This is a genomic window from Paenibacillus sp. BAC0078, from assembly GCF_054483875.1.
Map to the genome: position 1 here is coordinate 1 of NZ_JBTLRW010000004.1, position 57,671 is coordinate 57,671.

The following is a 57,671-nucleotide window of genomic DNA, read 5'->3' on the forward strand; positions in this document are numbered from 1 at the left end:
GTAGGGAGGGTTTGCCCCGAACGGGATGCATACTGCATCGAACGCTTGTGGAGATCATGTAAGACCTTTCTACAAAAAGGCAGCGATCGTCGAAACAAGAAGCCCCCGCCTCTATAGGCGGTGGGAGTATTCACGCTTTCTTATTTCATCTTCAGGTAATCCGGTTGCTTTGGCTATAGATGAAAGATCCATTCCCATCTGTACGAGGTTTTTAGCAACCTCAAGCTTAGTTTCTTCCTTAGCACCTTCAATCATGGAGGCTTCGTCGTGCAAGTATTTTTGTCGCATCTCATACAAGCGCCGTGCTTCTGCATCCTGACTTAAATACTCCAAGGCAGTCATAGCTTTTTCTATTCCGGGTTCATTCATATAAACCACCTTCAGTTGGAATCATTGTTCATTGAGCTTTGATAGTTCCATAAAATGAATTTCTATATCATCTGTAAGCGTTAGTTCAGAAAAGTCAGCAAAAAATTTTGTAAAGATTATATCACGAAATTTATTTCTGTTGCATATAGTCAACATTAGCTAATGTTTATTGCCGCAAAATAAAAACAGAGCCGTGCGGATTGCCCGTACGGCTCTTGCGCATGCTCTTATTTACCGCTCCACAAAGCCACACGGTCCTGCACATATTTGGTGTAGCCTTGTTCCATCTTCTTTACGCCGGCTTTTTCCAGATCGGCCATGTAGTCGTCCCAGATTTTATCGAATTCTGCCGGTTTGGCTAGGATCGCTTGAGGGATTCGTTTCCACGTAATGTCTCTCATTTTGTTGCCCAGGATGGACACTTCATCTTCGCCTGGAACCGAGATGTTCCATGCGGCTCCATATGCTTTTTCTGGGAATTCCTCTTCCTTCGGGAACAGGTCCTTCCAGGTGGTTGCCTTGTAAGCAGCGAGCGTTTCTTTCTCGACATCACTATAGCCAAGCACAAGCTGTTCCGGGAAGTTTTTGGTGTAATAGTTGCCGGTGGAGTCCTTGGCACCATCTCCGTAGTGAACCATCATATTCCAGTAGAAGCCGAGTCCCGATTCCTTGGTGAAGGCCGTATTGTCATTGTTGATGCGGTCTTGAACCTCCTTAGGCACGACGCGTTTGCCGTTCTCCACTACGTAATGCTTGCCTTCAACGCCCCAGTTGTTCAGGATTTGACCTTCATCGGAAGCGAGGTAATCCAGGAATTTGATTGTGCGGACCGGATCAGGGTTAGTGGTGGAAATCGAAATGCCGTAGCCCCCCATGAAGCCGGTAGGCCAGAAGCTGGTTTCCTTGAATTCCTTCGCCAGGGTTACCGGATAGTGACCGTAGGTCTGGTCGAATTTGGCTGCTGTCTTGAGGGCCTGCTGGGCGTCATTGTAGTCCCAATCCTGGTCAATCAGGCCGAGCACCCGTCCGGTGGCTACTTTGGCTTTGTACTGATCATACTTCTGCACGAAGCTCTCTTTGTCGAGCAGGCCGATATCGTTCATATGGTTCAGCCAGCGGAAATATTCCTTCTCTTCCGGGCGGCGGAAGTGGTAGATGGCCTCATGGGTCTGCTGATCAATGTAGTATTCCCCGTCATCGGAGCCGCCTGTCGTAGACACGGCAGGGTTGGTGACGGAAATGTACATATGCCAGTCATCCGCATTCAGGGAGAGCCCGATGTTCTTGTTACCGTTCTCATCGGTGGGATGCTTCTCCAGGTAAGCTTTGATCACTTTCTCATAATCCTGGACGGTGCGGATTTCGGGATAACCGGCTTCCTTCACTACCCGGTGCTGCAGCTCGAACCCGCCGCCAGCCACGAATTTCTTCTCATCTACCGCTGCCCAGGTCGGAATGGCATAGATGGATTGGTCTTCATTGGTATATTTCGCCCGGGCGAGGTTGTCGCCGAGCACACGCTTGATGTTGGGTGCATATTTATCAATTAATTCGGTCAGATCAATGACGGCTCCGGCATCGACAAGCTTCCCGATATCCCCTTTGGCAGAGATGATATCCGGGTATTCACCGCCGGCTGCGATCAGAGCAATTTTTTGCTGCGGGTCGCCGACGGCAAATTCGGCATCGAGCGTGACGCCTGTTTTTGCCGTAATCTGTTTGCTGACCTCGTCCTTCATATTATTCCAGTTCGGATTCGGGTCTTCCGCGAAGAAGGAGAGTGTCAGCGGGCTTAAATCTTCGGCTTCTGCAGTAGCCTCTGCGGTGGCCTTTGTATTGCTGCCTGTATTGGCAGCCTTAGTGGCCTCGGCATTGTCTGCCGTATTCTTGGTATTATTGGAGCCGCCGCAGCCTGCCAGCACACTGAGAAGCAAGGTCAAGACCATCAGCAGCACGTACGGTCTCACTGTCTTTCTTGTCATGAATAGAAACCCTCCCTTTTTCTGATCAAAAATGTATTGTATACACAGGCGGAGCCTGGCGATACCGAAGCGGATTAGCTTTTTACCGAACCGAGCGTCATGCCCTTAACGAAGTAGCGCTGCAGGAACGGATAGACAACCAGAATAGGCACCGTAACGACAATCGTGATCGCCATTTTGACCGATTCCGGGGAGATTTGCGCCATGACCTCGGTCATATTGCGTCCGCGGAAATTATCTGCGTTGGTGGTCGTGCTCTGGATGACCTTCATCAGCTCGAACTGCAGGGTGGTCAGCGAATCCTTGGACCCGTTGTAGAGGTAAGTGTCGAACCAGGAATTCCACTGGCCGACGGCCAGGAACAGGGCGATGGTCGCCAGCGCCGGTTTGGTCAGCGGGAGAATGACCCGCCAGTAAATCGTGAAGTCATTGGCCCCGTCCAGCTTGGCGGATTCCTGCAGGGCGTAAGGCAGGCCGTCAATGAAGGAACGGATGACGAATACATTGAATGCGCTGACGAGACTGGGGAGGACATAGACACTGAAGGTTCCCATCATATGCAGGTCTTTGATCAGAATGTAGATAGGGATCAGTCCGCCCGAGACGTACATCGTTAGTGCGAGAAAGGTGGAGACGAACTTGCGGGCCTGAAAATCCATCCGGCTCAGGGTGAAGGCCAGCATGGAGGCGCTAACCAGGCCGAGAATTGTGCCGATAATGGTGCGCAGAATGGAAATCTTCAGCCCGGTCATCAACCCGGAGTAGGCAAAGATCGTCTCATAGTTCTTGAAGGTGAACACACGGGGGAAGACCGTAATTCCGCCCTTGATGCTGTCCGTGGAGTCATTGAAGGAAATCGCCAGCACATTCAGAAAGGGATATAACGTGGCGATAGTTACAATTGTAATCACAACATAGACTACCAAATCGAAGATGCGGTCCGACCAAGATGCGGCGGCCAGTTTTTTACTCAGCATAAGGGCCTCCTATATGATGCTTTCCTTCGTTATTTTTTTGAAAATGCCGTTGGCAACGAACAGCAGAATCACGCTCACTACAGAGTTGAAGATATTAATGGCTGTACCGAAGGAGAATCGCCCCATGCCCAGCCCATAATTTAGTGCATATAGATCCAGTGTCTGCGAGTAGTCGCGCACCAGATTGTTGCCGAGCAGGAACTGCTTCTCAAAACCGATACTGATCAGGTGACCAATCGACATGATGAGCAGAATAATAATCGTCGTCCGAATGCCCGGAAGCGTAATGTTCCGCACCTGCTGTAGCCGGCTTGCACCATCCACCCTGGCTGCTTCATACAGCTCCGGGCCGATGCCCGAGATCGCCGCAAGATAAATGATCGTGTTCCAGCCTGTTTCCTTCCAGACATCCGAAGCCGTGACAATGCCCCAGAACAGATTGCCTTTGGCCATGAATTGAATGGGCTCATTGATCAGGTGGAGGCCCATCAGGAGATCATTCACCGCACCGTTATCCGTAGAGAGCATCTTGGTAATAATCCCGGCGGCAACCACCCAGGACACGAAGTGGGGCAGATAGGAGACCGTCTGTACAAACCGTTTCAGAAGCTGCTGCCTCAGCTCATTCAGAAGAACGGCGAAGATAATGGGTACGATAAATCCGGCCAGCAGGCCCATGATGCTCATCGCGAGCGTGTTGCGCAGCGCATTGAAGAACTGCTCATCCTGAAACAGCTCCTTGAAGTACTTGAGGCCGACCCATTTCTGCTCGAAAAAGGATTTGCCGGGCTTGTATTTCTGAAAAGCCATCGTCCATCCCCATAGAGGCAGATAGTTGAATACAAATGCCCAGAGCACAAATGGAATAGCCATCATATAGAGGTACTTCTGCTGCAAGAAGGTTGGCCAAAAGCGTGAGGCAGGCTTCTTCAGCTCCGGCTTCACTTTGGTAGTAATCGCTTTCATTAATGTCCCTCCTTCGATATGGCACTATCATAAGCTACCGGGAATCCAGGAAACACCGGAACATTTGCTATAAAAAACAGGGAGAAATCCGCTCTTTTCGTAAGCGCTTTCTGAAAGCGCATTTATTTCATGAAGAGCTTTTTCTGCGGTAGTCGGAGGGGGAGATGCCTTCAAGCTTTTTGAATTTTTCGCGAAAATAATCCACATCGCTGAAGCCGACCTCGCTTGCAGCCTCATGGATTTTGCAGCCCTGATCCAGCAGCTCCTTGGCTTTCTCCATGCGGACTTTGTCCAGATAGCTGTTGAAGGAGAGACCTGTGCTGTTCTTGAACAGCTTGCCCAGGTAGGCGCTGCTGTAAGTGAACACGTCAGCAAGTGTGTCCAGCTTCAGATTCTCGTCATAACGCCGGTGGATGAGGTCCAGCATCCGTTTCATCAGGACCTCCATATCATCACGGGCGATACCGCCGGCATAGTGCTCCAGCAGAGTGATGACGTAGCGCTGCAGTCCGGGCATTGAGGTGTATTTATAAATTTGCTCGATTTGCTCATCCACGGAGCTGATCTGCAGGACAGACTCCTTGTGCTGGAGCGCGAGCTTGTTGATCAGATAAGTGGCTATCCGCACATAACGCGATTTCACGGCCATCTCGGAATAACGGGCGGCGATCATCAGTTCACCCGTTTCCCCGATCAGCGAAGACAGCACCCCGGTGCTACCGATATCCAAGGCGAAATAGAGCCGCTCCACCACAGACGCAAGCCTGCTCTCCACTTCCTCTGCCCTAATCGGGAGCCCTACCTTCAGCTTCAGGGAATCCGGCCCAATCATCCCCGGCTCATCGTAGAAGAAATGCTCCTTCATCCTTGCCAGCGCCGACTGGTGGGAGAGAGGGATTTCCTCCAGAGCGTCCACCATGTCGCCTGCGGTAATGATACATTCCAGCCCTTGGGCAGTTACGGCTTCCTGTATCGCCTGGACCATTAATTTGCGCACAAGCTCCCTCTGAAAAGAAGGCTGCAGCAGAACACCCAAATAAGAGTCCAGAGCGAAAACAACACCCCACCCGTGTTCCTCAAAGCTTGCCGCAAGCCTCGTCTTAACGGCCGTTGAAGGCCCGTTGTCCGCATTGTCCTGAAGCAGCAGCCGGATCAGCACCACCTGATAGGAGTCCCAGCGCAGGCCGGACTCCAGCACCGATGCCTCCATTGCGGCCGGAGCCTGCGGACTGCTCTCCATCAGCAGGGACTGAACGAGCATTTCCCGAGTCCATACCTTGACGGCAGCATCCTGCTTGCGGTGGGCAGTCTGTGCTTCCAGTTCAGCAGACAGACCTGTCAGATATTTCCGCAATTCATCCTCGTCCACCGGCTTGAGCAAATAGTTGTCGATGCCGAAAGACAGCGCACGCTTGGCATAGCTGAAATCCGCATAACCGCTGAGGATAATGATGTGCATCTCCGGATCGGCCTGCCGCAGCTCTTGAATCAGCTCCAGACCGTCTCTGCCGGGCATGCGGATATCTATAATCATCAGATCGGGGGAATAAAGCTCGTATTTATGCCTTGCTTCTATGGCATTAGCCGCTGTGTCAATGACCTGATATCCAAGGCTCTCCCAGTCCAGCAGAGCCGCAAGTCCCTCGCGGATCGCCAGCTCATCATCCACAATGAGCACACTATACATAAGTATCTCTCCTTAAAGGGATAGCAAAGCTGATCTGTGTTCCGTATCCCGGTTGGCTTGCCAGGGTCAAGCCGTATTCCGGGCCGTAGGTCAACTGAAGCCGCATATGAATATTGCGCATCCCGATATTATTGGTTTCATAGTCATCCTTGCTCTCCAGCATCTGCCGGATTTGCTGCATCCGTGCTTTGGAAATGCCTGTTCCATTGTCGGATACCTGAACCTTGAGCTGCCCGTCTTCTATGCGGATATCCACCCGGACCATGCCGCCGTCAATCCGGTTCTCCAGCCCGTGAATGACACAGTTCTCCACCAGCGGCTGAATAATCAAGGGCGGAATCTGAACAGCTCCCGCCTTGGGGTCCACATCAAGCTCGTAAGCAAGCCTGTCATCATAGCGGAATTTCTGAAGACCCAAGTAACAGCTTACGGTCTCCAGCTCGCTTTGCAGGCTGATCATCCCACCCACAACCTCCAGGTTTTTGCGCATCATTTTCCCCAGCAGCCGCACGACTTGGGAAATATCGGCCTGTCCTCTGAGGTGTGCTTTCATGCGGATGGATTCCAGGGCATTGAAGAGGAAATGGGGATTGATCTGACTGGCCATCATTTTTAATTTGATCTCATTCTGCTTCAGCAGGGTGGCGTTTTTTTGCCGGTTGGATTCCTGAACCTCGTTCATCAGGTCGCCAATGTTGCGCACCATATGATTGAACTGTCTCGCAAGCTGGCCGATTTCATCCTTGCCGTCAATAACGAGTGTAGCACCCAAATTTCCCGAGGAGACCTTGGAGATATGCTTGCTTAATTGCAGCATCCGTCCGGTGAGCAGCCTTGAGAAATAATAGATTAGCAGAATCGCCATAATTAACGCGAAAATGATCACCAAAGCAGCCAGTAAGATAATCCGGTTGGGCTCCTGCACAATGCTGTCAACGGAGAAGATGGAGATGATGCGCAGGCTGTTCAGGCTTCCCCCGGGCTGCCAGTTCTCAATCAGCATTTTGAAGGGTTTGCCGTCAATCGTCACATCGTAGGGACCGTGCTCTGCGGCGGTTACGGCTTTAAAATCAATGTCAGCCAGCGTTTTGCCAAGCGTATCTGCGCGGTTAGAGGCGACAACGTTGTCGTTCTCATCGACAATAAGGGTTTCGAAGGTCTCTTGCTTCAGAATGGAATTAAGTTCATTGGTATTCACATTCACAACCAGCACGCCGGACGTCCGCTGCTTCAGAAAATCGATCTTGCGGATCAAGCTGAGATAATACCGGCCGTTACGGTTGTCCCGGATATAATTCCAGATCACCAGCCCCTTCTGGGCGATGGCGGTCCGGTACCACTGCTCCTCTGTGGTCTTCTCATCCGCCTGCAGAAACTCCCAGTTATCCAGAATTGTCGGATTGTCGATATACAGGCGGATACTGGAGACTTCATCGTACAGCCGGACAAATTCGCGGAAATCGGGGTAGTTCCGGTAGGCCTGCACAACATCATACACCGACGTATAGCGGTGGTTGGCGGCCTCCTCCAGGCGGCTGTCATTGGACAGCCGGTAAGCAATATCGAGCGGGACGCTCAGCATCTCGCCGGTCCGTTTTTTCACCCGGTCCACATTGGCCGTGATCTGCTCCAGCGCATTACCCATCGCCATATTCCGCAGCTCACTTGTCAGGAACACCCCCACAATGAGCACCGGAATCAGGGCGACGCAGCCGAATGACAGAAAGAGCTTGGTCCTGAGGCGCAGATTGTTCATCAGAGTGATGATACGGGTATACACGAATAGAATCACCTCCAGTATTTGATTGATAACGCTTACACGAAAGTATACCGTAAACTCATGCCTATTATATGTAATTATTTTTGCATTTATTGTCTTCAGTTATGCTGTTTGGGCTCATCTCTAACCAGCACAAAGAGGACAACGGCTGTCTTTCTCCGTAGTCCTCTTTGTGTCGTCCGCGTCTGCTGTACGCTATCTGCTGAATTTACTAGCTGTTGCGCCGCAGGCTTTTACCGTTCGTTGCGATTACATCTTTATACCAGTGGAACGACTTCTTGCGGTATCTCTCAAGGGTGCCTGAGCCGTCATCTTGGCGGTCTACATAAATGAAACCGTAACGCTTGCTCATCTGTGCGGTGGAGGCACTGACGAGGTCAATGCAGCCCCAGGAAGTGAAGCCCATAATCTCAATGCCATCTTCAATGGCTTCGCCTACCTGAACCAGGTGATCGTTCAAATATTGAATCCGGTAATCATCCTCAACCGTCGGCACGCCGTCTGCCCCCGTAATCAGCTTGTCCACAGCCCCAAGGCCATTCTCTACGATAAACAGCGGTTTCTGGTAGCGGTCATGGAACATGTTCAGGACATAACGCAAGCCCTGTGGATCAATCTGCCAGCCCCATTCGCTGGCCTTCAGGTAAGGGTTGACCACACCGTTGAACAAATTGCCTTTCGACTGCTCACGCTTGCCGGCATCTGCCGTTTCACAAATGCTCACATAATAGCTGAAGGAGATAAAATCCACCGTATGCTTCAGAATGTCGGCATCGCCCGGCTCCATCTGGATCTCAATGCCTTTTTCCCGGAAGAAGCGTTTCATGTAACCCGGATATTCGCCTCTCACGTGCACATCGGCAAAGAAATAATTCTTGTGCTCCGCTTCCATCGCCACAATCACATCATCCGGATTCGGCGTGAGCGGATAGGTTGGCATACTAAGCACCATGCAGCCGATTTTGGCCTGCGGATTAATCTCATGGCCGATCTTAACCGCCAGCGCGCTGGCAACGAATTCATGGTGAATGGCCTGATAGAGATTTTGTTTGCTGAGTTCCTTCTTCGGTGTATAGATACCGCCGCTCATGAACGGCTCCTCCAGAATGGAGTTGATTTCGTTGAAGGTCAGCCAATACTTCACCTTATCCTTGTAGCGTGTGAACACAGTTCTGGCATAACGCTCATAGAAGCCCACCAGCTTACGGTTCACCCAGCCGTCATATTGCTTGGACAAATGCAGCGGCGTTTCATAATGCGAGAGGGTGACCAGCGGTTCAATGCCGTACTTGTGGCATTCGTCGAACAGATCATCATAGAATTGCAGGCCCTGTTCGTTCGGCTCCGTCTCGTCGCCATTTGGAAATATCCGTGACCAGGCAATGGAAGTGCGGAACACCTTGAAGCCCATTTCGGCAAACAGCCGGATATCCTCTTTATACCGGTGGTAAAAATCAATGCCGACAAGCTTCAGATTGTCTTCGGTAGGGACTTCGGTCACAGGGCCTTTGATTCCTTGCGGAGCCACATCCTGGGTGGACCAGCCTTTGCCATCTTCCTGATATGCGCCTTCACATTGGTTCGCAGCTACTGCGCCGCCCCACAGGAAACCGTCCGGAAATTGTACAGTCATTTGTTATCCCGCCTTTTATGGTTAGTAGTCTGAAATATGGTAAGCTAATATTGATCTCTTCAAGTTGAATGCTAAAGGTTGTAACGCGTTACACGTCAAGTATTATTTTTGATGTAAGGAGAGGCAGCATGTCGAATCTTGATCAAATTGCAAAGCTGGCAGGCTTTTCCAAAGCTACCGTCTCCCGGGTCCTGAATCACTCCCCTCATGTCAATCCGGTGACAAGGGATAAAATTCTGGCGATTATGAAGGAGCTGGACTATGTTCCGAATGGCAACGCCGTCTCCCTGTCCAAAGGGCGGACCCTTCAGATTGGAATGTGTACGGAGGGTATTAACGAAGTGATGCTGCCTTTTCTGAACAGCTTTGTGGAGACGGCCAGCCAGAACGGATATCAGACCATTGTATATACCTCGGGCGGAGATGCGAAGAAGGAGCTGAAGGCCTTTGAGGATCTGCGGAGAAAAAGAGTGGATGCGCTCGTCATAATCACCTGTGTCAATGATCATGCGCTGTTAGGCTCCTATAGCAAGTATGGGCCAATTGTCTCCTGGCAGCGGATGCAGCTTCCTGACATCCACTCGGTAGCCATGAACCAGTATGAAGGGTACAAGCTGGGCGTGGAGCATGTCATCGGACAAGGGTACACCCGGATTGCCAACGCGCTTGGCAGACCGAACAGCATGAATACGCTCAGCCGGCTGGGGGCCTATGAGGATATTATGAAGAAGCATAATCTGGCTGTGCGCCCAGAGTGGTCGCTCACCGGCATCTATTCCATCCGCGACGGGGAACGGCTGGTCCGTCGATTGCTGCTGGACGGCAGAGAACGGCCGGATGCAGTGCTGTGCGCCAATGATCTCGTGGCGGCGGGCCTGCTTAATGAAGCCCGCAGACAGCAGGTGAGGGTCCCGGAAGAACTCGCCATCGTCGGCTTTGACAATACGGAGCTGGCCCATACGCTGGGCATCACCTCGATTGAGAATCCCATTGCTGCCCAGGCGCAGAACGCCTTCTACCTGCTGCAAGGGAAGCTGAACCATGAGGAAGCGGTGCAGCAGAAGCTGGAATTCAGTCTGATCAAGCGGGAGACTACGTGAGGCTGACCGGGGTACGAGCGTATCAAAAAGACGAGGCAGGCCATTTAATGGGCTTGCCTCGTCTTTTTGGATTTTTTGATCAAGCTGGATAGATTGAACTTGATATGCGCCGCAGCCGCCCGCGTCTGCGAGTGTCTCTGGAGAGTAGCTAGTGCCGGACCGCGTTGCGGCTAATTGTATTTCGTGCAGTTAAAAGACGGCGAAAAAGCGGATTTGTAAGTCTAGCTGTATTCTGTACAACTAAAACTGGCGGGACGTCTTTTTTTACGGCATGTGAGGCTTTTTAACTGTAGAGAATACAATTAAAGCTCTCCCAGCACAATAATTGATCATTTTAGCTGCAGCAAATACAGTTATAGCTTAAGAATGGGTCTCGTTGCAGACAAACTGCAGTTCAAGCAAGGAGCAGTGTGCTAATCCGAAGATTTTAAGTTCATGATATACCGTTGAGCATCAGAATCTGCGGATCCAGCACGGGCTGCTTACTCCGCTTCGTTTCACGTTGCTTATGACACCCGCCGGACCGCTACGGACCGTAAAGCCTTTAATTTCTCAAAAGGAGCTATTTCACCAGGCTAACGGACCATATTGCGCTTATTGCCTCTCCAGTTGCAGTTTTCGGGTAAATCTTCTTAAGTAAGCGCACTGGAGTCCGTTAGCACAGCGAAACTATGGCTTTCACTGAAATTAAGGGCTGCTCAGTCCGTTGCAGGCTGGCAGCCTCCCCGAAGGAAAAGCGCTTGGGCTCCACGAGTCAAGGACTGCTTGAATCTTAGCCTTTGACCGCACCTGCTGTAAGTCCGCTGACAATGTATTTCTGGCAGAACAGGTACAGGATGAGTACAGGCAGTGAGGTTAGCACAAGATCCGCAAAGATCAGGTTCCAGTCCCGGCTGTATTTGCCGTAGAAATTGTACACTGAGAGCGGCATGGTCCAGTCGGAGCTGTCGGTCAGGAAATAGAGCGGAATGGTAATGTCGTTCCAGACGGACATGAAGACCATGATTGCTACGGTTGCGTTGACCGGAACGATCAGCGGCGTCACGATTTTAAAGAAAACATCAAACGTATTGGCGCCTTCCAGAAAAGCCACCTCATCCAGCGCTTTCGGTATGGAGCGGATGAACCCGCTGTAGAGAAATACGCTGAACGCAGTGTTGAGAGAGGCATAGATTAAGATAACGCTGGTAATGCTGCCGTAGAAGCCCATCCACTGCACGACACGGATAGTGGTGATGGTGGACATCGGGGCAATCAGACCCATGAAAAAGAACATATACAGAAAGCCCGACCATTTGCTCTCTCTGCGGACAAGGATAAAGGAAGCCGCCGAAGAGGTGAAGATATTCAGAATGGAGGAGATGCTGGTAATCAGCAGCCCATTCAGAAAAGCACGGCCCAGACCGCCTTCCCGGAAGACCGTTGAATAGTTGGAGAACATCCATTTATTCGGGAGCCGCAGGGTGAATTTCAGCACCTCCGAGCTGGTCATGAAGCTTCCGAAAATCATGATCAGGAGCGGCAGGATAATCAGCAGAGAGGCAAGGATCAGGAACGCTTCGACCAGATGATTGCGCCAAGCCATTTTACGTGAAAAGCTCATTATTCCGATACCTCCTTACGCCGCATAAAGATCAAGAGCGGAATGGCAATGATGGTTACCGCGGCGAATAGCAGTGTGTTGACTGCTGTACCGAGACCCCAGCTGCCTTCCCCGAACGAGCGCAGGATGATGGTACCTACCACCTGTGAAGCATTGCCCGGACCACCGCCGGTCAGCACGAATACCTCGGAGAATACTTTGAGCCCGCCGATCAGCGTGAGCATCAGATTGATATTGATTGCCGGGAGCAGGAGCGGCACGGTGATGCTGCGGAAGCTTCTCCATGAACCGGCTCCGTCAATAGTGGCGGCTTCATAGTATTCTTTGGAAATGGACTGGAGTCCGGCCAGGTAGATGGCCATTTGGAATCCGGTATGCTGCCAGATGGAGACGGCGGCAACGGTCCAGATAACGATTGAAGGATTGGTCAGCCAAGCCTGGCTCAAGGAATGTAAGCCCACGGCATCGAATATACGGTTAATCGTACCGTCGGAGCGCAGCATGGGGGTAAACACAATGCTAATTACCAGAACGCTTAAGATCGACGGAGAGTAGAAAATGGCCCGCAGAATGTTTTGGGTTTTTAGCTTCATGTTTAAGCCAACGGCAAGCGCGATTCCGAGCAGGTTCTTGCCAATTACAGTAACTACCGCGAAGATAGCCGTATTTTTGATGGCAAGGATCAGGGTTTTGTCGGTAAATATACGTTCAAAGTTGTCCCAGCCGATGAATGAAATGGCTTCCCGGTCCAGCCGCCAATCGGTGAAGGAATAGAACAAGCCGGTGATTGCGGGAAGCACGAAAAATATGGAATAGATCAGCAGCGCCGGCCAGATAAGATAATACGAGTATAGTTTCTTTGCTATTTTCATCTCTTCACACTCCTCAGAAGCCTGCAACACCCTTGTCTTTCATCAGTTGGCTGAATTTCTCATCCCAGGCTTTGAGAACGCCTTTAGGGTCGAGGCCTCCGGCGAACTCATCTTGAAGCAGACGGTACAGCTCGCTGCGGTCTACGATCATGTAAGCATCGGTGGTAAGCACGGTTTTCTTAGGTGTAATGTATTGATCCACAATTTCTTGCTTGTATTCCGGAAGCTTAGGTGTTGTCACATCGCTGAAGTTGGACACGTACCCTTGATTGTCTACAATCTTCTGTGCCACTTCTTTGGTGGCGATGAAATCCAGGAATTTCTTCGCTTCCTCCATGTGCTTGGCCTTCTTCGGAATGAACAACTGTCCGCCCAGCGGACTTGCGCCAAGGCTTGCACCTTCGGAAGAAGGAATGGCGAACAGACCCAGATGCATATTCGGATCTTTTTCGGCCACATTCACAATCAGCCAATCGCCCATGAACATCATAGCTACTTCTTTATTCAGGAATTTGCCTACAGCCATATCGTAGCTGTCGCTGAGAATGTCGGTATTGGTATAGCCTTTTTTGTAGACATCATATTGCTGCTGAAGGAAAGTAGCGAACTCCGGAACATCAGACCACTTTTTACGGCCGGCATTGATGTCTTCGAACAGTGTGGGCTCCTGCTTCGCGGCAAAGTCGGCAAATGCGGCAGCCGGCCAAATGTTCGCGGCCCACGCATCTTTGTACGGCATGAAGACCGGTGTAATTCCGCTGGCCTTGATCTTCTCGCACACCGCCAGGAATTCCTCGAAATTGTTCGGAACGGCAAGCCCCAGATCTTTAAAGATATCCTTGTTGTACACAACTCCCTGCATGCCTGTATCCTGACTTACATGAAAGCTGTAGACATGTCCGTAAGCGGAGAGCACATCCTTATTCAGCAATCTTCCAACCCACGGTTCATTGTCGAGAATTTCGAAGTTGCGCTCCAGGTTAAGATCCGTAGTGGCACTGGCGAGGTTGTATTGGATAAGGTCCGGCACCTCGTCAACGGCCAGCTTGGTCTGCAGCACGGTAGCCGTCTGTTCAGCCGGAAGGAGCTGAAGATTTACTTTGATATTGGTTTTCTGTTCGAATTCATCGAGCAGATCCTGCGCGACAAATGCCGAATCCTGCGAACTTTTGGAGATGGCCAGCTCAATGGTCACTTTGCTGCCGCTGCTTTTACCGCTATTGCCGCTGCTGCCGTTGTCAGTTGCTGAAGCATTGCTGGAGCCCGAATTGTCCGAGCCGCATGCAGCCAGCGATAATGTCATTACACCAGCCAGTATGCCTGTTGCGATTTTTTTCATTTTGTCACTCATGTTATCGCCCCCGTAGTTGAATTGTTCTGTTTTGAATCCGTTTACATTTCTGATTATAGAGTGACGCCTGCCTAAGGTACATGTTTGTGCTTGACTCTTTCTGTGTAATATTCTGAACTGCGGGCAGCTTGTTCATTCGCCGGTTTGGATGTAAAGTAGGATCATCAAAAGGTTCAGGGGGGCTTCAGCTTGGCGAGCTTTAACGGGAAATTTGGCGGCGGCAGGTATCAGGCCAGTCTGCAAACAAAGTTCTTTGTGACATTCATGTTTCTCCTGCTGATTGTGCTGGGCTGTTTTCTGGTCTATGTTAACTTTCTGGTTATCCAGCCGCTGAAGGGAAAAACCGAGAATGAAATGAAGATGGCAGCGGCCAAGGTCAGCGATCAGTTGAACATCTATATCAATAACCAGAATCAGCTCTCCCAGCGGATTTTATCGAATAAAGACGTGTTCACGCTGCTGTCCAGCGGTGATTATTCAAATCTTACCCTTGAGGGGCTGACACGGAGCCGCAGGCTCAAGGATATTATGTTTCAGGCGATAGGCCCCAGTCAGAACATTGAAGACATGATTATTTATGACCTGAAAGGGGCGGAGGTCGCTTCTTATATCGGCTACACCGGCAACCCGACTTCGCTTGTACCGTTCCTCAAGGAAAGCGGCCAACTGGCAACCTGGAATGCAAGCGGTTACGCATTGTATCGCCAGCCCGCGAACGGAATATCCTTTGTGCGGGCGATTATGAACCAGAACGGTCAGGTGTTCGGCTATCTGGCGATCCTGCTGGATCAGGAATATCTGAAACGGTCCGCAGCCGGCCTTGCCGACAGCAGGGTTTATATTTTGGACCCGGAGAATGGGCTAATCTCAAGTTCGCCAGTGCTTCAGGAAGGGGAGAAGGTCCCCGGATTTGCAGAGGTTACATCGGTCAACGGAATCTATCAGGACAGCAGCCAGAACTATGTAGCCTATGACAGATCGGCTGAGACCGGCTGGACCACCTACATTGTGACGTCGAAAAGTGTTGTGCTTGGTCCGGTCAATTCGGTGAAATATATCTCTATTCTGCTTATTACAGCGCTGATCCTGTTCTCGTTCGTCTTTATCTACTTCTCCACCAAAAATCTGCTGCTCCCCATCCGCAAGCTGCGCAGCCAGATTCTGCGGATCAACTACAGCAATATGAATGTGAAAGCGGATACGCGTTCCAACAACAATGAGCTGATCCAGCTGAATGAAGCTTTCCAGGAGCTGCTGGAACGGCTGCAGGAGTCCATTGACCGGGAAAAGCTTGCGCTGCATGAAGAGGTGAAGGCCCGGAATTCGGCGCTTCAGGCGCAGATTGCCCCCCATTTCATCCACAACGTTCTGTACCTGATCAGCATCGCCGCGCAGGAGGGCAAAAACGCTGTGGTATCGGAGATGTGCAAGCATTTATCGGACAGCCTGCGGTATATTGTGTCTTCCCCATATCAGCATGTCACTTTGACAGAGGAACTGAAGCATACCCAGCATTATTTATCCTTGGTTCAGCACAATTTCGAGGATGATCTGGAGTGGGAGGTTGACGGGGATAAGGTGTTTGACCTGATCGAGCTGCCCCGGCTTGTCATTCAGCCGTTCGTGGAGAACTGCATTGAGCATGCTTTCAAAAATACTGATCCGCCATGGAAAATCCGGGTGCGGGTGAAGGTATACAACGGGCTGTGGGCCATAGAAATCCGTGACAACGGGGATGGGTTCGAGCCGGGCAGGATCAAGGAAATTCTGGACAATATCCACGGCTCCGACGAAGGGGTGTACGAGCTTCAGCATAATACCTCCGGGATCGGCAATATGGGCATTGTGAATACGGTGAACCGTTTGAAGCTGATGTACAAAAACCGGCTGTTCTTTAACATCTACAATCATTCAGAGGAGGGCAAGGGAGCCACGGTCCAGATCATCGCATCCATGAGCAAAGACTTCTATTGAACCGGAGGGACAGCTATGTATACTGCAATAATTGCTGAAGACAGCAAGCCGATTCTACGCAATATCCAAGCGCTTATGCAGTCAACGGATCTGCCTGTGCGCATTGCGGCTACAGCGTCGAACGGGATCGAGGCGCTGGAGTATATAAAAGCCCATCCCGTCGATATCCTGCTGACAGATATCCGTATGCCCAAGCTGGACGGGCTTGCGCTGATCGAGCAGTGCAAGCTGGTGAATCCGAAGCTCAAGGCCGTGCTGATCAGCGGCTACAGCGATTTCGAATATACGCGAAAAGCGTTGAATCTGCAGGTGTTCGATTATCTGCTGAAGCCTGTGGAGCGCCATCAGCTTGCCGAAGTAATGCAGCGGCTGGTTGAGCATTTGCAGGAGCGGGAGGGCAGCGGCAAAGCCCAGCTTGAAGGCATTGTAGAACCGCAGTTCCTTGCTTCATTGGAGCTTGGAGCGGACTTTCATGCCGGAGACAAGATCATGCTGCTTCTGCGCAGGCAGTTGTTTACACCAGAACCGGGACCGGACCGCTGGACGGAAAAGCTGCTTCAGTCCTGCCTTGCCGCAGCCTGTGCTCAGCATGACTGCCGGGTCTTTCCTACCCTGCTGCCTGAACAGTTCCTCGCTCTCGTGGACGGTTCGGTTCTGGATACCTATCCGTCTATTCATGACTGTATGCAGGGAATATACGATACGCTGCTGGTTCACGGCATCCAGGTCTCCATAGCGGCTGAGCCGCAGCCGGCAGGGAACCGGGCGCTGGCTGCGGTCTATGATAAGCTGGATAAGATGATGAATGAGGAGCTGTCTGTATCCAGCCGGCTTATGGACACGGCGTATTCCATGCCGAAGGGGATATTGTCCAGCGGTGAAATGGAGAAGCTGGCGAGGCATTTCGCGGACATGATCGGCCAGCGGCAAAAGGAACGTTTCATTCTGCTGCTTGAGCAGCAGTTGATGGCTTTCAAAAATGCCAACATCCGCCTAGCCGAGCTGGAACGGTTCATCTGGTCTATGGCGGAGGCTTTCGGCATGGGTTCCCGTCAGGATTCAGGGGATGGGCTGAAGCTGGAGGATGAAGTGCAGCGGCTGCTGGAGAGCGAGAGCTATGAGGCATTCGTGGAGGCCGTGCTCACATGGGCCGGGCAGAGCTTTGAGTGGCTGCAGCTTCAGAACAAGAAGAGCGGCGAGGAGCTGTTCCGGCAGCTTGAGCAATATTTGCAGCAGCATATCTACTCTCAGATGTCCATTACCGATGTGGCGCTCAAATTTCATGTGAGTCCATCGTATATCAGCAGAATTATTAAGAAATATTCGCAGAAGACCTTCGTACACTACACTATGCAGCTTAAAATTGCCGAAGCCCGCCGGCTGATTGCAGCCAAACCGGAGTTGAAGGTGAAGGAGCTGTCGGAGGTGTTGTCTTTCGGGGATCAGCACTATTTCTCCAAGGTGTTCAAGGAGTACACGGGCTGCAGTCCAACCGAATATAAGGAAGGCTGTTTGTAGAGAAAACCGGCCACGATCCCGGATTTCTTCATGAAGAAAAAGCATCTTACCTGCGTTGGCTTAGCGCAAGAAAGATGCTTTTTTTGCTGTGAGAATTGTGCGTAACGGTTAACTGAGCTGAATAGTCTCAGTGCAAGACTTCCGCTTGACCACTTCAGTGTTGACAAGGATTTGTACCTTGCTGTCCTCTTCATTGTTTATCTTCTTGAGCATGATGTCCATCGCAGCCTTGGCTATGGTGGCTTTTCTTACATGAATCGTTGTCAATTCCGGGCTGATTACCGTAGCCTCCAGAATATTATCGAATCCCATGACTGAAACCTGATTGGGAACATTAATATTCATTTCCTGAAAAGCTTTAATCGCACTGATAGCCATATAATCAGTTTCACAAAAGATAACGGAAGGCAACTGGCTGAGGTTATTAATTTCACTCTTGAAGGAATCCTGCGGCAATACCAGCATAGGGTTCATGGCAAAAGTAAGCTGTTCCTCAAGGGTAATCCCTTCCTCTTTAAGCGCGTCAATAAATCCCTCTTTACGTTTTGAGAAATTAAAAATCCGCGTCTCTGACTCGATATACCCGATTTTTGAATGTCCTAAAGACAGAAGGTACTTGCCTGCCTGATAGCCCCCAAGATAATTGTTAATGGCAACAAAGCTGGCATCAACATGTTCAAAACAAGTGTCTAAAATGACAACAAAGGGGTGAATTTCCAGAACATCCTCAATGCTCTGGGCCGTCAAGTTCGTTCCTAATAGTAAAATACCGCCTGAAGCCTGCTCATTCTCTAAAACTTCAATCTCTTCTTTCAAGCTCTGAATGGGAATTGAAGAGATAATCAGGTTATACCCCTGTTCTCTGGCATAGTGGGTTAAATGATGAATCAATTCATTAAAGAACGGCTGGGATTCGTAATGCTCGGTGATCATATCCGTATTTTTGCAGACGATAAAGCGCATAATTGACTTGTTTTTGGCGGAAACTTTATTTGTTTTGAACGTTCGTGGAGTATAGCCGTTGGCTTGGGAAATATCTAAAATATGTTGGCGTGTTGCCTCGCTCACACCGGGCTTATTGTTCAGAGCTAGAGATACCGCAGCTTTGGAAACCCCGGCCAGCCTGGCTATGTCATCTATTTTCATTGGATTCACTCCTGCTTATTAATTACTTTATAGATTATATCACTATTATAAGCAAAAGTTTAGAAAATAAACTTAACTAAACTAATACTGAAGATAAAATAAAAAAATGTTTGACTGTAAGTGGATATGATGCTAATATTCAAGTGAAAACGGATAACTTAAGCTAAACACACGTTTTTAATGGATTAATTTATCTAAACTTTAATGAACGGTGGTAAAAAAGTTCGAAGGGAAAGGTGATTTCTATGCAGGTCTCCCTCAGTGAGAATCGGCGGTCATTCGTAGTAAACGACAAACCTTTTTTCTATTTGGCGGATACAGTATGGAGTGCATTTACCAATGCTTCTATTCAAGAGTGGGCCGAATATCTGGAATATCGTAAAATGCAAGGCTTCAATGTTCTGCAAATCAATATTTTACGTCAGTGGGATGCCAGTGAATCAGATATTGCCATCGAGCCCTTTGGCTTAGATCCAAACGGTTATTATGACTACCATAAGCTGAATGAAGAATATTTTGACAGGGCTGATGAAATGCTTGGCATGGCTGTGGAGCAGGGATTTGTTCCCGCCTTGGTGCTTCTCTGGTGCAACTATGTTCCGGAAACCTGGGCAAGCATGTTCCAGAAGGACAATAAAATGCCGCTGGATTGTGTAGAGCCTTACGTCAACTACGTTGTGAAGCGTTTTTCGAAGCATAAACCTATTTTTCTAGTAAGCGGTGACACTGATTTTCCGAATGAAGCTGCAAACGCCTATTATATGAAAGCTTTGGAAACGGCGTGTGCTGTAAGCCCTTCCAGCCTGAAGACGCTCCATATTCAAGGCAGGTTAAGAGAAATACCGGAAAAGCTCGAGCAGCATGAGGGCATTGATTTCTATATGTATCAATCCGGCCATAATTCACAATATCAATCTACGGCGTATGAAATTGCCCGGCATTTTTATAAGAAGTCATGGATCAGACCCGTCATAAATGGTGAGCCTTGTTATGAACAGATAAGTTACAGCCGGAATGTGTATGGCCGGTATTCCCGGTTTGATGTAAGGAAAGCAGCCTGGCAGAGCTTGCTAACCGGTGGAGGTGCAGGAATAACCTATGGAGCTCACGGGATCTGGAGCTGGCATAAAAAAGGCAAAAAATTCGGAATTGTTGAAGGAGAGGGCTTCGATCAGCCCTATGACTGGAGAGATGCCCTGCGGTTCGAGGGAGCCTGGGATTACTCTTTTATCAAATATTTATTTGAGAATTACAACCTTACAGGTCTCCAGCCTGCAGAGATTCTATTGAATCCGTCGCCGGAAATACGTGCCGCCGCTAGTGGGGATACTATCGTAATCTATGTTCCAGTGAATACCAAGCTGCGCCTGAATCTGGATCTCCAGAAGTACTCTTTTACAACGATTGATCTTGAGAATAGACGATTCGCGGCAACCGAAATGTCTGCAAGCGGCAACCAAACGACGATTCATATGCACCGTTTCGAGTCTGATGTTGTTCTTATTGGGGAAAAGAATTGACCTGCTGATCACTCTTGTTCGTTTGGGAAACGCATACATTCTATATTTTTATAACTTCAGAGGGAGTGACAGAAATGAATTATCAGAAAACAGCACACGCTATCCTTGACTCGGTGGGGGGACCCGGCAATGTGAACAGTGTTATACACTGCATGACGCGTTTGAGATTCAAACTCAAGGATGACAAAATCCCGGACAAGGAGCAGATCAAACAAATTGATGGCGTAATCACTGTTGTTGAAAGCGGTGGGCAATACCAGGTGGTCATCGGCAATGATGTTCCGAAGGTGTACGCCGAACTGGCTGCGAAGCTGGGAATCCGGGCGGAAGCTGATGCCGAGCCTGCAGAAGAGAAGAAGGGCAGTATTTTCAGCCGTTTCGTGGATATCGTCACTGGTGTGTTCACGCCTGTAGTTGGCGGGCTGGCTGCTGCAGGGATTCTCAAAGGGCTGCTGTCTCTATTTATTACGCTGCACTGGTTAACCGAAGATATGGGCACATACAAAATTTTGTTCGCTACAGCGGATGCCCTGTTTTACTTTTTACCGGTATTGCTTGGATTCTCGGCCGGGAAAAAGTTTGGCGGGAACCCTTATTTGTCAGCAATTTTAGGAGCAGCACTTGTCTATCCGACTATGGTATCGGCTTACTCCGAGGGCGTTAAGCTTACTTTTCTTAACATCCCAGTTGTGTTAATGAACTATACTTCATCTGTTATTCCAATTATTATAGGTGCCTTTTTTGCCGCAACCATTGAAAAGTGGTTCAACAAATTTATTCCATCGTCCATCAAAATGTTTGTGGTCCCGCTGTTAACCTTAGTGATCGCTTCGCCTGTTGTCTTTCTTGTGGTAGGTCCTGTAGCAACCTTTATCAGTAATATGCTTGCCGATGGAGCTATGGGTGTGTATAGTCTCAGCCCTGTTGTTGCCGGTCTTATTCTTGCCGGAGTTTGGCAGGTGCTCATCATTTTTGGACTTCACTGGGCTTTCGTGCCGATCTTGATCAATAATGTTGTGACCAACGGGTTCGACCCCATCAATGCCATGCTGTTTTGCACCACCTTTGCCCAGACGGGCGCTGCGTTTGCCATTGCCCTGAAAACACGGGACAAACGTTTAAAACCCATTGCTACCTCTGCCACAATCGCAGGTATTATGGGTGTGACTGAGCCTGCTATTTATGGTGTAACCTTGCCAACCAAGAAACCATTTATTTTAGCTTCGATTATGGCCGGTATCGCCGGATCTGTTGCCGGGATGTTCGGGGCGAAGGCTTACGGCTTTGCTGTGGGAGGAGTATTCGGTATTCCGCTGTTTATCGGACCTGAAGGTGTTGACCGCGGGTTTATAGGATATTTGATCTCATTGGTGGTTGCGTTTGTAGGGGCCTTTATTGTTACCCTCTTGTTCGGATATAAGAACGCTCCTGTTGCTGCAGCCGGACAAGATCAGGAAAGACCACATGTAAAGGTATCCCAAATGAGCGATGAGAAGGAAAAGGCTGTACTCAGCCCAATGTCAGGCGAGTGGAAGCCATTAACTGAAGTTCAGGATGAAGCTTTTTCCACCGGCGCAATGGGTAAAGGGGCAGCGATTGTACCAAGTGTTGGAGTGGCATATGCGCCTTTCAATGGAACGGTAGTTACCATGTTCAAAACCAAGCATGCGATCGGCCTGATTTCTGATGAAGGCGTGGAAATGCTTATCCACATTGGAATTGATACCGTAAAACTGAAGGGCGAGCATTTCACCAGCTTTGTCAAAGAAGGAGATTCAATTGCTAAAGGAGATAAGCTGATTGAATTTGACAAGGATGCGATCCGCCGTGCCGGATACGATATTACAACTTCTGTGATTGTATCGAATACGGCAATGTATTCGGAGATTACAGTAAATAAATATGACAATGTTGATCTAAACGATGTTTTGTTTCTAGTTAAAGAGTGATTAGTTAAGCACGGAAAATTTCAAAAGCGGGGAGCGTTAGGAATGCTCCTCTTTTTTTGCGAAAATCAACTAAAATATATATTTTATTTTATATTAAATTAAGTTAAAAATAACTAAAAAGTCGATTGACTATCCATTTTTTCAGTGATATTATTGCTTTATTAAGTGAAATATCTGTTAGTTTCAACTAAAGTTTAGTTAATTTTATATTGAAGATTATGAACTTTTCAGAAGGAGAATTTAGATGAAAAAACTAAAACTTGGCTATGTCCCGACTCGACGTTTCACCTTCAGTGCCGAAGATGCCTTCAAATACAAAGTGGAAATTCGCCGGCAAATGGAGAGCTTTAATCTGGATATTGATATTGTTGATATTGACGGGCTTAATCACGAAGGGCTTCTATATGACGATCACGTCAATGCGGATCAGATTGCGAAGCACTTGAAGGCGGAGGAAGTGGATGCGGTATTTTTTCCACACTGCAATTTCGGGACGGAAGATACGGTCGCACGTGTCGGTAAAGCGCTTGGCAAACCCGTATTGTTGTGGGGGCCAAGGGATGAAGCTCCGCTGGCGGATGGGATGAGGCTGCGCGATACCCAGTGTGGAATTTTTGCTACCGGAAAGGTGCTGCGCCGATTCAATGTTCCCTTTACTTATGTAACGAACAGCTGGGTAACTGATCCGGTATTTGAACGGGGATTCACGAACTTTATCGCTGCAGCCAATGTTGTCCGCCAGTTTAAAAGCCTGCGGATTCTGCAAATTGGACCGCGGCCCTCTTCCTTCTGGACGATGATCTGCAACGAGGGTGAACTGCTGGAGCGTTTCGGAATCGAGATTCACCCGATCACGCTGGTGGATATCCAGCTTCGCACGAAAAAAATCGCCGCCGGCAATAGCTCCGAATTGCAAGAGACTATTGATTACATTAAGGAGAAGCTGGATTACAGCGAAGTGACGGAGGATGACGTTAAGCGGATAGCTGCACTAAAAGTAGCGATGAAGTCTTTTGCCAGAGAAACCGGAAGCAGCGCGATCGCAATCCAGTGCTGGTCTTCGCTGCAGGACTCCATGGGCATCATGCCTTGTCTGGCTAATGCCATCCTAACCGACGAACAGATTCCGGTTACCTGCGAAACCGATATACACGGCGCCATCACTTCGGTCATGGTGCAAGCGGCTGCTATGAATACAGCCCCTACCTTTTTTGCCGACATTACGGTGCGTCATCCCGAGAACGAAAATGGCGAATTGCTCTTCCATTGCGGCAATTTCCCGGTATCCCTGAGCGTTGAGAACAAGCCTAAATTACGTAAGCACTTCTTGTTTGATGATCATTCACCGGGCACACATGAAGGCGAAATTCGCGGCGGAGGGATGACGCTTGCCCGCTTCGACGGTGATCACGGCGACTATTCTATCTTTTTAGGCAAGGCGCGCGGTATTCAAGGCCCGTATACACGCGGCTCCTACGTCTGGGTTGAAGTCAACGACTGGCCATTATGGGAAGAAAAGCTGGTCAAAGGACCTTACGTGCATCATTCCGTCGGTATTCATGCAAATGTTATTCCGGCTATTTATGAAGCCTGCAATTATATTCCCGGTCTGAAGCCAGATCCGGTGGACCCTACCGAACAAGAAATCCAGCGCTGGCTCCGCGGCTCGGATCTGCTTGCGAACCGATAAAATTTGGCGTTCAAGGAGGAAGTTATGAATATTCAAGAACTGAAGATGAAGGCTGCGCAGATACGCATGGATTTACTGACAATCATTCATCGTGCCAAGACAGGACATACTGGGGGCTCCCTGAGCAATACGGATATTTTAACCGCACTCTATTATGAAATTATGAATATTGATCCTAACCGGCCCAAGTGGGAAGAGCGGGACCGTTTTATCGCCAGTAAAGGCCATTCGGTGGAATCGCTTTGGTGCATCTTGGCGGATCGCGGATTTTTTCCTAAGGAAGAGCTTGAAACCTACAGTCAATTCGGCACACGTCTGATCGGTCATCCCAATAATAAGGTGCCCGGCATTGAAATGAATACTGGAGCATTAGGCCATGGTTTGCCTATTTCCGTCGGAATGGCTTTGGCCGCCAAACGCGATGGGCGCTCTTACCGGGTTTTCTGCTTAATGGGCGACGGGGAACAAGCCGAAGGCTCGAACTGGGAGGCGGCTATGGCCGGAGCCCACTACAAGCTGGACAATCTCGTAGGAATCATTGACCGCAACCGGCTGCAAATCAGCGGGTCTACCGAAGAGGTGATGGGACTCGAGCCTTTGGAAGAGAAATGGTCTGCTTTTGGCTGGAATGTGATTTCGGTAGACGGCAACGACATGGAGCAATTGGTGCATGCGTTCCGCTCGGTTCCAGAGGTTTCAGGCAAGCCGACACTTATAATGGCCAATACAATCAAAGGCAAAGGTGTATCCTTCGCTGAGAATGTTCCGGCCTGGCACCATCATGTGCCTAGCGATGAGCAGCTTCAGCTTGCACATGCCGAGCTTCAAGGCTACATCGACACTTTAAAATAGAAAGGAAAGGTGAACCACCTATGAATACAATTCCTAATCGTCAGGTAATCTGCGAAACCTTGCTGGAGCTGGCTAAAGACGACCGCGATATCATGGTGTTGGCCAGCGATTCCCGCGGCTCCGCAGCTATGGCGCCTTTCGCTAATGCATTTCCGGAGCAATTCGTTGAAGTAGGGATTGCTGAGCAGAATATTGTGGGCATGTCCTCGGGGCTGGCCCATAGCGGAAAGAAACCGTTTGTCACATCACCTGCCTGCTTCCTCAGCATGCGCAGTATCGAGCAGATCAAGGTGGATGTTGCTTATTCTCGCACCAATGTGAAATTGATCGGGATCAGCGGCGGTGTAAGCTATGGCGCACTTGGCATGTCGCATCACTCGGTGCAGGATATCGCTGTTGCTCGTGCTATACCTGGCCTGGCTATCGTACTACCGGCAGACCGGCATGAAACCAAGAAAATGACTGAGGCATTAGTCAAATATGACGGAGGCGTCTATGTCCGGATCGGCCGCAACGCCGTTGAGGATGTCTATGAATCAGATGACTACGCCTTTGAGATTGGCAAGGCTGTAATCATGAAGAGTGGAACGGATGTTACGATAATTGCGGCTGGAGAAACAGTGCGCATTGCTTTGGATGCTGCTGAACTTTTGTCCGCTGAAGGCATTTCCTGCCGTGTGATCAATATGCATACGATTAAGCCGCTGGATGAAGCAGCCATTATTGCAGCCGCCAAAGAAACAAAAGGCATCATTACTATTGAGGAACACAGTATTTATGGAGGGCTTGGCGCCGCTGTCGCTGAAGTTGTCGTGCAGAACGAGCCGGTTCCGATGAAGGTGATCGGTATCCCGGATGAACCGGCGATTGCCGGTAAAACAGCCGAAGTCTTTCAGCATTACGGCCTCACAGGCGACAATCTTAAACAAGTGGCAATAGAATTGATCAATAAATAAAGGTGAAGCTAATGGAACTGGAGCCAAAGTATATTTTAGCTGTCGACCAGAGCACCTCGGGGACCAAGGTCCTGCTTGTGGATCGGCAGGGAGAAGTGATTCATGACGCTTCACTGGAGCATCGGCAGTACTACCCGCAGCCGGGATGGGTGGAGCATGACCCTGTTGAAATATATAACAATGTGCAAAAATGTATAGCTGCAGTTCTTCAAAAGGCAAACATTTCTGCGGGTGAGCTTGCGGCGCTGACGATCACCAACCAGCGTGAGACCGCCCTTATGTGGGACAGCATCACCGGACTTCCTGTCTATAATGCCATTGTCTGGCAGTGCCAAAGAACGGCTGAAATCTGTGCACAGCTCAAGAAAGACGGCAAAGAACATGTAGTCCGTTCAAAAACCGGGTTGATGCTGGACCCTTACTTCTCCGCCGCGAAATTCAAATGGATTCTTGATCATGTGGCGGAAGCTCCGCAGCTGCTGGAGGAAGGCCGGTTATTGGCCGGAACGATAGATAGCTGGCTGATCTGGAAGCTGACCGGCGGCAAGGAGCATGTGTCGGATTATTCCAACGCGAGCCGAACCTCTCTTTTCAATATCCATACTTTGCAGTGGGATGAGGAACTGGCGGCCTTGTTCGGAGTGCCGGTTGCTATTCTTCCCAAGCTCAAGCCTTCCGATGCTGTCGTTGGTTATACGGACGAACCAAGCCTGTTCGCGGAACAGGTTCCCATTGCCGGCGTTATCGGAGACTCGCAAGGAGCGCTGTTCGGCCATCTGTGCTGGGAGCCTGGCATGGCCAAAGCAACCTATGGCACAGGCACCTCAATACTGATGAACGCAGGAGAGAAGCCGGTTGATGGCGGGGAGGGGCTTGTTACCACTATCGCCTGGGCGGCCGCCGGAAAGGTTGTCTATGCCCTTGAGTCGGTCATACGCACGTCGGGAGACAGTATTAAATGGACCCGGGACAATCTGGGGTTATTCTCTTCTTTTGATGAGATGCAGCAATTAATTTCCGGGATTTCTTCCACTGAGGGAGTTTATTTAGTGCCGGCCTTTGTTGGCCTGGGTGTTCCATACTGGGACCCTTATGCAAGAGCGGCGATCATTGGGATGAACCGGGGAACCTGTAAAAATCATATTATCCGCGCCGCTCTGGAAAGTATCGCTTATCAGGTGCGTGATGCCGTGGATTTTATGCAACAGCAGTCCTTGATTACATTCAGCGAGCTTCGCACGGATGGCGGAGCATCCTCCAATGCCTGGCTGATGCAGTTTCAAGCAGATATTCTAGGGAATTCAGTTGCTTGCTCCACCCGCGCTGAATTGTCGGCGATGGGTTCTGTCTATCTGGGAGGTCTTGCAACTGGATTTTGGTCCAGTCTGGATCAGATTGCTTCAGGTACAGACAAATATAAAGTCTACCAAGCTTCGATGAGCGAGCATACAAGAGAGGAATTGTATAAAGGCTGGCAGAATGCGGTGCGCTCAGTAATAAGTCCCGAAGCCCAGCAAGTGTAGACCTCGAATTCATATTAACTGGAGGTAGTTGATGATCAGAACCAGTACAAAAGTGGAAAAAAGCTTTCCCGCAACCTTTCTGTGAAAAACAAGAGCCTTCAAGTCCGCTTTCACAAGGGATTTGAAGGTTCTTGTGTTCGGATAGGGAGTTTACGGTTATTATGCAGTATTCAACATCTAATATTTTCCAGGTTTGTTCTTTAATTTGTATATGGATAAAAAAGCAAAAGTTATTATAATTGTAAATGTAAGCGCTTTTACTAGTGGCGTTGTTGATCAAAAAATAGGACAAGTATATTTAAAGGAGGAGAACTTTTGAAAAAGGTAAACTTATTAAAGCTCGTCGGGACCTTAGTCTTAGCTGGTTCGCTGCTCACCTCTACTTTTGTGGGGAACGCGAATGCCGCACTGGTAAATGGAGGGAAATTTCTGGGAAATGTGATTGCAGGCAGCATTCCATCCAGCTTCTCAACCTATTGGAATCAGGTTACACCCGAGAATTCTACAAAATGGGGTTCGGTAGAAGGTACACGCAACTCTATGAACTGGGGCCAGGCGGATATGGCCTACAATTATGCGAACAACAACAGAATGCCTTTCAAATTCCATACGCTGGTATGGGGAAACCAGGAACCGACATGGGTCTCCTCGCTGTCCGCTGCTGACCAGAAGGCAGAGGTCACTCAGTGGATTCAGGCTGCGGGTCAGAGATACGGTAATTCCGCTTACGTAGATGTAGTAAACGAACCCTTGCATGCGAAACCCTCGTATCGGAATGCCATCGGCGGTGATGGTTCAACCGGTTGGGACTGGGTGATCTGGTCCTTCCAGCAGGCGAGACAAGCATTTCCGAATTCCAAGCTGCTCATTAACGAATATGGAATCATTAACGATCCTTCGCTGACTGACAGATATGTGACCATTATCAATCTGCTGAAAAACCGGGGGCTGATCGACGGTATCGGCATTCAATGCCATTATTTCGGCATGGACAACGTGAGCACGTCTACGATGAATACGGTATTAGGCAAGCTTGCTGCTACGGGATTGCCAATCTATGTATCTGAGCTGGATATGACCGGTGATGACAATACCCAGCTAGCCAGATACCAACAGAAATTCCCGGTCCTATGGCAGCATCCTTCGGTCAAGGGCGTGACGCTCTGGGGCTACATTCAAGGACAAACATGGGAGACCAATACACACTTATTGAACTCTAATGGGACAGAACGCCCGGCACTCAAGTGGCTGAAACAATATTTAAGCGGAGCAACCAGCAACGCTACGGAAGCTACTACGGAAGCCACTATGGAGGTCACTACAGAGGTCACTGCGGATTGAATCGGGAGCGGTCGGATGGACAGGTAGCTCTGCTGCTCTCCGGCCTTGTTCAACCACAGCATGGAGTGCCAAGAAAACGGATCCTTGCAAGCGGATATTGCCACGGCGGGCAGTGTATCTTCTCCGGAAATGGAAGATGGCATGTCGGCAAATTGGTAGCAACACAGGTGAGGTACGCTTATACGGCGTGCTTCACCTGTTTTTTTTGTAAGATAAGGATTGGTTAAATCAGACTATTGGAATACCGGCTCTGTTGAAGATTCGTTTCAATCGTTCCTCCTTTTCCTCACTCCAAAGGCTTGATGGAGAAAGACTGAAGGTAGGGACAGGAATACCTGACAAACGCACGGCTTCTTTGATCGAGGAGATAAAGGGCTCATCCAGACTGTATAGCGGCGGGATCTCAATAATCTTCCGGTGATATTCAAGCATCTCTGCACAATCGTTATTCTGGAAGCTGCTATACACGCCGAGCATAAGCTGCGGGGCAAAATTGGCGCTGGCTGCGATGGCTCCGGCTCCCCCTGCCGCAAGGGTGGGCAATAAATATTCATCAAATCCGCAGAACACAGCGAACGCCGGATTGACCTCTTTTACCTGCATGACCATCTGGCGGATATGGCTCAATTGATCCACCGTTTCCTTGATTCCGATCACCTGGGAATAACGTGCCGCGAGGCGGCTGACAAAAGCAGGACTCAAATCCTGACCGGTAAGCGCAGGAAAGTTGTACAGCATCAGGGGGAGATCGGACGCTTCGGCAATGGCGGAGTAATGCGAGAACAAGGTTTCCTCACTCAGCTTGCAGTAGTAGGGATTGATCACGACAACGCCGGTGGCGCCGCTTCTGGCAGCATGCTGAGTAAGGCGGATCGCTTCGAAGGTAGTGTTGCTGCCCGTTCCAATCCAGACCGGAAGGCGTCCGTCCGTACTATCTATGCAAAACTCCGCAATTTCCTCCCGCTCCTCTGCGCTGAACTGGCTGAACTCCCCGGCTGTTCCCAGGAAGAAGAGACCATGTACGCCATTCTTAATCAAGCTGTCGATCAGCGTCTTCATTCCAGTGCGGTCAAGTTTTCCTTTTTCATTCAAAATGGTCGGTACAGGGGGAATAATGCCTGCATTTGCATGAATAAGATTCATTTTATTTTTGCCTCCTGGTTTGTTATTATAAACATGAGATTATTATATTGAACTAGAAACGCTTAATCAAATATTTTTTAGGAGAGGAGATTGAGGTTTGGACCGAAAATATTGGGTTCCCGCTCTGGAAAGGGCGGATTTGATTCTTACGGCAATTTCCAAGAAGCCCGGAGAGTACAAGCTGATGGATCTGTGTGAGGCGACAGGCATCAATAAAAGCTCGATGTTTTCTCTTCTGCGCACGATGGAAGCATTGGCCTGGGTGAAGAAGGATGAGAGTGAAGCATATGCGCTTGGCGCAGGGGTCTCTTATTACAATACGGTTTTTAATGAATCCCGTAAGCAGAACACTAATCTGGTGGAGCATTTTCTGAAGCTTGCTTCGGAGAGCGCCAAGAACGTCGGTGAGACCTTTCAGTTATCGGTTCTGGACCGGAGCGAAATCCTGTATTTAGCCAAGCAGGAAGGTGCCTCGCTCGTAAAATTAGAGTCCAGCCCGGGGATGCGGTTCCCGGCACATGCGACAGCGATGGGGAAGATGATGCTCGCCCTGCTTCCTTTGGAAGAGCTGGAAAGACGTTACCCGGACAGAACCTTATCCCCGGTCACTGCACGTACGGTTACAGATTGGAATGAATTCCTGGCTGTATTGGCTGTTATCCGCAAGGACGGGTACGCAGTGGACCATGAGGAGGTTATTCAAGGAATCTGCTGTGTCGCCGCACCGGTTCTTGATGCTTCCGGGAATGCTGTTGCGTCAGTGAGCACCTCGATGCTGCAGCATGCTTATGCCGACAAACAGGAGTCTGCGGTAACGGAAGTTGTTCGCCTTGCCAAGAAATTATCTTCTTAAAGAAAGAAGGGTTCAGTGTGGAAATGAGCTTGCAAGAGATCATGCGGGAAGCTGCGGATACATCTGCTCCTGTACATACGGCTGCAAAAGGGCCTTCGGGAAGCCTCCCCATTACAGGTGAGGTGCTGCGCAGCGCGCCAAGCGGTGAAATATTCGGAATGACCCAGAATGCCGGAATGGGCTGGAACCCGCTCCTCTTGAATCTGCCTCAATACCTCATCTTGGGAACGATGGGGGGAATTCGGAAGGAGGACGGCAGTCCGCTGGCCCTTGGTTATCATACAGGCCACTGGGAGATTGGGGTGATGATGGAAGAAATCGCCCGGGAAATTACTGCGAGCCAGGGCATCCCGTTCGCCGGTTATGTCAGTGATCCCTGCGATGGCCGCTCCCAGGGAACGCCGGGCATGTTCGACTCTCTCCCGTACCGGAATGATGCGGCCACGGTGCTGCGCCGGTTAATCCGTTCTCTGCCAACGCGTAAAGGAGTGCTGGGTGTAGCCACCTGCGATAAAGGGCTGCCTGCAATGATGCTCGCGCTGGCAGGAATGCGTGATCTTCCAGGGGTTATTGTGCCCGGGGGCGTTTCTCTTCCTCCGGTCCAGGGAGAGGATGCAGGTAAAGTGCAAAGCATCGGCGCAAGATTCAGTAACGGAGAGCTGTCTCTGGAAGAAGCCGCAGAGCTGGGCTGCCGTGCCTGTGCCACTCCGGGAGGGGGATGCCAATTCCTGGGGACCGCCGCAACGGCCCAGGTCATTGCCGAGGCGCTCGGGATGGCGGTTCCCCATTCCGCGCTGGCCCCCTCAGGACAGCCCGTGTGGATGAATATAGGCCGTCAATCCGTCCGCGCTCTGCGGCATATGGATCAGAGCGGAATCGTCATGAGGGATATTGTTACGGATCAGGCGATAGCCAATGCCATGGTGGTTCATGCGGCATTTGGAGGTTCTACCAATCTGCTGCTCCATCTGCCGGCAATTGCACATGCCGCAGGGCTCCGGATTCCAACGGTTGAAGATTGGAACCGGGTGAACCGTAAGGTGCCGCGTCTTGTTAGTGTGCTTCCTAACGGACCCGTTCCGCATCCGACCATCCGTGTTTTTCTTGCCGGTGGAGTTCCTGAGGTTATGCTGCATCTGCGGCGGCTGGGGCTAATTGACGATTCTGTGCTGACGGTAACAGGGAAGACACTGGGAGAAAACCTCGACTGGTGGGAGACCTCACAGAGACGGACGGAAATGCGCAATCGCTTGAGAGAGGCAGATGGCATTGATCCCGATACCGTTATCATGAGTCCACAGGACGCCAAGCAGCGCGGCCTTGCTTCCACAATGACGTTTCCAACCGGCAATCTATGCCCGGAAGGCGCGGTGATCAAATCAGCGGCGATTGATCCGGCGGTTCTAAGCGGCGAAGGCATCTACCGTCATGTGGGGAGAGTGAAGGTTTTTACTGCGGAAAAGGATGCGATCAGAAGCATTAAGGACGGTCTCATCCATGCAGGGGATATTCTTGCCGTCATCGGACGCGGCCCCAGCGGAACAGGAATGGAAGAGACGTACCAATTGACGTCCGCACTGAAGCATTTGCCCTTTGGGAAGCATGTTACCCTGATCACCGATGCACGCTTCTCCGGTGTGTCTACCGGTGCCTGCATCGGCCATATGGGACCTGAAGCGCTGGCCGGGGGACCGCTCGGCAGACTGCGGGATAATGATTGGGTTGAAGTGCTCGTTGATACGGTCAGGCTTGAAGGAAGCGTGAATCTGGTTGGTGAGGGTGAACAGCCTGAATCGCGGGAGGTGGGAGACAGAATCCTGGCCTCCCGCACTCCGCACCCGTCCCTGGCCGTTGATCCGGGCTTGCCGGACGATACCCGGCTGTGGGCAGCGCTGCAAGCGGCCAGTGGCGGAACCTGGCAAGGCTGTGTCTACGATGTTGATAAAATTATTGCTGTCCTAGAAGCGGGACAGCAGGCATTGGGGTGGAGATCATGAGCAGAAGTCTGATTCAGAATCCTATTCTACGCGGGTTTCATCCAGACCCGTCTATTTGCAGAGTGGGAGAGGATTATTATATTGCCACATCTACATTTGAGTGGTTTCCCGGAGTGCGGATTCATCATTCCCGTGATCTTGTGAACTGGAGGCTGCTTACGCATGTGCTGACCCGCAGCTCGCAGCTCAATATGGAGGGCGATCCCGACTCCGGCGGAATCTGGGCTCCTTGCCTTAGCTACGACGCAGGGATATTTTATCTGGTGTATACCGATGTCAAGAGCAGACAAGGAGCGTTCAAGGACACCCCCAATTATGTAGTAACTGCCCCCAGTATCGAAGGACCTTGGTCAGAGCCTGTCTATTTGAACAGCAGCGGATTTGATCCCTCCCTGTTTCACGATGCGGACGGGCGTAAATGGCTGGTCAATATGCGGTGGGATCATCGGACCGGGAACAACAGCTTTTCCGGAATTGTCCTGCAGGAATACTCGCCAGAGCTGAAAAAGCTGACCGGCCCAGTGCTGTCCATCTATAAAGGTACAGCTCTCGGACTTACGGAAGGGCCTCATCTGTACCGGAAAGACGGCTGGTATTATCTCATTACGGCTGAGGGAGGCACCCAGTATAACCATGCGGTGACCGTAGCGCGGGCGCGGCACATCGAAGGACCTTATGAAACCGCTCCTGACAATCCGTTGCTGACATCAGCCGGTGACAGGGGATTAGAGCTGCAAAAGGCAGGGCATGCCTGTCTCGTTCACACGCATACAGATGAATGGTATTTGGTCCATCTGTGCGGCCGGCCCGTGAAGGATAAATACTGCAATCTGGGCAGAGAGACAGCGATTCAGCGGTGCACCTTCACAGCGGATGGCTGGCTGGCTCTTTACGGTGGAGGGAACCAGCCTTTGCTCACGGTAGAAGGCCCGGATATGCCTGCGCATCCCTTTCCCGCGCCAGCGGAGAGAGATGATTTTGACGCCCCGGAGCTAGATGTCCGCTGGAGCACCTTGCGTGTTCCTGCCGATGAGTCCTGGCTTTCCCTGCAGGAGCGGCCCGGCTACTTGCGCTTGAGAGGAAGAGAGTCCATGAGCTCCCTGCATCGCCAGAGCCTGGTCGCCCTGCGCCAGCAGGCTTTCTGCTGCAGTGCTGAAACTTGCCTTGAGTTCGAGCCGGAGCATTTTCAGCAGATGGCCGGTCTGATTGTCTATTATGATACGAAGGATTACGTGTATTTGCGGATTACGCATGATGAACAATTAGGCAAATGTCTGGGAATCGTTCGTTCCATAGACGGCGTGTACGAGGATTCGATGTTTGATCAGGTTCCACTGCCAGCTGCAACAGACTGCCGTCTAAAAGTAGTCATCAACCGGGAATTTGCACAGTTCTATTACTGTATCGGTGATACAAGCTGGGAGAAGATAGGCCAGAGTATGGAAATCTATCATTTATCCGATGATTTTCCGGCTTATATCAGGTTTACAGGTACCTTCATCGGGATGTGTGCCCAGGACCTAAGCGGCTCCTGTCACTTTGCTGATTTTGATTATTTTGAATACAAGGAGCTGTAGGGCGGCTCAAGGCTGATTCCGGTAAGCTTCCGGTGTGAGTCCGGTGCTTTTTTTGAACAGGCGGAAGAAATATTTCTCATTGTCAAAACCAAGCGCGCCTGCAATGATATATACTTTGTCATTCGTAGTTTTTAACAGGATTTTGGCATGTTCAATTCTCAGCTTGTTAATGAAATCCGTGAAGTTCTCACCGGTCTTCTCCTTGAATAAGAAGCTTAAATAGCTGGAGTTCATAAAAAATAAGGAGGAGACTCTCTCCAGGGTCAGATCCTGTAAATAGTTCTTATGAATATACACCTTCACGTTATCAATCACATGGGGTGAAGAATAAGGGGTGCTGTCTTTAAGCAGCTCTGCCAGATCCGGCAGTACAGTCATGAAATACTGCCGGATTTCCTCTGGGTCAAATGACGTATTTAGTAGAGCCTCCATGCTGGAAGAGGTCGCTTGATAGGCAGTATCCGGCAGGCGTAGTCCGAGCAATTGTTTGATTTCCGCAGCCAGCTGCCGGCATTGGTGCTTGAGCTGGGACAGTGTGGCACTCGGCAGCTGCATATAAAAAGTAAAGAAATCGACAACACTTTCGTTAACCTTAGAGGCGTACCCGGCTTCCAAATAGAACATCAAATCCCCGATTTTATTCCACAAAGGCATTTCCGAAGGCCACTCCTCGTTGTTGTATACAAACACGGAGCCAAAATCCATGACCCCCTTTCTATTCATCGCGCTTAAGCATTCCTTCTGCGCCTGGTTCAACTCCCCCATATTGGACTTAGCGGTACTGAGTCCCGCAAATACTTTATTATAGGGAATGGAGGACAGCCTTTCGAGAAATTGATTAGCGGAATGAAGCGCGAAGCTGGTGTCTATTCCTTTATAAGTAACCCGCTCATAAGAAGCGAATACCACGAATACCAGATGTTCGTTCACAGGGTGCGGGACTGAAATGTAATTATCTTGAAGGCCACCTTCAAATAGATTCAAATCTAACTGCGCGGAACTATATACAGTCAGAAGAACGTAGTAACTTGCTGCCGCAAACCGGTTCATCTGCTCGGACTGAAAGGATAGGGCTTTGCCTGTATGATCATCCAGGATAAGATGCAGCAGCTTTTGCTGATCCAACTGATGAATGATGGCTTCATTTTCGCTTTTGGATAATGCGGCCTGCTGCCGGGTAGAACGTTCAATTGCCAACGAATCTATGGCTTTCCGCAGTGCCTGATGGATTTCTTCGCGGCTGAACGGCTTGAGCACATAGCTGACAACTCTGGCGGAGATCGCCTCCTGCATGTATTCGAAATCGGAATGCCCGCTGATAACAATTATCTTCTTAGCAGGGTATCTCTCCTGCATGACCCGCAGCAGGGATTTACCGTCCATCACCGGCATCCGCATATCCGTCAGGATCAGATCTGGATCGGCCTGCTCGATTAACTCCAGTGCATCCTCCCCGTTCTCGGCCTCTCCGAGCAGGATGAGCTCCTGTTCAAAGGACTGAATCTTCTTGATTAACCCTTTTCGAACGAGGTATTCATCGTCGATCACAATAAAAGTATGCATTAACATCTTTCCTTTTCGTTAGTTTGCCGGGATGGTAATTCTTACGGTAGTGCCAGTGCCTTCCTGACTCTCAAAGGTAAGCCCATATTCCGGGCCGTAGTACAGCACAATCCGTGAATGAACATTTTTAATCCCGATGCTCCGTTTATTTCGTTGTCCAAAACCGCTAAATTCCGGGGACTCAGCCAGCATGGCTTGAATCTCAGCAACTTGGGCTGCCGTCATGCCGATGCCGTCGTCGATAATTTCAAATACCAGATTGTTTTCTTCTCTACAGCCGTTGACGGTAATGCTGCCTTTGCCTTTTTTATTTTCAAGTCCGTGATAGAGCGCGTTCTCCACCAGCGGCTGCAGAATCAGCTTCAGAATTTTACTGCCTTGCACCTGCCCGTCAATCGCCTTGTAAAAAGAGATTTTGTCTCCGTACCGGATTTGCTGGATTGCCATATAGTTATCGACATGCTGCAATTCTTCAGAGGCCGGGACCCGCTCGCTTTCTGTCTTGATACTGTACCGGAACATATCGCCTAGCGCTTTCGTCATGATCCCGATGCTTTCGACTTCCTCAATTTCGGCAATACTGTTAATGGACTCTAGCGTGTTGTACAAAAAATGTGAATTGATCTGCGCCTCCAGCGCCTTCATCTGGGAATCCAGGGTCAGAATGCGGTTCTGGTAGCTTTCCCGGATGTACAGGTCGATGTCCCGCATCATTTTGTCATATTCCGTGTACAGAATGCCAATTTCATCATTCCGTTTGTATTTGGCCTTGGCGGGAATAAATTTTTGCGATTTATTTTTGCGCATGGTCCGGCTAAGCTCGATAATCGGCCGCGTAATCCACACGGACAGAATAATGGAGAGGATCACGAAGAGCACACCGCAGGTCGCGGAAATGTAAATAATCAGCTTCTGGGAGATCCCGTATTCCTTATACAGCTTGGATGTCGAAAGATTGGCAATGACTTTCCAGCCGTTGCTGGGGAAGGCGCGGATAACCGTTATATAGTCAGAATTATAAAATTCCGCCTGGTCGCCGAGCATAGTCCGTGCCTTTGTCCAAAGTTCGGCAGGCAGCGTGGAACCTTCAGGATTCCGGGAGCCTTCAAAGAGCAGGGTTCCGTCTTCATTTACCAGATAAATATTGGACAGGTTGGTTGCCAGGTTGCGGTTGAGGCCGCTGAAAATATCCAGACTGCAATCGAGCATGAAGACGCCGAGAAATTGCCCTGTATTGATATCGTAAACCGCACGCGAGAAGGAAATGGAGGGTTTGGGATTGATGAAGTAAGATTTGATTTTGTTATCCCCGATGTAGAGCTCCCCATGTTTGGCTAGTGTCTTCTGATACCAACTGTCCTGCAGTGGATTGTAATCCGCCTTAAGGTCACTTGCCGAGCCATAGCTGATAAATTTACCATCCGGTGTAAAAAGATAGATGCCATTGATATAGTCGTAACCCAGCAGCACATTCTGAAAAATCAGCTTCAGCTTGTTGCGGATTGTGTAGATTTCGAAAGAGTCATTTGTCGTCTGAAGCTGCTTTAATTCATCACTAACCGTTCTATATTCCGTTGAGCTGGAGGATTGCTGCTGGAAGGTGATCGAGATCCGCTCAATATTTTGCAGAACAGCTTCAATGCTCTCAACCGCATTTCCGATAGTGGTCGATGCCACCAAGGAGGTTTGCTTATTCACCAGCTTGGTATAGCTCCGGTAAGAGCTGAAAGCGATAACAATAATCGGGACAACAGAAACTGCAAGCAGTACCAGAAACAGTTTGGTTTTAATATTAAAGAATCTCATTTCAGGTCTTCCTTTCAATCCAAAGATAGTGCACTCAAATGACCAAAGTAAGTATACCGCCTATGATAGTAAAATGAAAGCGTAAACAGAAAGCGCATAACACAAACGAAAGAGGGGATTCATTTCATGAAAGCTAAAAAATCACTTTGGGCCGGTATTACCGCACTGATCTTGTCTGCGTCACTTCTTGGCGGCTGCGGTTCCAGCTCTAACAACGAGCAGGCTGCATCCAATGGCAACGCGGCGGATTCAGGCGGTTCCAGCACAAAACCGGTAACCATTACCTTGATGATGTCAGGAACTAAGGCGCCCGATGGCCAGGACTTCGTATTGGATATTCTTCCTAAGCTGGTCAAGGAGAAATTCCCGAATGTTACGCTTGAAACGTCTAAATATCCTGATGAACAGTACATTACCTCAGTCCGTACGAAGCTGGCGGCAGGGCAGGGACCCGATATTTTCCTGGTATTCCCCAGAAATGCTTCGCTCGCTGTGAATGATATGGCAAAAGCGGGTTTTGCCGCAGATTTGTCTGATCTGAGCTTTTTAGGCAATATCAGCAAAGGCGCGAAGGAAGACATGGCTTATGAGGGAAAACAGTATGCGATTCCAGCAGGGATGGATATGCTCGGGGTCTACTATAATCAGGAGTTGTTCAAGCAGGCGGGAATTACCGAGCAGCCCAAGGATTGGCCATCCTTCCTCGAAGCCTGCCAGAAGCTGAAGGATGCGGGGATTACACCAATCGTCCTTGGGGATAAAGACCCTTTCTTTATTCAATTCGGGATGTATCAGATTGCGGCGAATACGGTATACCCGGATGACAAAGAATTTGACACCAAGCTGCAAACCGGAGAGACTTCACTGAATGATCCTAAATGGGTAAAGACAGTCTCCATGTTCAAGGAGCTTTATGATAAGGGATATGTCATTAAGAACTCCCTGGGGCTCGGAAGCGCTCAAGCCGCCCAGAATTTTATTGACGGCAAAGCTGCGATGGTATTTGACGGAACCTGGGATTATCCGACACTGACGGCTAAAGGCGCATCTGAATTTACACGCGGATTCTTCGCCCTTCCGGCTAACGATGCCGGCAAACCAACTTATATTGCTGCAGCTACATCTGCCGGTTATGCCATCAATGCCAAATCGGAGAATATAGCTCTCGCCAAAGAAATCTTGAATTACTGGTTCGATGGTCAATCCGACCTGTTCAAGAGCTGGGTGGACTCCAATACTTCCATCAGTGTATACAAGGATGTTCCACTCAATCACGAGCTGTTCAAAACCGTGTTCGACGACTATAACAATAACGGAAACTCTATTTATTTCCCGAATCAGATGTGGATGACCGGTGTAGCTGAAGAAATGGAAGCAAAGTTTGCCAACATTATCGGCGGACAGAAGACAACAGCGGAAGAAGTAACTGCGGCCATGGATAAGAAATATCAGGAATTGGCAAAAAGCAAACAGTAGATAGCAGATACACCGGTCATTTGAAATGGAAATGGCCGGTGTGCCAGGATAGAAAGGAATGAGAGAAATGAACCGGACTGTAATGAAAAAAACGATGTACTATTTTGCGCTCCCCGCTTTGGCCTTTTACCTGATCTTCTGGATCTTTCCGATTCTGAAGCTGTTTCAATACAGTGTTACCGACTATAACGGGTTCTCCCCGGATTTCAGCTATATTGGCTTGGACAATTTCAGAGACTTGTTCGCAAGCGGAACGCTCGGCACTTCACTCTGGCACACTGTGCTGTATACCGTAATTAGTGTAGGTCTAGGCAACTTGATTGGATTAGGTCTTGCATTGCTGCTGAATATGAATATCCGCGGTAAAGGCTTCTATCGGTCCATCTCTTATATCCCTACCTTGTTCAGTGCAATTGTCGTTGGTTTTATCTGGAGTTATGTCTATATGCCCGATTCCGGGATGATTGTCACCCTCTTGTCCAAGATAGGAATTAACACGGACAACCTCAATTTTCTCGGTAATTATTCCACCGCTCTGTACTCAATTATCTTTGTGGAAATCTGGAAAAATATCGGCACTACGATGATTATCTTTCTGGCCGGTCTGCAGACCGTTCCCAAGGACTTGCTGGAAGCAGGGGAAATGGATGGCTGTGGTCCGTGGCGGCTATTGAAAAATATCAAGCTACCGCTGCTTGCCACTTCGGTGACCATCAATATTACACTGAGCTTAATCAATGGGCTGAAGGCCTTTGACTTCCCGTTCATTATGACCAGCGGCGGTCCCGGAACTTCGACTAACACCTTGATTTTCTCAATTTACAAAATGGCCTTCACGGAGCAAATGTTCGGCAAAGCCTCTGCACTCGGCATCCTGTCCTTCTTGTTTATTATGATCATCACAGGAATCTTCGTGCTCAATATGAACAAACGGGAGGTGTCGGCATGACGTCAATGACCAAAAAGATGTTTGCATCTGATCCGAAGCGGGAAGAGATCAAACGGCTAAGCGGCCGGAGCCTGGGGAAAAAGGCGCTGGTTCAACTGCTTGTCATCGCCGTAATGGTACTCAATTTAATTCCTTTGGTGATTGCGTTGTCCACCTCGCTGCGTTCCCCGGATAATATGAGCAATCCGGTCAATTTGTTCAATGAGTTCTCACTGTCCAGTTACCGGACCGCATTTGAACGGATGCATTTCCCGCAGGCTTTTATGAACAGTCTGGTCCTGACCGGCATTTCTGTAATTGTCGTAGTGTTCATTGCTTCGATGGCTGCCTATCCTATGGCGCGTATTAAGAGCAGAACCAGTCAGTTTCTCTATCTGTTCTTTCTTTCAGGACTTGTTGTTCCCGGTCAAATGGTATTGATTCCGATTGTGCAAATGCTGAACAGCTTGCATATTCCGAGCACGCAATATACGCCGATCCTCATGTTCATTACGTGCAGTCTGCCTTTCTCCACCTTCCTGTATACCGGCTTTATCCGCAGCGGAGTGCCGGAGGAAGTAGAAGAGGCCGCACATATCGACGGGGCCGGACTATTCTACCGGTTCTGGAGAGTTGTGTTTCCACTCCTGATCCCAGTTACCGTATCCGTAATTATCACGCAGGGGGTATGGATCTGGAATGATTACTTTTTCAATATGATCTTCATTACCAAAGCTTCGCAATCACCGCTGCCGCTGGCTATGCTCGGTTTCATGGGCGACCAGCAGAACCCTACGCAATGGAACGTGCTGTTCGCCGCCTGCTTCCTGTGCGCACTGCCGCTGCTCATCGCATTTACCTTCATGCAGAAATATTTCGTGGGCGGGCTTACCGTCGGTTCAGTAAAGGGTTGATCTGTTTAGTGATGAATCTTAATGACGAGGAGGCTGGAAGATGTCCCAAGCCATTCAACAGCAGGCAGCAGTGAGGATCAAGAAGAATGAAGCTTTTGCTCAGGCGGCAGAGGTGCTTATTCCTGAATTATTCCATGAGGTCTGCCGTCCGCAGCATTTGATTAAAGTTATAGCCGATGAAGAAGCTGTTCATGGATGGAGAACGGAGGTTGTAGGGCCGGCAGATGAGTTGCAGACACTTGTCCTTGGGAAAGGGGATGAGGTGATTCTTGATTTCGGCAAACATTTGGTAGGCAAGCTGTCGTTTCATATTGAGCCGGACGGAAGTCCGCCCGATGCACCTCTCTATGTAAAGATAACCCTGGGAGAAATGCCGGTTGAAATGGGGGAAGCCTTTGCTGAATACAATGGCTGGTTAAGCCGTTCCTGGCTGCAGGAGGAAACCTATCACCTGGATGTGCTGCCTCACACACTGCATATGGAACGCCGGTATAGCTTCAGGTATCTGAAGCTTCAGGTAATCGACACCTCCGTGAAGTATAAGGTGATCTTCGATGATGTCTACTGTACAACCGTTACATCGGCCTCGCGCGAGCGGCTTGCTCCGCTAGAGCATTCTGACGAGGAGCTTGGGTTGATTGATGAAGTCAGCATCAAAACCTTGGAGGACTGTATGCAGGAGGTTTTTGAAGATGGTCCGAAGCGGGACCGCAGACTTTGGCTTGGTGATTTGCGGCTGCAGGCGCTCGCCAATTACGAAACGTTCAGAAATTACGATTTGGTCAAACGCTGCCTGTATCTTTTTGCCGCTTATCCAACAGATAAAGGGCTGATTTCAGCTAACCTGTTCATGAAGCCGGTGGTCATTCCCGATGATACCTATCTGTTCGACTATTCACTCTTTTTCGTTGCTACGCTAAGTGACTATTACGAAGCCACGCAGGATATGGATACGCTTCGTGAGCTGTGGCCCACTGCATTACGGCAAATCGAATTGTCGCTGGAACGGCTTAATGCGCACGATATCGTACAAGACGATGAGTCGTGGTGGGCATTTATTGATTGGAAGGATCAGCTCAGCAAAGTAGCCTCCGCCCAGGCGATTCTAATCTATAATATGAAGTCGGCATTGCAGCTTGCGGTTATACTGGAGGATCACAATCAAGAGTTCCTTAAGATCAGAATTGAACAGCTTACAGCGGCAGCATTGCAATTTCTGTGGAACGATGAACTGCGCTTCTTCGTGAGCGGAGAGCAGCAGCAAATCTCCTGGGCCTCGCAAATCTGGATGATATTAGCTGGCGTATTGGATGAAGCAAACGGCAAAGAGCTGCTTGTGCGTCTGCTTGAGGAGAAACCCGGTTTATCCTTGACCACGCCTTATATGATGCATCACTTGATTGAAGCCTTGATCCAGGTTGGTGAGCGGGAAAGAGCAGCGCTGGAAATCAAAAAATATTGGGGCCAGATGATCAAAGACGGAGCGGATACCTTCTGGGAGCTGTATGACCCCGAGGACAAAAACTTCTCCCCATACGGAAGCCACTTGATCAACAGCTATTGTCATGCCTGGAGCTGCACACCGTCTTATTTTATCCGTAAATATCATTTATAGCGGCTTCTTTGATAAGTTAAGAGCTGAAGTCTAAAACGGTTACATTGTCCAGTGAAGGACGGTGTATCCGTTTTTTATTAAGAAAATTTATAAAAGAGGCTGTGAATCAGCTCCTGAAATTACCATTACTTGTATATGGAATATTCAGGGAGTGACCCTCTATGCCAAGCAAGATTGCTGTACACAAGCCGGCGGAGCAACAGGCTGAGACTAAAAAGAGTTCTGCACAAGCCCCGCTCGCAGACAAAGCGGCTCTTAAGCCACAGTTGCGGACACCGCTTGAGCTCAAGCGGCTAACTAACCGCCTCTTAACGGCCCCGGAAACGGTAACTTACGGTGAGTTCGCTATGCTCACGGGTGCCATTGGCCTCCGGAGCGCTCTTATGCTGCTTGACCAAGGCAAGCGGAACAAGGGAAAGGCAGAGCGGGCGGACACAACCTCGGATACAACACCGAAAGAATCTCAGAACTTATCTGCCGCTTCACGCGACTCTTCAATACCGCAAGCCTCACCGTCAACACATCAGTCAGAGGTTTCGGCCCAGCCTGTTTCAGCACAAGCTGCAAAGCCTGAAAAGCCTGAGAAGGCTGAAAAGACCAGTCCAAAAACTGAAAAAGACAACAGGGATGCAACAGAATTTAAAAAGGGTGTTGAAGGTAAGCTATCGCCACTCACAGATAAACCGGCTGCAGTTCAGGTAATCCATGCCACCAGAAAAGCATCTCAACCCGGAACCGGGCGGGAACAAAAGTCTGAGGGCAAGCCTGCGATGGCTAAAGTAGAAGCTCAGGTGGAAAGAAAAGCGGAGGCAACCGCAGATGCCAAGTTAGAAGGTAAATTGGAAGCTCAGGCGGAGGCCAAGTCAGGTGGTAAGCCAGAAGGCAAAGCAGGAGCAAATGCGGAAGCCAGGTCAGGTGCGAAGCAAGAAACCAAGCCGGATGGAAAGACCTCAGCCAAGCCAGCTCTGGCCCGGCCTAAGTCTGCTGCTTCTGGTCCGTTGTCCGCTAACCTGCCGCTGCAAGCCAGAAAGGCACCAGCAAAAGCTCCTGTTGTAAATATTAAAGGCGATAATCCGGGCAGTGTGATCCGGCAGCTCGGCAGCATTGCTCCGTCAGAAATCGTGGAGGCTTACACTCAAGCGGTGAATGTCTCGGGGGGAGCGCTAGAGCAGCAACGGCAGCAGGCCGAGAAGGCGCTGCCTGCAATTCCGGCACCGACCGGAATCGCACCCGGCAAGGATACTGAAGCTGCTGATTCTGCGAAGCGGGCAGCGGCCGGTCCGGTGCCCGCTTCAGAGCTGCCCGCTTTTCAGAGCGGGAAAAAAGGCGGGGATACCTCGGCAGGGATGGCCAGCTTCCCTCAAAGCCCGGAGGAGGCAGATCCTGACCAGATTATGGCGGAAGCAAGCCGGTATGCAGCAAATCCGCCGGAGATTGGTCTGACGGGTGAAGCGGACCCCTCTCAGGTGGAGAGCTATCAGGCAGAGGCCGCGCAGCATATGCAGACTGTACAGGATTCCGAGCTGGAGCAGACCCGGCAGGATTTCGGAGAGGCCCGGATCCTGCCCAAGCCGGACGATGCCATCCTCAAATCCGGGCATGCAATCCGCTCCGTGGCTCCGCCAGCTTTTCAATTAAAATCCACTGGTGTGATCCCGCCCGATGTTGCCGGCTACCTCAACCCTCACCTGGAGGGCCCGCTTCAGACCTACATGGAGAATAGCCAGGCGGAGTTTCAGAAAGGGAAGGAGCCGTTTGACAGCGGACTCACAACTGCCAAAAGGGATACAAAGGCCGAAGTGGAACGGCTGAAAACTGAAGCTTCAGAGAAGCAGCGAAGCGAACAGGCTGCAGCCAAAGATGAGGTCACGGGGTACCGGAGCCAGTGGCAGGAAGAGATCAAGGCTACCAGCGGGGAGTTTGACCGTGAAGCGGGTACAGCCGCAGCAGAGAAGAACAAGGAGATTAGCGGGATCAAGGCTGAGAAGGAAGGCGAGGTCAAGAAAAAGCTGTCCGAAGCCGAAAGCGAATCCCGGCAGGAATATAAGACCACGAAGACCCAGGCAGAGGAGAAGCAAAAGGAAGGTGAAAACGAAGGCGAGCAAACAAAGAAAAAAGCTAAAAACCCTTGGGAATGGATCAAGGAAAAAGGAAGGCAGGTCGGGGAAGCCATCCAAAAAGGCATGAACTTCCTCTTCACCCAGCTGCGGAAGGCAGTCAAAACCATTTTTGATAAAGCCAAGCAAGCCGTTGTGGGGCTGATTGAAGCAGGCCGGAAGCTGATTGTCAGCGCCATTAAAGGCTTCGGGAACATGCTGAAGGGTTTAGCCAATAAAATATTCGCCCGTTTTCCGGGCATTGCCAAGAAGATCAACGGCTGGATCGACCGTGCGGTGAATAAGGCGGTTCAAGCCGTCAATACTGCCGCGAGCCTCCTGAAAAAGGGGGTCAGCACCGCCCTGGACTTCATGGGGAAAACGGTGGATAAGCTGTTCGCCGGTGTCCAGTCGCTGTATAACGGCATATTGTCGGGAATCGGGAAATTCCTGAACGGCGACTTTAAAGTGAATTTCGGCAAGTTCCTGGAGATTGCACAAATTTCTGCTGAAATTGCTGCCGCTTTTGCGACAGGCGGAGGCAGTATTTTGGTTCAAATCGGAGTCTGGCTGACATCGACACTCCCTAAGCTTCTGCGCCAGGCGAACTCGGTCATGACTGTAGTCAACACCTTGCGGAATTTCAAAGTGCAGAATGTGAAGCAGTTCCTGAATCCGTCGGGAATGGGCGGTTTTCTGGTCAAGGGGCTGTTCGGTGAACTTCAGCCGCTGCAGACGGGCCAGGAGGACGATAAGGAGAAGGACAAGGACGCTGGCAAGGCTCCGAAAAGCGGAGGCCAGGAAAAAGGGCTGATGAAGGTGCTGCAGCTCCTTGAGGGAGTGTTCGGGATTCTGCAAAAGACTGTGGGCAAGGTTGCCGGGGCCATTAACAAGGCTCTTCCGGTTATCAACATATCGGACAAGTCGTGGTTTAATCCTTTCAGTATGGCATATGCCGGTGCTGTTCAGGCGCTGGAGGTCGTGAAGAATCCTGCTGAGGCCCTTAATGAGGGGGCCGGCAAGCTTAAGGAAGCAGCTGGAGGCTTTTTTAGGGGGATTCGGGAGAAGGTAACCGAAGCCGCTGGCGGGATTAAAGCAAAGGTGCAGCTGCTCGGGAAACCGGCCCAGCTCATGACGGTCCTGGCCAACAAAGGCGTGGATATGGTACTGAATTTTATCATCACCAATCCGCCGTCAGCACTGATTAAAGCCGTATTTAAGGGGATTGAAGCTGTGGCAGGCCAATCGATGGTTGACCTGATTCGCCAGCATATTCCCTTCGCGGACAAACTGATCAACAAGATCGCAGCGTCCGGCCCGGTCCAGGGCCTGATGCTGCCGCTTCAGGGACCTGTGGAAAAGGTAGGTGGAATGATCGACGAGGCCACCAGCGGAGCGACGTCTCTTGTCGATGATGCTGAATCGCAGGCGGGTAGTGTCTTCGGCAACGGCACGAAGCTGCTGGCAAATCTGGCCGGGACCTCAGGAGGAGGCAGCAAAGACAGCCCAGGCCAAAAAGAAGAGCAAAAAGCCGGTGGAAAAGCAGGTGCTGCCAAAAAAGAAGAAGACGGCGGCGGTTTTCTCGGCACGGTTAAGGGAGGCGTTCACTCCCGCCTGTTAGCCTTCGGCAAGCGGCTGTTGAAGTCCGGAGTTAACCTTGCGGTGGCCGGAGCCGGCAAGCTCAAGAACGCCATCTCCGGCCTGCTGGTCAATTTCAAAATCGGCAAAGAAAGCCACAAGCTCTGGGTAGAAAAGCGCGGCACCGGGCATGTGGTGATGATGGCTAGTGATCCACAAACCTTAGCAGTAATCATAAAGGGATTTGAGACTCGGATAGAGAAATTAAAGGAGCATGAGTCTGGAAAAAAGAGGTCTAAAATAGAGGATATTGGAATAGATGTTGACGCACTTATCATTCAGCTTAAAAAACTTCATACAAAGATAGGGGAAACACCGCTCGACAAATTAGCGAGTTCAGATCTCGATACTGTAGTGCCTGTGATCAAAGCAATAGAACAGTATCTGGAGAAAAGGGAGGGTGCTGCTAAGGGGACGGGTGAAGATCTCGAGAACAGGGGATATAGAGCACAGCCTGGTGAAAGATCCTTGACAAGGGATGAATGGCGCCTCCAAGAAAAACAAGGATATCAATCTATTAATAGAGCGTCAGAAATCTTGCTTAGGGATAGATCGGCAAGACGTGTAGACAATCTTTCGGAATGGAGAAGGCCAATTAAAAAATCAGATATTTCAGCTGAAAGAAGGCTGTTTTTGGGAGAGGATCATATAAAAATTGGTCCAGGGAAGTGGAGAAGTTTGGATGGAACCCGTCAGTTTAGAGTTAAACCAGATGACTATCAAGGAGCTCATGGAATGGGTTACCCTACAGTACCGAATACACCGCATGTCCATTTTGAATTTTTACAAACAAGAAATAACAGGTTTGAAGTTATAAAAAATATACATGCTCCATTAATTGAATAGGGGAAATTTTTTATGATAAGTATAAATAGAAATGGAAAATATTCATTTCATATAAGATTTGATGTCGATGGTGTAGATAATCTTATTGCAGCATTTCAGTCTGCCTTGGAGGGTGTACAGGTAAATGTTGAGTTGGAAGGAATAACAAATATTGATAATAAGAAAATAAAAGTATTAATTATCTCATGTAATAACGAGCAGGATAAATTAAGCTATGTTGCATCGAGTTTATTTCTTGAATTGGAAGATGAAGTGATAAATTACATTCTGGACCGCTTAATAAAGTGTAGTGTGGGCCATGATTTTTATCCTGCTGAGTTTTGTGAAGTCAGCTTCGGAAGAAACGATGTGACTATTTATGGATTTCTCGAAAAATAATTAGTTCAGGTGATATTTGGAGTCGTAAGCTTAGTTTTTGTGGGGCTGATCAGTAATGAGGAATTCATCATTATATGTCATGCAAGATGAACCTAATATTACCTGATGAAGAAGTATGGGGATTTTACAAAATTGGGCAAATAAGTGCAGTGCAACAAATAGCTCTATAATAAACCATGATTAGTTTTGGCTTTTCTAGGTTTTCTTTTTGCTAAGCTACCCAATGCCGAATAAACTCATCATTCAACCAGTAACAAATGTGACAGATATAAAAATGTAGTTCGGGATTATAACCCTAACAAAAAGATCGTACAATACAACCAACAAACCAAACACTAAACAATTAACAAACACTTGATAAACTTTCAAAGCTCTTTCCAACTTGTTTTATGAGTAGGAATGAGCTTTTTTGTATGCAGAAAATAAACGAAGGAGCTGAATGACATGGCAAAACAAGCACAGGCAATAGAAGAAAAGATGGGTTTTATTGCTCAGACACAAACAGCATATGAACAACTTATGGATGAAATTCGTGGTTACTGTAAGCAAGCAAGGGAATTACGTTGACAGGCGGCAGAGTTGCAGCGATCAGGACGTACAGATTTTCTGGTTAGATAAGAGATTCAAGAGCTATTGAACCGGGCAGAGCATTGGAATGCAGTAGCAGAGTAGAAAGACGGACAGCCTCGCCAGCAAGCCTTGCAGCTCATAGACAAACTTGAGCGTGAAGCTACAGATTTTAGGCAACTTGTTCAGTATAATCAGACCCTTAACAAATTGAACTGATGACAGAGAAAGGGGGCTATACGATGCAAACCAGCAAAGTGATTCGGGTAACCTTAAATAAAGAACAAGCCAGAAGATGGATTTTCGAAAATTGTATGTGATGCTCTACTTTACATAATTCGGTTAGCTAAGATGTATCTAAAATCCATAACCCACCCAGTGCCGAATAAGTCGTGCGGCTGATTCCAAGTAGACTTAACCCATGTAATACCCGTATAAAAATTTCTCCAATTTCGGTTGTACGTACATCAAATGCTTTGATTTTTATAACCTGCCTATACATAAAACAGGTTGATTATGGTCAGATACCACCATGATTGACCTGTTTTTTGTTATCTTCTTTTCTTGCCTTTTTTCCAAATTTACTCGCAACTGTAGAATACGCCGCTCCGCAACAATCTGGCTACTTGCCGCGATGATTACAGTGCAAGATCAATCTGGTGACGACCAGCTGATATAGAACGGGTGTGAATAAGTCTTAGGCTAACCGCTTTCCTCCCCACAGCCGCCGAATGAATCATAACAACACTAAAAGGAAGGAATTTGCATTTGAAAACGAAGTACAATAACTTCTGATTTGTTATGAGCCGCTAATGCGAACATGGACGAAGCTGCCAAGGAGAGCAATTTTACAGGGCATCACAAAGGATATGCTGTCCTTCTGCATAAAAATCCATCGCGAGATTTTCCTTTTTATTCCTTATCCCCCCACCTAGCGTTTCTGAATAAATTTACTGCGGAAGCCGGAGGGGGACAGCCCCTCTTTCTTGGAGAAGCATGAGGAGAAATGGGAGACGTGGTGAAACCCGACCTCCTCGGCGATCCGGGTAACGGACCAGGAGGTCTGCAGAAGCAGGCGCTTGGACTGTTCGACACGGTAGTTTTGCAAATATGCCATAGGCGTCATGCCATAGGCCTTCAGCATGCTTTTGGCCAAATAGTTCGGATGATAGTTGAGTTCCTTCTGGAGCAGGGGATTGTTGATGTCCCGGGTATAGTTATGGCGGATGAACAGCTCCACCTTCTCGGCAAGCTGAATGGCGGTAGCATCGGAGGGGGAGGCAAGGTCACGGTCCAGGTGCTGGAGGAAGGATTGGAAGGACGCCTGGCGTTTCCAGTTGCGCAGGGACTGCGGCTCATGCTCCTGTTCAAAAAACAGGTCCAGCACCTCCATTGCCTTCCCCGTTATTTGCATATGCTTGGGAATATAAATGGAGCAGACATCGGCATGGTTGAGGTAGGCGTTTTGCTTATGGCTTTCAATTAGAGTGCCCTGATTGTCCAGACATTCATCCATGCTCTCGCATTCCTTCCAGCTTCCAAAGGTCTGAAAATGAATCCAGATGATCTTCGTATCCCCGGTGCAGGGAGCGGAGCCGTAATGATGGCCGTCCGGGCGGAGAATAAGGATTTCACCCTCATGCAGCTCCCACTGCTTGCCGTCTTCACCGACGGGAAGAGTGCCCCTGAGCACAACGATCAAATCGAAGACGCCGATACAGTTACGGTTGATGTGGTAATCTCCCGCGGTATATGTGGCATGTCCGCAATCTACGAAGTAAGGAATAGGCGGTGAGATAAAATGAAGAATGGGCGAGTTCATTTTACATACCTCCAAGCAGGTTGAAATGATTAAAAATAAGGTTGAAATTTTGTGTTTTTTTTCATGATACAACATGTATTATTATAAATAAAGCGCTTTCTGAAAAGTTGAAAAGCTTAAAAAAGAAACCGGTTTTCGGGTCTGGCTTAACCCCGCAAAAGGGCTAAGTATATATCGTTCAAGGAGGAAGCTGAATGAAAAAAGCATTTCTGTGCACGACGGTATTATTGTTGATTCTGGTCATGGGGCTCAGCGGTTGCGGTGGAAACGGGAATAAAGAGACATCCCCGTCCAATCAGCCGGCAACAAACAACAGCGGAAGCAAGGCGACGGAAGGCAGTGAAACGGCAAAACCTGCTGCCGAAGCACAAAAGGTGGTCTTCTGGACCTTTGTGGACGCGCATCAGAAGTTCTATGAGAGCATGGCGGCAAGCTGGAATGAAAGCCACCCGGACAAGGCCATTGCGCTGGAAGCGACAACCATACCTTATGACGACATGCACACTAAGCTGCTGGTTGCCCTGCAATCAGGTGTAGGCGCACCGGATCTGGTCGATATCGAGCAGAGCAAGTTTCCAAACTTTATGAAGGGAACGCCGCAGCTCGTATCCTTGAACGACATTGTAGAGCCTGAGCTTGGCAATATTGTAAAGTCCAGAGTTGAGATTTACAGCAAAGACAAAACATATTATGGCATTGATTACCATGTAGGCGCAACCGTCATGTACTATAACAAGGAAATGCTCGATAAGGCGGGAGTGAACCCGGACAATATTAAGACTTGGGCCGATTTCGAGACGGCAGGCAAGCAGGTGCTTGATAAAACAGGCAAGCCGATGATCACGTTCGAAGGCAACGGCAACTGGTCCTGGTGGCCGGCGATCAGCCAGCAGGGCTCCGACCAGGTGGATGAGAACGGTAATGTTACCGTAGATACGCCGGTTAATGTGAAGACAATGGAATTCTTCCAGAAGATGGTGAAGGAAGGCGTGGCAGCTGTCGCTCCGGGCGCGGGCCATGATACAGAGGAATACTTCGGCTATATGGATTCGGGCAGCGCGGCATCGGTCTTCATGCCTTTCTGGTTCATGAACCGCTTCACTGATCATATGCCGGATCTCAAAGGTAAAATCATCATCCGTCCGATGCCGGCTTGGCAAGAAGGCGGCAACCGCTCCGCTGGTATGGGCGGAACCGCTACCTCCATTACCAATCAGGCGAAAAATCCTGATCTGATCAAGGAATTCCTGGCCTACGCCAAATTGTCCAAGGAAGGCAACCTGCAGATCTGGAAGCAGCTTGGCTTCGACCCGATCCGCACGGATGTATGGAGCGATCCGGCGATGAAGGAATCGAACAAATTCACCGATTATTTCGGCACTGATATCTTCGATACACTGCTTAGCGTCAAGGATGAAATCGCTCCGGTTCATATCCGCGAGAAATCGCCGGAAGTGTTCGATGCGATCCGCAACAAGGCGATGCCGCAAATCTTCATCGACATGAAGGACCCGGCACAGGTTCTGAAAGAAGTGCAGGCCAGCCTGAAGTAATTCATTCCAATGCTTGAAAGCGCAAACAAGCTGTAAAGGGGGAATATCCTTCCCCCTTTACATAGTTTTACAGCAAATATCTATCCTGAAATAACGATGTCCGAACAGAGGACATTGTTATGGAAGCCTCGAATTTGGCGAAGCCAAATTGAGGGCCTACTATGAAATTTCATCGTCTGAAGTGCCGCGCGGCGGCATGGATGTCTACGGCAAAAAAGAGTGGAGGTTTGGTTATGCAGATAGAAAGAGAGTTGACCAAAAGCCCTAGAAGGAGCTACCAACTGGGAAATTCGCAAAAATTGGCACCTTATGTGTTCGTTTTACCATTTCTGCTGTCCTTCGCCGTCTTCTTCGCTTACCCGCTGATTAATGCGGGGGTAATGAGCTTTCAGGAAGTGCTCCCGGGAGATGTGTCGTTTACAGGACTCGATAACTACAGGGGACTGTGGAATGAAGATTTCGGCGCAGCGCTATATAACAGTAGCCGTTATACCATCTGGACGCTGCTGCTGCTGATCCCGGTGCCAATGATTCTGGCTGTATTGCTTAATTCGAAAAAAATGCCCTGGAGCAATTTTTTCAGATCCACCTTGTTTATTCCGGCGCTTACCTCCGTTGTTGTTGCGGGCGTTGTGTTCCGCCTGATTTTTGGCGAGCTGGACGGGGCTTTAATGAATTCGGTTCTGCATTTCTTCGGAATATCCAGTCAGCGCTGGCTGTACAGCTCAAGCCTGGGGATGTTTGCCTTGCTTGTGCTGGCCGGCTGGAGATGGATAGGCATCAACATTTTATATTTCCTGTCCGCTCTGCAGAGCATTCCAAGCGAGCTGTATGAAGCAGCTGAAATTGATGGGGCAGGCGCTTTTCGAAAATTAATCAAGATCACCGTTCCGCTGCTGAAGCCGATCACGATTTATGTCGTGACGATCACTATATATGGCGGTTATGCCATGTTCACCGAGAGCTATATGTTATGGGCAGGCAAGCCATCACCACAGAACATCGGATTAACCATTGTCGGCTACATCTATCAGCAGGGCTTTCAATATTTCAATCTCGGGTTTGGTTCGGCCATCGGCATCACCTTGCTGGGCATCACCTTACTGGTCAGTCTGCTGCAATTGACACTCACCGGCATGTTCAAGAAGGAGGACTAAGCCATGCAGACCAAAGTGAAATCCAAATTCACCTTATCCTCCTTGCTGCTCCTGATCCTATTTGTTATTCTTGCGGTTTTGATGCTGTTTCCGCTATATGCTCTGTTCCTGGCTTCCTTGAAGCCGGCAACGGAATTGTTCAGATACGGCCTAAATGTCCGGCTGGATTTCAGTTTGATGAGTCTGGACAATTACCATAGCATCTTTTCCGGTAAAGGGGCAGCGGGCAACTATTTTGGCTGGTATAAGAACAGTCTGCTCATTACCACGCTGTTCACTTTGCTTAGCCTGCTGTTTTCTTCAATGGTTGGCTATGGGCTGGGAATGTACCGCTTCAAAGGCCGGAATCTGATTTTCACCCTGGTGCTGGTAGTGATGATGATCCCGGTGGAAATCATTCTGCTGCCGCTCTACAAATTAATGATCTCCCTGAAGCTGATCAATACGATCTGGGGTGTCATTCTGCCCTTTATCGTCTCGCCGCTGCCGATCTTCTTCTTCCGCCAGTTCGCGCTGGGCCTGCCCAAGGATTTCATGGATGCCGGCCGAATCGACGGCTGCTCGGAATACGGGATTTTCTTCAAAATCATGGTGCCGCTCATGGCCCCGGCCTTCGGAGCCATTACGATTCTGCAGGCCATGAATAGCTGGAACAACTTCCTGTGGCCGCTGATTGTGCTGCGCACGACAGAGCAGTTCACACTGCCGATCGGGCTGGCTTCCTTTGTCTCTCCGCTCGGCAATAATTATGAAGCACTGATTGCGGGAGCTGTGCTGGCCATTTTGCCTATTTTGGTTCTGTTCTTATTTTTCCAGCGTTTCTTCATGGAAGGCTTGACGGTTGGCGGAATCAAGGGATGATCACAGAGATGAGAGGAGAGTTCCATAAATGAATGATAATAAGTCACCGGCCCACGGCAGGGTTCAGATTGATGATCCCTTCTGGTCGGAATATATCCGCCTGGTCCGCGAGGTCATGGTTCCGTATCAATGGGAGGCGCTGAATGACCGGATTGACGGCGCTGAGCCCAGCCATGCGATTCGCAACTTCAAGATCGCTGCAGGCCGGGAGGAAGGCGAGTTCTATGGCATGGTGTTCCAGGACAGTGATGTCAGCAAATGGCTTGAAGCCGTAGCCTACTTACTGGAAACTGCGCGTGATCCGGCACTTGAGGACATTGCGGATGAAGTCATTGATCTGCTCGCTGCGGCTCAGCGGGATGACGGTTATCTGAATACTTACTTTATGCTGAAGGAGCCGGGCAAAGAGTGGAGCAATCTGGCCGAATGCCATGAGCTGTATTGCGCCGGACATTTAATTGAAGCCGCAACCGCCTACTACAGAGCCACCGGCAAAAGAAAGCTGCTGGATTTGGCCAGCCGGTATGCGGATTATATTGCTGACGTCTTCGGGACGGAACCCGGCAAGCTGCAGGGCTATGACGGGCATCAGGAGATTGAACTGGCGCTTGTGAAATTGTTCCACGCCACAGGCGAAGAGAAGTATCTGCAGCTAAGCCGTTATTTCCTGGACCAGCGCGGAAGCCAGCCGCATTATTTCGAACAGGAATGGGAAAAGCGGGGCCGTACGCTGCATTTTCCGCAGCTCTCTATGGTTCATGACCATCAGTACAGCCAATCCCATTTGCCTGTCAGGGAGCAGACTACTGCGGAGGGGCATGCCGTTCGTATGGTCTATATGTGCACAGCAATGGCCGATATTACCCTTGAGACCGGGGATGAAGCCATGCTGGCGGCCTGCCGGAAGCTGTGGGAGAACATCGTCAACAAGCGGATGTATATCACGGGCGGCATCGGGTCAATGGAGCAGGGGGAATCCTTCACGGCCGATTATGATTTGCCGCCGGACCTGGCTTATGCGGAAACCTGCGCTTCCGTTGGGCTGATCTTTTTTGCCCGGCGTATGCTGGCACTTGAACACAACAGCAAATATGCGGATGTTATGGAGCGGGCACTCTACAATACAGTAATCAGCGGAATGTCCCTGGATGGAACCAAGTTCTTCTATGTGAATCCGCTTGAAGTGTACCCGGAAGTACTGGGCAAGAACAAGAACTACAATCATGTAAAAGCAGTTCGCCAAGGCTGGTTCACCTGCGCCTGCTGCCCGCCGAACGTTTCCCGGCTGCTGGCCTCACTCGGAGATTACATCTATTCCGCCCAAGGCGATACCTTATATGTCGAGCTTTATATCGGGGGCCGTACGGAAATGGTTGTGGGCGGCGTGCCGGTAGCTGTCGAGCAGTTCTCCAGCTATACTTCGGATGGAAAGGTCCGCTTGGTGGTTGAACCGGAGCGGGCCGGGAGGTTTACGGTTGCGCTGCGGCTGCCGGATTGGTGCCGGGAGGTCCGGGTAACCATGAAAGGTGAGTCCGAGACCCATCACGCAGGTAGTGCGGACGGGTATATTCATTTGACCCGCGAGTGGTCATCCGGCGACACCGTTGAGCTATGTTTTGCCATGCCGGTAACGCGGGTCAAGGGGCATCCGCATATCCGCCAGACCTTTTCCAAGGTGGCTCTGCAGCGCGGTCCTTTCGTCTATTGTCTGGAGGAGGCCGATAACGGTAAAAGACTGTACCAGCTTCGCCTGCCGTCCGAAGGCGAATTTACGCTTGCGGAGGAGCACGGCTTCCCTAAGGGCATTAAGACGATACTTGTCTCCGGAGAGCGCATCCAGCCGGAAGCGGACTGGGGGGAGGAGCTATACGCCAGCGGCTCGACCTGGAGCAGCCGGAAGCTGGAGCTGAAATTCATTCCGTATTTCACCTGGGCCAACCGCGGAGAGGGCGAAATGTCCGTCTGGGTTGGAGAAAAGCATAGGGGATAATACGTCTAACAACTGTAATTAGTGGTTTTGGTAAATGACATCTATATAAGTGAACTAAAGAAAATATAAAAAGGGCGGAAGTGACGGAGGGGAAGTTTGGAACTGGAGGAGCGCTAGCGTCCGCCTGAGAGCTTTCCGTAGGAAAGCTAGCATCGTAAGCATGGGCTGTCTGCGGATTTCCACCGCGAGGAGCGGTACAAATCAAGAAATCTGCAGGCGGGCAGCGGCCGGAAGTCCAAACATTCCCCGCAGTTACGACCAGACCCCAATATGAAAATCTATAGTTCAACTTATATAGTGCTCCGGGAGGCTGGAATATGGAATTCCACTCTTCCCGGAGAGGGGGTGACGCCGTTCTTAACATGATCCGTGACAGAGCAAAGATGTCCACAACCTAACAACGAAGGGGATGATTTAAGCATGATATTCAAGTCTTCTGATGGGGATCAGCCACGATTCAAGCACACAAGGATACTGACAGGGGCTGTCTTCTGGACGCTGGCGGTGCTATCCGTTATTCTTCTTCCATCCAAGGCCGGAGCGTATGAATTAACAAGCGACAAGCTGATTATTGAAACCGGTCAATCCGGTGAAATTTCATCGTTGAAAATCAAGGGAGACGCGTTCCCGACCGAGTATGTAATGAACAAAACGGTATCGCCCGAGCAGGATACTGCTGATCATCAGTGGCTCGGCGAGCTGATCTTCACCTACCGCCTGGACGGCGGAGAGTGGATCAAGGCATCCACCAATCAATCGGGGGATGTCCGGAGCATTGAGAAGGACGGCAGCAAAGTAACAGTCACCTATGAGAACTCCGCGAATACGGCGGGTGTACGCAATTTCAAACTGGTTGAGACCTATACGATGATGCCGGACGGATATCTGCAGTGGGATATTCAAATCGCCAACACCAGCGGGAAAACGCTTGAATTCGGCGATATAGGCCTTCCGCTGCCTTTTAACGAACAGTGGACTTACGGGGATGCCATCTACGAGACCCGGGTGGTGACCCACTCCTTTGTCGGCAATAACAGTTCTTATATAACTGCCGGCAGACCTAGCGGAATTGGCTCCTATCTGCTGCTCATGCCTGATGCTGCTACTGGCGCGGGGTTTGAGTATCAGGACCGCTGGCGCAATGAAGAGCACCCGGGCAGCAAGTGGGCCTGGAACCCCGACAATGAAGGAAAATGGATTGAAGGCCTCAATGTCTTCTACATCCATTCGAATGTCATTAAATCGACGAACCGGGGATATTTGCCGAATACAAGTCTGACTTTGGCTCCGGGTGAGGGCAAAACTTACGGGTTCAAATTTTTTGCTGTAGCGAATGAGCAGGAGGTCAAGGATAAGCTGTATGAGGCAGGGGCGATTGATGTTACCGTTGTTCCCGGAATGATCGTGCCAAGCAACCAGAAGGCCAAGTTCGACCTGCGCACCAAGGCGGACATACACAGCGTGAAGCTGGACGACGGGACGGATATCCCGCTGCTTGAGCAAAAGAGCGGAGATCACAACATTTACGAGTTCAGCCTGACCAAGCTGGGGCCGCAAAATGTTACAGTCCAATATGGAAGCGGTCTCAAAACCGTGCTGCAGTTCTATGGCATTGATGCGGTTGACCGTGCGCTGGAGGATCATGCGGAATTTATGGTTAAAAGCACGCAGTGGAACCTTCCCGGCGACATACGGGACAAGGTGTTCGACGACTGGTTGATGAACACGAAATCCAAGCGGAACAGCTTCAGCGGCTACTGGGGCTGGGGAGATGACTGGGGGCTGACACACGGACAGTTTTTAGCGGAGAAAAATGCTCTGAGTCCTGTGGCCTCGGAAATTACCGCAGTGGATGAATACCTGGAAACGGCGATCTGGACAAATCTGATGAACGGCCATCATGAGGATTATCTGATTCACGACTTTCTGATGGCGGAGCCGAATACGACCCCGACCTACCGCGGATACGCCTATCCGCATATCTACAACACCTATTTCAGCATGTACAAAATTGCCGCCAATTACCCCGAACTGGTCTCCTACAAGCATCCCAAGGAAACCTATTTGCTGCGGGCTTATAATATCCTGAAGGCGCTGTACGA

At 49.7% G+C, this 57,671-nt stretch carries 39 protein-coding genes and 1 pseudogene (1 of these 40 running past the window's edge); 25 read left to right on the plus strand and 15 right to left on the minus strand.

Annotated elements, in window-relative coordinates:
- Nucleotides 1-111 precede the first annotated feature (111 nt).
- The 7 genes from ACX1DY_RS09405 to ACX1DY_RS09435 form a co-directional block, all read right to left on the minus strand.
- Complete coding sequence (locus ACX1DY_RS09405; RefSeq protein WP_458963936.1) at nucleotides 112-369, minus strand: PD-(D/E)XK nuclease family transposase; 258 nt, start codon at nucleotides 367-369, stop codon at nucleotides 112-114.
- 227 nt (nucleotides 370-596) lie between these two features.
- Nucleotides 597-2,351 (minus strand): ABC transporter substrate-binding protein, encoded by a 1,755-nt coding sequence (locus ACX1DY_RS09410; protein WP_458963937.1) that lies wholly within the window; start codon nucleotides 2,349-2,351, stop codon nucleotides 597-599.
- Between the two features lie 74 nt (nucleotides 2,352-2,425).
- Nucleotides 2,426-3,328 carry a carbohydrate ABC transporter permease gene (locus ACX1DY_RS09415; protein ID WP_458963938.1) on the minus strand — a complete coding sequence of 301 codons (903 nt, stop codon included), beginning with the start codon at nucleotides 3,326-3,328 and terminating at the stop codon, nucleotides 2,426-2,428.
- 9 nt (nucleotides 3,329-3,337) lie between these two features.
- The gene (locus tag ACX1DY_RS09420; protein ID WP_458963939.1) at nucleotides 3,338-4,294 is read right to left on the minus strand and encodes an ABC transporter permease; all 957 of its coding nucleotides are present in this window, start codon (nucleotides 4,292-4,294) and stop codon (nucleotides 3,338-3,340) included.
- A gap of 127 nt (nucleotides 4,295-4,421) precedes the next feature.
- On the minus strand, nucleotides 4,422-5,981 hold the full coding sequence (locus ACX1DY_RS09425) for a response regulator (protein WP_458963940.1): 1,560 nt from the start codon (nucleotides 5,979-5,981) through the stop codon (nucleotides 4,422-4,424).
- Entirely contained in the window at nucleotides 5,974-7,761 is a 1,788-nt protein-coding gene (locus ACX1DY_RS09430) for a cache domain-containing sensor histidine kinase (RefSeq protein ID WP_458963941.1), read from the minus strand. Before ACX1DY_RS09430 ends, ACX1DY_RS09425 begins: the two co-directional genes overlap by 8 nt.
- A gap of 211 nt (nucleotides 7,762-7,972) precedes the next feature.
- Nucleotides 7,973-9,394: a glycoside hydrolase family 1 protein gene (locus ACX1DY_RS09435; protein ID WP_458963942.1), complete on the minus strand. Its 1,422-nt coding sequence runs from the start codon at nucleotides 9,392-9,394 to the stop codon at nucleotides 7,973-7,975.
- Nucleotides 9,395-9,522: 128 nt separating this feature from the next.
- Here ACX1DY_RS09435 and ACX1DY_RS09440 point away from each other — a divergent pair, with 128 nt between their 5' ends.
- Nucleotides 9,523-10,494: a LacI family DNA-binding transcriptional regulator gene (locus ACX1DY_RS09440; protein ID WP_458963943.1), complete on the plus strand. Its 972-nt coding sequence runs from the start codon at nucleotides 9,523-9,525 to the stop codon at nucleotides 10,492-10,494.
- Between the two features lie 772 nt (nucleotides 10,495-11,266).
- Here the strand turns inward: ACX1DY_RS09440 and ACX1DY_RS09445 are convergent.
- From ACX1DY_RS09445 to ACX1DY_RS09455, 3 genes are read right to left on the minus strand one after another with little or no spacing between them, the layout of a single operon-like run.
- Nucleotides 11,267-12,097, minus strand: a complete 831-nt coding sequence (locus ACX1DY_RS09445; protein ID WP_458963944.1) for a carbohydrate ABC transporter permease — start codon at nucleotides 12,095-12,097, stop codon at nucleotides 11,267-11,269.
- Nucleotides 12,097-12,969 carry a carbohydrate ABC transporter permease gene (locus ACX1DY_RS09450; protein WP_458963945.1) on the minus strand — a complete coding sequence of 291 codons (873 nt, stop codon included), beginning with the start codon at nucleotides 12,967-12,969 and terminating at the stop codon, nucleotides 12,097-12,099. Before ACX1DY_RS09450 ends, ACX1DY_RS09445 begins: the two co-directional genes overlap by 1 nt.
- Nucleotides 12,970-12,982: 13 nt before the next feature.
- The gene (locus tag ACX1DY_RS09455; RefSeq protein ID WP_458963946.1) at nucleotides 12,983-14,320 is read right to left on the minus strand and encodes an ABC transporter substrate-binding protein; all 1,338 of its coding nucleotides are present in this window, start codon (nucleotides 14,318-14,320) and stop codon (nucleotides 12,983-12,985) included.
- 189 nt (nucleotides 14,321-14,509) lie between these two features.
- Between ACX1DY_RS09455 and ACX1DY_RS09460 the strand changes: the two genes are divergently transcribed.
- Nucleotides 14,510-16,294 carry a cache domain-containing sensor histidine kinase gene (locus ACX1DY_RS09460; protein WP_458963947.1) on the plus strand — a complete coding sequence of 595 codons (1,785 nt, stop codon included), beginning with the start codon at nucleotides 14,510-14,512 and terminating at the stop codon, nucleotides 16,292-16,294.
- A 15-nt stretch (nucleotides 16,295-16,309) separates the two neighbouring features.
- A complete protein-coding gene (locus ACX1DY_RS09465; protein WP_458963948.1) occupies nucleotides 16,310-17,812 on the plus strand; it encodes a response regulator transcription factor in 1,503 nt (500 codons plus the stop codon).
- A 108-nt stretch (nucleotides 17,813-17,920) separates the two neighbouring features.
- Here the strand turns inward: ACX1DY_RS09465 and ACX1DY_RS09470 are convergent, their stop codons facing one another.
- Nucleotides 17,921-18,958 carry a LacI family DNA-binding transcriptional regulator gene (locus ACX1DY_RS09470; RefSeq protein ID WP_458963949.1) on the minus strand — a complete coding sequence of 346 codons (1,038 nt, stop codon included), beginning with the start codon at nucleotides 18,956-18,958 and terminating at the stop codon, nucleotides 17,921-17,923.
- Nucleotides 18,959-19,203: 245 nt separating this feature from the next.
- Between ACX1DY_RS09470 and ACX1DY_RS09475 the strand changes: the two genes are divergently transcribed.
- From ACX1DY_RS09475 to ACX1DY_RS09505, 7 genes are all read left to right on the plus strand, one after another.
- Nucleotides 19,204-20,478, plus strand: a complete 1,275-nt coding sequence (locus ACX1DY_RS09475; RefSeq protein WP_458964304.1) for an apiosidase-like domain-containing protein — start codon at nucleotides 19,204-19,206, stop codon at nucleotides 20,476-20,478.
- A 74-nt stretch (nucleotides 20,479-20,552) separates the two neighbouring features.
- Nucleotides 20,553-22,427: a beta-glucoside-specific PTS transporter subunit IIABC gene (locus ACX1DY_RS09480; protein WP_458963950.1), complete on the plus strand. Its 1,875-nt coding sequence runs from the start codon at nucleotides 20,553-20,555 to the stop codon at nucleotides 22,425-22,427.
- A gap of 244 nt (nucleotides 22,428-22,671) precedes the next feature.
- The gene (locus tag ACX1DY_RS09485; RefSeq protein WP_458963951.1) at nucleotides 22,672-24,117 is read left to right on the plus strand and encodes an L-fucose/L-arabinose isomerase family protein; all 1,446 of its coding nucleotides are present in this window, start codon (nucleotides 22,672-22,674) and stop codon (nucleotides 24,115-24,117) included.
- 24 nt (nucleotides 24,118-24,141) lie between these two features.
- The gene (locus ACX1DY_RS09490) at nucleotides 24,142-24,969 is read left to right on the plus strand and encodes a transketolase (protein WP_458963952.1); all 828 of its coding nucleotides are present in this window, start codon (nucleotides 24,142-24,144) and stop codon (nucleotides 24,967-24,969) included.
- 20 nt (nucleotides 24,970-24,989) lie between these two features.
- Nucleotides 24,990-25,925: a transketolase family protein gene (locus ACX1DY_RS09495; protein WP_458963953.1), complete on the plus strand. Its 936-nt coding sequence runs from the start codon at nucleotides 24,990-24,992 to the stop codon at nucleotides 25,923-25,925.
- Nucleotides 25,926-25,936: 11 nt separating this feature from the next.
- Nucleotides 25,937-27,448, plus strand: a complete 1,512-nt coding sequence (glpK, locus tag ACX1DY_RS09500) for a glycerol kinase GlpK (RefSeq protein ID WP_458963954.1) — start codon at nucleotides 25,937-25,939, stop codon at nucleotides 27,446-27,448.
- A gap of 315 nt (nucleotides 27,449-27,763) precedes the next feature.
- Nucleotides 27,764-28,789, plus strand: a complete 1,026-nt coding sequence (locus ACX1DY_RS09505; protein WP_458963955.1) for an endo-1,4-beta-xylanase — start codon at nucleotides 27,764-27,766, stop codon at nucleotides 28,787-28,789.
- A 228-nt stretch (nucleotides 28,790-29,017) separates the two neighbouring features.
- On the opposite strand, the gene ACX1DY_RS09510 is transcribed toward ACX1DY_RS09505, so the two are convergent.
- Nucleotides 29,018-29,932 (minus strand): dihydrodipicolinate synthase family protein, encoded by a 915-nt coding sequence (locus ACX1DY_RS09510; protein ID WP_458963956.1) that lies wholly within the window; start codon nucleotides 29,930-29,932, stop codon nucleotides 29,018-29,020.
- 97 nt (nucleotides 29,933-30,029) lie between these two features.
- On the opposite strand from ACX1DY_RS09510, the gene ACX1DY_RS09515 reads away from it, so the two are divergent.
- From ACX1DY_RS09515 to ACX1DY_RS09525, 3 genes are read left to right on the plus strand one after another with little or no spacing between them, the layout of a single operon-like run.
- The gene (locus ACX1DY_RS09515; protein WP_458963957.1) at nucleotides 30,030-30,785 is read left to right on the plus strand and encodes an IclR family transcriptional regulator; all 756 of its coding nucleotides are present in this window, start codon (nucleotides 30,030-30,032) and stop codon (nucleotides 30,783-30,785) included.
- Between the two features lie 17 nt (nucleotides 30,786-30,802).
- Nucleotides 30,803-32,782, plus strand: coding sequence for a YjhG/YagF family D-xylonate dehydratase (locus ACX1DY_RS09520; RefSeq protein WP_458963958.1), 1,980 nt, complete (start codon nucleotides 30,803-30,805; stop codon nucleotides 32,780-32,782).
- Complete coding sequence (locus tag ACX1DY_RS09525; RefSeq protein WP_458963959.1) at nucleotides 32,779-34,359, plus strand: glycoside hydrolase family 43 protein; 1,581 nt, start codon at nucleotides 32,779-32,781, stop codon at nucleotides 34,357-34,359. The genes ACX1DY_RS09520 and ACX1DY_RS09525 overlap by 4 nt, the downstream gene beginning before the upstream one ends.
- Before the next feature lie 6 nt (nucleotides 34,360-34,365).
- On the opposite strand, the gene ACX1DY_RS09530 is transcribed toward ACX1DY_RS09525, so the two are convergent.
- Both ACX1DY_RS09530 and ACX1DY_RS09535 read right to left on the minus strand, forming a co-directional pair.
- Nucleotides 34,366-35,922, minus strand: a complete 1,557-nt coding sequence (locus ACX1DY_RS09530; RefSeq protein ID WP_458963960.1) for a response regulator transcription factor — start codon at nucleotides 35,920-35,922, stop codon at nucleotides 34,366-34,368.
- A gap of 18 nt (nucleotides 35,923-35,940) precedes the next feature.
- Complete coding sequence (locus tag ACX1DY_RS09535; RefSeq protein WP_458963961.1) at nucleotides 35,941-37,728, minus strand: sensor histidine kinase; 1,788 nt, start codon at nucleotides 37,726-37,728, stop codon at nucleotides 35,941-35,943.
- Between the two features lie 126 nt (nucleotides 37,729-37,854).
- Between ACX1DY_RS09535 and ACX1DY_RS09540 the strand changes: the two genes are divergently transcribed.
- The 7 genes from ACX1DY_RS09540 to ACX1DY_RS09570 all read left to right on the plus strand — a co-directional run bounded on the left by ACX1DY_RS09540 (nucleotide 37,855) and on the right by ACX1DY_RS09570 (nucleotide 48,186).
- On the plus strand, nucleotides 37,855-39,204 hold the full coding sequence (locus ACX1DY_RS09540; protein WP_458963962.1) for an ABC transporter substrate-binding protein: 1,350 nt from the start codon (nucleotides 37,855-37,857) through the stop codon (nucleotides 39,202-39,204).
- A 58-nt stretch (nucleotides 39,205-39,262) separates the two neighbouring features.
- Entirely contained in the window at nucleotides 39,263-40,153 is an 891-nt protein-coding gene (locus ACX1DY_RS09545) for a carbohydrate ABC transporter permease (protein WP_458963963.1), read from the plus strand.
- A complete protein-coding gene (locus ACX1DY_RS09550) occupies nucleotides 40,150-41,046 on the plus strand; it encodes a carbohydrate ABC transporter permease (protein WP_458963964.1) in 897 nt (298 codons plus the stop codon). Before ACX1DY_RS09545 ends, ACX1DY_RS09550 begins: the two co-directional genes overlap by 4 nt.
- Nucleotides 41,047-41,086: 40 nt before the next feature.
- Nucleotides 41,087-42,661 (plus strand): alpha-L-rhamnosidase-related protein, encoded by a 1,575-nt coding sequence (locus ACX1DY_RS09555; RefSeq protein WP_458963965.1) that lies wholly within the window; start codon nucleotides 41,087-41,089, stop codon nucleotides 42,659-42,661.
- 161 nt (nucleotides 42,662-42,822) lie between these two features.
- On the plus strand, nucleotides 42,823-47,241 hold the full coding sequence (locus tag ACX1DY_RS09560) for a hypothetical protein (protein ID WP_458963966.1): 4,419 nt from the start codon (nucleotides 42,823-42,825) through the stop codon (nucleotides 47,239-47,241).
- A 12-nt stretch (nucleotides 47,242-47,253) separates the two neighbouring features.
- A complete protein-coding gene (locus ACX1DY_RS09565; protein WP_458963967.1) occupies nucleotides 47,254-47,619 on the plus strand; it encodes a hypothetical protein in 366 nt (121 codons plus the stop codon).
- Between the two features lie 444 nt (nucleotides 47,620-48,063).
- Nucleotides 48,064-48,186, plus strand: a complete 123-nt coding sequence (locus ACX1DY_RS09570; protein ID WP_458963968.1) for a hypothetical protein — start codon at nucleotides 48,064-48,066, stop codon at nucleotides 48,184-48,186.
- Between the two features lie 931 nt (nucleotides 48,187-49,117).
- On the opposite strand, the gene ACX1DY_RS09575 is transcribed toward ACX1DY_RS09570, so the two are convergent.
- Nucleotides 49,118-50,008: an AraC family transcriptional regulator gene (locus ACX1DY_RS09575; RefSeq protein WP_458963969.1), complete on the minus strand. Its 891-nt coding sequence runs from the start codon at nucleotides 50,006-50,008 to the stop codon at nucleotides 49,118-49,120.
- 194 nt (nucleotides 50,009-50,202) lie between these two features.
- On the opposite strand from ACX1DY_RS09575, the gene ACX1DY_RS09580 reads away from it, so the two are divergent.
- The 5 genes and pseudogenes from ACX1DY_RS09580 to ACX1DY_RS09600 all read left to right on the plus strand — a co-directional run.
- Nucleotides 50,203-51,561: an ABC transporter substrate-binding protein gene (locus ACX1DY_RS09580; protein WP_458963970.1), complete on the plus strand. Its 1,359-nt coding sequence runs from the start codon at nucleotides 50,203-50,205 to the stop codon at nucleotides 51,559-51,561.
- 233 nt (nucleotides 51,562-51,794) lie between these two features.
- Complete coding sequence (locus tag ACX1DY_RS09585) at nucleotides 51,795-52,718, plus strand: carbohydrate ABC transporter permease (protein WP_458963971.1); 924 nt, start codon at nucleotides 51,795-51,797, stop codon at nucleotides 52,716-52,718.
- A gap of 3 nt (nucleotides 52,719-52,721) precedes the next feature.
- Nucleotides 52,722-53,579, plus strand: a complete 858-nt coding sequence (locus tag ACX1DY_RS09590) for a carbohydrate ABC transporter permease (RefSeq protein ID WP_458963972.1) — start codon at nucleotides 52,722-52,724, stop codon at nucleotides 53,577-53,579.
- Between the two features lie 28 nt (nucleotides 53,580-53,607).
- Nucleotides 53,608-55,569: a glycoside hydrolase family 127 protein gene (locus ACX1DY_RS09595; protein WP_458963973.1), complete on the plus strand. Its 1,962-nt coding sequence runs from the start codon at nucleotides 53,608-53,610 to the stop codon at nucleotides 55,567-55,569.
- Between the two features lie 420 nt (nucleotides 55,570-55,989).
- Nucleotides 55,990-57,671: pseudogene (locus ACX1DY_RS09600) on the plus strand (DUF5695 domain-containing protein); its annotated part runs 2,233 nt beyond the window's last position; the annotation flags it as partial.

Coding starts and splice junctions, on each gene's coding strand:
- ACX1DY_RS09480 (WP_458963950.1), top strand. CDS start 20,553: ATGAATTATCAGAAAACAGCACACGCTATCCTTGACTCGGTGGGGGGA.
- ACX1DY_RS09555 (WP_458963965.1), top strand. CDS start 41,087: ATGTCCCAAGCCATTCAACAGCAGGCAGCAGTGAGGATCAAGAAGAAT.
- ACX1DY_RS09465 (WP_458963948.1), top strand. CDS start 16,310: ATGTATACTGCAATAATTGCTGAAGACAGCAAGCCGATTCTACGCAAT.
- ACX1DY_RS09420 (WP_458963939.1), bottom strand. CDS start 4,294: ATGAAAGCGATTACTACCAAAGTGAAGCCGGAGCTGAAGAAGCCTGCC.
- ACX1DY_RS09580 (WP_458963970.1), top strand. CDS start 50,203: ATGAAAAAAGCATTTCTGTGCACGACGGTATTATTGTTGATTCTGGTC.
- ACX1DY_RS09435 (WP_458963942.1), bottom strand. CDS start 9,394: ATGACTGTACAATTTCCGGACGGTTTCCTGTGGGGCGGCGCAGTAGCT.
- ACX1DY_RS09565 (WP_458963967.1), top strand. CDS start 47,254: ATGATAAGTATAAATAGAAATGGAAAATATTCATTTCATATAAGATTT.
- ACX1DY_RS09585 (WP_458963971.1), top strand. CDS start 51,795: ATGCAGATAGAAAGAGAGTTGACCAAAAGCCCTAGAAGGAGCTACCAA.
- glpK (WP_458963954.1), top strand. CDS start 25,937: ATGGAACTGGAGCCAAAGTATATTTTAGCTGTCGACCAGAGCACCTCG.
- ACX1DY_RS09405 (WP_458963936.1), bottom strand. CDS start 369: ATGAATGAACCCGGAATAGAAAAAGCTATGACTGCCTTGGAGTATTTA.
- ACX1DY_RS09415 (WP_458963938.1), bottom strand. CDS start 3,328: ATGCTGAGTAAAAAACTGGCCGCCGCATCTTGGTCGGACCGCATCTTC.
- ACX1DY_RS09490 (WP_458963952.1), top strand. CDS start 24,142: ATGAATATTCAAGAACTGAAGATGAAGGCTGCGCAGATACGCATGGAT.
- ACX1DY_RS09410 (WP_458963937.1), bottom strand. CDS start 2,351: ATGACAAGAAAGACAGTGAGACCGTACGTGCTGCTGATGGTCTTGACC.
- ACX1DY_RS09495 (WP_458963953.1), top strand. CDS start 24,990: ATGAATACAATTCCTAATCGTCAGGTAATCTGCGAAACCTTGCTGGAG.
- ACX1DY_RS09425 (WP_458963940.1), bottom strand. CDS start 5,981: ATGTATAGTGTGCTCATTGTGGATGATGAGCTGGCGATCCGCGAGGGA.
- ACX1DY_RS09535 (WP_458963961.1), bottom strand. CDS start 37,728: ATGAGATTCTTTAATATTAAAACCAAACTGTTTCTGGTACTGCTTGCA.
- ACX1DY_RS09570 (WP_458963968.1), top strand. CDS start 48,064: ATGGCAAAACAAGCACAGGCAATAGAAGAAAAGATGGGTTTTATTGCT.
- ACX1DY_RS09540 (WP_458963962.1), top strand. CDS start 37,855: ATGAAAGCTAAAAAATCACTTTGGGCCGGTATTACCGCACTGATCTTG.
- ACX1DY_RS09595 (WP_458963973.1), top strand. CDS start 53,608: ATGAATGATAATAAGTCACCGGCCCACGGCAGGGTTCAGATTGATGAT.
- ACX1DY_RS09545 (WP_458963963.1), top strand. CDS start 39,263: ATGAGAGAAATGAACCGGACTGTAATGAAAAAAACGATGTACTATTTT.
- ACX1DY_RS09550 (WP_458963964.1), top strand. CDS start 40,150: ATGACGTCAATGACCAAAAAGATGTTTGCATCTGATCCGAAGCGGGAA.
- ACX1DY_RS09560 (WP_458963966.1), top strand. CDS start 42,823: ATGCCAAGCAAGATTGCTGTACACAAGCCGGCGGAGCAACAGGCTGAG.
- ACX1DY_RS09475 (WP_458964304.1), top strand. CDS start 19,204: ATGCAGGTCTCCCTCAGTGAGAATCGGCGGTCATTCGTAGTAAACGAC.
- ACX1DY_RS09510 (WP_458963956.1), bottom strand. CDS start 29,932: ATGAATCTTATTCATGCAAATGCAGGCATTATTCCCCCTGTACCGACC.
- ACX1DY_RS09450 (WP_458963945.1), bottom strand. CDS start 12,969: ATGAAAATAGCAAAGAAACTATACTCGTATTATCTTATCTGGCCGGCG.
- ACX1DY_RS09455 (WP_458963946.1), bottom strand. CDS start 14,320: ATGAGTGACAAAATGAAAAAAATCGCAACAGGCATACTGGCTGGTGTA.
- ACX1DY_RS09525 (WP_458963959.1), top strand. CDS start 32,779: ATGAGCAGAAGTCTGATTCAGAATCCTATTCTACGCGGGTTTCATCCA.
- ACX1DY_RS09530 (WP_458963960.1), bottom strand. CDS start 35,922: ATGCATACTTTTATTGTGATCGACGATGAATACCTCGTTCGAAAAGGG.
- ACX1DY_RS09440 (WP_458963943.1), top strand. CDS start 9,523: ATGTCGAATCTTGATCAAATTGCAAAGCTGGCAGGCTTTTCCAAAGCT.
- ACX1DY_RS09445 (WP_458963944.1), bottom strand. CDS start 12,097: ATGAGCTTTTCACGTAAAATGGCTTGGCGCAATCATCTGGTCGAAGCG.
- ACX1DY_RS09575 (WP_458963969.1), bottom strand. CDS start 50,008: ATGAACTCGCCCATTCTTCATTTTATCTCACCGCCTATTCCTTACTTC.
- ACX1DY_RS09590 (WP_458963972.1), top strand. CDS start 52,722: ATGCAGACCAAAGTGAAATCCAAATTCACCTTATCCTCCTTGCTGCTC.
- ACX1DY_RS09470 (WP_458963949.1), bottom strand. CDS start 18,958: ATGAAAATAGATGACATAGCCAGGCTGGCCGGGGTTTCCAAAGCTGCG.
- ACX1DY_RS09485 (WP_458963951.1), top strand. CDS start 22,672: ATGAAAAAACTAAAACTTGGCTATGTCCCGACTCGACGTTTCACCTTC.